General features: G+C 35.1%; 52 protein-coding genes, 4 tRNA genes and 2 pseudogenes. 49 read left to right on the top strand and 9 right to left on the bottom strand.

Annotated elements, in window-relative coordinates:
• Nucleotides 1–199: 199 nt before the first annotated feature.
• The 10 genes from rpmH (at nt 200) to spo0J (ending at nt 9,256) form a co-directional block, all read left to right on the top strand.
• A complete protein-coding gene (gene rpmH, locus AC0OM3_RS20315) occupies nt 200–334 on the top strand; it encodes a 50S ribosomal protein L34 (RefSeq protein WP_000831901.1) in 135 nt (44 codons plus the stop codon).
• Nucleotides 335–410: 76 nt separating this feature from the next.
• Nucleotides 411–758 carry a ribonuclease P protein component gene (rnpA, locus tag AC0OM3_RS20310; protein WP_000726618.1) on the top strand — a complete coding sequence of 116 codons (348 nt, stop codon included), beginning with the start codon at nt 411–413 and terminating at the stop codon, nt 756–758.
• A 52-nt stretch (nt 759–810) separates the two neighbouring features.
• Nucleotides 811–1,587, top strand: a complete 777-nt coding sequence (spoIIIJ, locus tag AC0OM3_RS20305) for a YidC family membrane integrase SpoIIIJ (RefSeq protein ID WP_000727734.1) — start codon at nt 811–813, stop codon at nt 1,585–1,587.
• A complete protein-coding gene (gene jag, locus AC0OM3_RS20300; RefSeq protein ID WP_000111513.1) occupies nt 1,584–2,201 on the top strand; it encodes an RNA-binding cell elongation regulator Jag/EloR in 618 nt (205 codons plus the stop codon). The genes spoIIIJ and jag overlap by 4 nt, the downstream gene beginning before the upstream one ends.
• A gap of 227 nt (nt 2,202–2,428) precedes the next feature.
• Entirely contained in the window at nt 2,429–3,805 is a 1,377-nt protein-coding gene (gene mnmE / locus AC0OM3_RS20295) for a tRNA uridine-5-carboxymethylaminomethyl(34) synthesis GTPase MnmE (protein WP_000393761.1), read from the top strand.
• Between the two features lie 46 nt (nt 3,806–3,851).
• Complete coding sequence (gene mnmG, locus AC0OM3_RS20290; protein ID WP_000541055.1) at nt 3,852–5,741, top strand: tRNA uridine-5-carboxymethylaminomethyl(34) synthesis enzyme MnmG; 1,890 nt, start codon at nt 3,852–3,854, stop codon at nt 5,739–5,741.
• Nucleotides 5,742–5,762: 21 nt separating this feature from the next.
• Nucleotides 5,763–6,482: a 16S rRNA (guanine(527)-N(7))-methyltransferase RsmG gene (gene rsmG, locus AC0OM3_RS20285; RefSeq protein ID WP_001019628.1), complete on the top strand. Its 720-nt coding sequence runs from the start codon at nt 5,763–5,765 to the stop codon at nt 6,480–6,482.
• 105 nt (nt 6,483–6,587) lie between these two features.
• A complete protein-coding gene (gene noc / locus AC0OM3_RS20280) occupies nt 6,588–7,460 on the top strand; it encodes a nucleoid occlusion protein (protein WP_000799016.1) in 873 nt (290 codons plus the stop codon).
• 190 nt (nt 7,461–7,650) lie between these two features.
• A complete protein-coding gene (gene soj / locus AC0OM3_RS20275) occupies nt 7,651–8,412 on the top strand; it encodes a sporulation initiation inhibitor protein Soj (protein ID WP_474212827.1) in 762 nt (253 codons plus the stop codon).
• Nucleotides 8,405–9,256 (top strand): stage 0 sporulation protein Spo0J, encoded by an 852-nt coding sequence (gene spo0J / locus AC0OM3_RS20270; protein ID WP_001051832.1) that lies wholly within the window; start codon nt 8,405–8,407, stop codon nt 9,254–9,256. The genes soj and spo0J overlap by 8 nt, the downstream gene beginning before the upstream one ends.
• Before the next feature lie 20 nt (nt 9,257–9,276).
• Here the strand turns inward: spo0J and yyaC are convergent, their stop codons facing one another.
• Nucleotides 9,277–9,873, bottom strand: coding sequence for a spore protease YyaC (gene yyaC / locus AC0OM3_RS20265; protein WP_061884826.1), 597 nt, complete (start codon nt 9,871–9,873; stop codon nt 9,277–9,279).
• A gap of 259 nt (nt 9,874–10,132) precedes the next feature.
• Here yyaC and AC0OM3_RS20260 point away from each other — a divergent pair, with 259 nt between their 5' ends.
• From AC0OM3_RS20260 to AC0OM3_RS20140, 25 genes and pseudogenes are all read left to right on the top strand, one after another.
• Complete coding sequence (locus AC0OM3_RS20260) at nt 10,133–11,014, top strand: mechanosensitive ion channel family protein (RefSeq protein ID WP_089149567.1); 882 nt, start codon at nt 10,133–10,135, stop codon at nt 11,012–11,014.
• Nucleotides 11,015–11,034: 20 nt separating this feature from the next.
• On the top strand, nt 11,035–11,232 hold the full coding sequence (locus tag AC0OM3_RS20255; RefSeq protein WP_000435485.1) for a DUF951 domain-containing protein: 198 nt from the start codon (nt 11,035–11,037) through the stop codon (nt 11,230–11,232).
• A 115-nt stretch (nt 11,233–11,347) separates the two neighbouring features.
• Nucleotides 11,348–12,448 carry a redox-regulated ATPase YchF gene (gene ychF, locus AC0OM3_RS20250; protein ID WP_000524671.1) on the top strand — a complete coding sequence of 367 codons (1,101 nt, stop codon included), beginning with the start codon at nt 11,348–11,350 and terminating at the stop codon, nt 12,446–12,448.
• A 191-nt stretch (nt 12,449–12,639) separates the two neighbouring features.
• Nucleotides 12,640–12,930 (top strand): 30S ribosomal protein S6, encoded by a 291-nt coding sequence (gene rpsF / locus AC0OM3_RS20245; protein WP_001233778.1) that lies wholly within the window; start codon nt 12,640–12,642, stop codon nt 12,928–12,930.
• Between the two features lie 26 nt (nt 12,931–12,956).
• Nucleotides 12,957–13,469: a single-stranded DNA-binding protein gene (gene ssb / locus AC0OM3_RS20240; protein WP_000981966.1), complete on the top strand. Its 513-nt coding sequence runs from the start codon at nt 12,957–12,959 to the stop codon at nt 13,467–13,469.
• Between the two features lie 45 nt (nt 13,470–13,514).
• Nucleotides 13,515–13,748, top strand: a complete 234-nt coding sequence (rpsR, locus tag AC0OM3_RS20235) for a 30S ribosomal protein S18 (protein ID WP_000918873.1) — start codon at nt 13,515–13,517, stop codon at nt 13,746–13,748.
• An 80-nt stretch (nt 13,749–13,828) separates the two neighbouring features.
• A pseudogene (locus AC0OM3_RS20230) lies at nt 13,829–14,763 on the top strand (YybS family protein).
• A gap of 78 nt (nt 14,764–14,841) precedes the next feature.
• Nucleotides 14,842–16,815, top strand: coding sequence for a DHH family phosphoesterase (locus AC0OM3_RS20225; protein WP_061884823.1), 1,974 nt, complete (start codon nt 14,842–14,844; stop codon nt 16,813–16,815).
• A complete protein-coding gene (gene rplI, locus AC0OM3_RS20220; protein ID WP_000864228.1) occupies nt 16,812–17,258 on the top strand; it encodes a 50S ribosomal protein L9 in 447 nt (148 codons plus the stop codon). The genes AC0OM3_RS20225 and rplI overlap by 4 nt, the downstream gene beginning before the upstream one ends.
• A gap of 27 nt (nt 17,259–17,285) precedes the next feature.
• A complete protein-coding gene (gene dnaB, locus AC0OM3_RS20215) occupies nt 17,286–18,647 on the top strand; it encodes a replicative DNA helicase (RefSeq protein WP_001286148.1) in 1,362 nt (453 codons plus the stop codon).
• 215 nt (nt 18,648–18,862) lie between these two features.
• On the top strand, nt 18,863–20,152 hold the full coding sequence (locus AC0OM3_RS20210) for an adenylosuccinate synthase (protein ID WP_000100238.1): 1,290 nt from the start codon (nt 18,863–18,865) through the stop codon (nt 20,150–20,152).
• Between the two features lie 141 nt (nt 20,153–20,293).
• Nucleotides 20,294–20,369 (top strand) — tRNA-Lys (locus AC0OM3_RS20205).
• 13 nt (nt 20,370–20,382) lie between these two features.
• Nucleotides 20,383–20,454 (top strand) — tRNA-Glu (locus tag AC0OM3_RS20200).
• A 21-nt stretch (nt 20,455–20,475) separates the two neighbouring features.
• Nucleotides 20,476–20,551, top strand: a tRNA-Asp gene (locus AC0OM3_RS20195).
• Between the two features lie 41 nt (nt 20,552–20,592).
• Nucleotides 20,593–20,665: transfer RNA gene (locus tag AC0OM3_RS20190), tRNA-Phe, on the top strand.
• Nucleotides 20,666–20,946: 281 nt separating this feature from the next.
• Nucleotides 20,947–21,654: a cell wall metabolism DNA-binding response regulator WalR gene (walR, locus tag AC0OM3_RS20185; RefSeq protein WP_000971865.1), complete on the top strand. Its 708-nt coding sequence runs from the start codon at nt 20,947–20,949 to the stop codon at nt 21,652–21,654.
• Between the two features lie 3 nt (nt 21,655–21,657).
• Entirely contained in the window at nt 21,658–23,499 is a 1,842-nt protein-coding gene (walK, locus tag AC0OM3_RS20180; protein WP_000755369.1) for a cell wall metabolism sensor histidine kinase WalK, read from the top strand.
• Nucleotides 23,496–24,812, top strand: coding sequence for a YycH family regulatory protein (locus AC0OM3_RS20175; RefSeq protein ID WP_000061565.1), 1,317 nt, complete (start codon nt 23,496–23,498; stop codon nt 24,810–24,812). The genes walK and AC0OM3_RS20175 overlap by 4 nt, the downstream gene beginning before the upstream one ends.
• On the top strand, nt 24,793–25,635 hold the full coding sequence (locus tag AC0OM3_RS20170) for a two-component system regulatory protein YycI (RefSeq protein WP_000383738.1): 843 nt from the start codon (nt 24,793–24,795) through the stop codon (nt 25,633–25,635). Before AC0OM3_RS20175 ends, AC0OM3_RS20170 begins: the two co-directional genes overlap by 20 nt.
• On the top strand, nt 25,619–26,413 hold the full coding sequence (locus tag AC0OM3_RS20165; RefSeq protein WP_474212820.1) for an MBL fold metallo-hydrolase: 795 nt from the start codon (nt 25,619–25,621) through the stop codon (nt 26,411–26,413). The genes AC0OM3_RS20170 and AC0OM3_RS20165 overlap by 17 nt, the downstream gene beginning before the upstream one ends.
• Nucleotides 26,414–26,476: 63 nt before the next feature.
• Nucleotides 26,477–27,652 (top strand): S1C family serine protease, encoded by a 1,176-nt coding sequence (locus tag AC0OM3_RS20160; protein WP_199718250.1) that lies wholly within the window; start codon nt 26,477–26,479, stop codon nt 27,650–27,652.
• A 53-nt stretch (nt 27,653–27,705) separates the two neighbouring features.
• Nucleotides 27,706–27,891, top strand: a complete 186-nt coding sequence (locus tag AC0OM3_RS20155; RefSeq protein ID WP_001052827.1) for a CxxH/CxxC protein — start codon at nt 27,706–27,708, stop codon at nt 27,889–27,891.
• A 59-nt stretch (nt 27,892–27,950) separates the two neighbouring features.
• Nucleotides 27,951–28,430, top strand: a complete 480-nt coding sequence (gene rlmH / locus AC0OM3_RS20150) for a 23S rRNA (pseudouridine(1915)-N(3))-methyltransferase RlmH (protein ID WP_001027003.1) — start codon at nt 27,951–27,953, stop codon at nt 28,428–28,430.
• Nucleotides 28,431–28,497: 67 nt separating this feature from the next.
• A complete protein-coding gene (locus AC0OM3_RS20145) occupies nt 28,498–30,516 on the top strand; it encodes a GAF domain-containing sensor histidine kinase (RefSeq protein WP_474212818.1) in 2,019 nt (672 codons plus the stop codon).
• A gap of 219 nt (nt 30,517–30,735) precedes the next feature.
• Complete coding sequence (locus tag AC0OM3_RS20140; RefSeq protein ID WP_000713633.1) at nt 30,736–31,614, top strand: radical SAM/SPASM domain-containing protein; 879 nt, start codon at nt 30,736–30,738, stop codon at nt 31,612–31,614.
• Between the two features lie 37 nt (nt 31,615–31,651).
• Here AC0OM3_RS20140 and AC0OM3_RS20135 read toward each other — a convergent pair whose 3' ends face one another.
• The 3 genes and pseudogenes from AC0OM3_RS20135 to guaC form a co-directional block, all read right to left on the bottom strand.
• Nucleotides 31,652–31,756, bottom strand: coding sequence for an oligoendopeptidase F (locus AC0OM3_RS20135; protein ID WP_230876865.1), 105 nt, complete (start codon nt 31,754–31,756; stop codon nt 31,652–31,654).
• A gap of 66 nt (nt 31,757–31,822) precedes the next feature.
• A pseudogene (locus AC0OM3_RS20130) lies at nt 31,823–32,287 on the bottom strand (oligoendopeptidase F); the annotation flags it as partial.
• Between the two features lie 136 nt (nt 32,288–32,423).
• Entirely contained in the window at nt 32,424–33,407 is a 984-nt protein-coding gene (gene guaC, locus AC0OM3_RS20125; RefSeq protein ID WP_000432447.1) for a GMP reductase, read from the bottom strand.
• Nucleotides 33,408–33,882: 475 nt separating this feature from the next.
• Here guaC and AC0OM3_RS20120 point away from each other — a divergent pair, with 475 nt between their 5' ends.
• Nucleotides 33,883–35,328, top strand: a complete 1,446-nt coding sequence (locus AC0OM3_RS20120) for a DEAD/DEAH box helicase (RefSeq protein WP_000039366.1) — start codon at nt 33,883–33,885, stop codon at nt 35,326–35,328.
• A gap of 40 nt (nt 35,329–35,368) precedes the next feature.
• Here the strand turns inward: AC0OM3_RS20120 and AC0OM3_RS20115 are convergent, their stop codons facing one another.
• A complete protein-coding gene (locus AC0OM3_RS20115; protein ID WP_000427881.1) occupies nt 35,369–35,929 on the bottom strand; it encodes a DUF1836 domain-containing protein in 561 nt (186 codons plus the stop codon).
• Between the two features lie 168 nt (nt 35,930–36,097).
• Here AC0OM3_RS20115 and trhA point away from each other — a divergent pair, with 168 nt between their 5' ends.
• From trhA to AC0OM3_RS20095, 4 genes are all read left to right on the top strand, one after another.
• Nucleotides 36,098–36,745, top strand: a complete 648-nt coding sequence (trhA, locus tag AC0OM3_RS20110; RefSeq protein ID WP_000995363.1) for a PAQR family membrane homeostasis protein TrhA — start codon at nt 36,098–36,100, stop codon at nt 36,743–36,745.
• Between the two features lie 184 nt (nt 36,746–36,929).
• Nucleotides 36,930–37,946 carry a UDP-glucose 4-epimerase GalE gene (gene galE / locus AC0OM3_RS20105; protein WP_000996543.1) on the top strand — a complete coding sequence of 339 codons (1,017 nt, stop codon included), beginning with the start codon at nt 36,930–36,932 and terminating at the stop codon, nt 37,944–37,946.
• Between the two features lie 445 nt (nt 37,947–38,391).
• Nucleotides 38,392–38,982: an AmiS/UreI family transporter gene (locus AC0OM3_RS20100; RefSeq protein ID WP_000542569.1), complete on the top strand. Its 591-nt coding sequence runs from the start codon at nt 38,392–38,394 to the stop codon at nt 38,980–38,982.
• A gap of 96 nt (nt 38,983–39,078) precedes the next feature.
• Nucleotides 39,079–39,972: an NAD-dependent epimerase/dehydratase family protein gene (locus AC0OM3_RS20095; protein WP_199718102.1), complete on the top strand. Its 894-nt coding sequence runs from the start codon at nt 39,079–39,081 to the stop codon at nt 39,970–39,972.
• Between the two features lie 88 nt (nt 39,973–40,060).
• Here AC0OM3_RS20095 and sodA read toward each other — a convergent pair whose 3' ends face one another.
• Nucleotides 40,061–40,687 carry a superoxide dismutase [Mn] gene (gene sodA, locus AC0OM3_RS20090; protein ID WP_000094035.1) on the bottom strand — a complete coding sequence of 209 codons (627 nt, stop codon included), beginning with the start codon at nt 40,685–40,687 and terminating at the stop codon, nt 40,061–40,063.
• Between the two features lie 218 nt (nt 40,688–40,905).
• Between sodA and AC0OM3_RS20085 the strand changes: the two genes are divergently transcribed.
• Together AC0OM3_RS20085 and AC0OM3_RS20080 are read left to right on the top strand one after the other, a co-directional pair.
• Nucleotides 40,906–41,976, top strand: a complete 1,071-nt coding sequence (locus tag AC0OM3_RS20085; RefSeq protein WP_474212811.1) for a nitric oxide synthase oxygenase — start codon at nt 40,906–40,908, stop codon at nt 41,974–41,976.
• Nucleotides 41,977–42,337: 361 nt separating this feature from the next.
• Nucleotides 42,338–43,906 carry a BCCT family transporter gene (locus AC0OM3_RS20080; protein WP_474212810.1) on the top strand — a complete coding sequence of 523 codons (1,569 nt, stop codon included), beginning with the start codon at nt 42,338–42,340 and terminating at the stop codon, nt 43,904–43,906.
• 52 nt (nt 43,907–43,958) lie between these two features.
• Here the strand turns inward: AC0OM3_RS20080 and AC0OM3_RS20075 are convergent, their stop codons facing one another.
• Nucleotides 43,959–45,257: an MFS transporter gene (locus AC0OM3_RS20075; protein WP_474212808.1), complete on the bottom strand. Its 1,299-nt coding sequence runs from the start codon at nt 45,255–45,257 to the stop codon at nt 43,959–43,961.
• 325 nt (nt 45,258–45,582) lie between these two features.
• Here AC0OM3_RS20075 and lytS point away from each other — a divergent pair, with 325 nt between their 5' ends.
• The 6 genes from lytS to msrB all read left to right on the top strand — a co-directional run bounded on the left by lytS (nt 45,583) and on the right by msrB (nt 51,789).
• Nucleotides 45,583–47,352 (top strand): two-component system sensor histidine kinase LytS, encoded by a 1,770-nt coding sequence (gene lytS / locus AC0OM3_RS20070; protein ID WP_000933584.1) that lies wholly within the window; start codon nt 45,583–45,585, stop codon nt 47,350–47,352.
• Entirely contained in the window at nt 47,330–48,070 is a 741-nt protein-coding gene (locus AC0OM3_RS20065; protein ID WP_000921850.1) for a LytR/AlgR family response regulator transcription factor, read from the top strand. The genes lytS and AC0OM3_RS20065 overlap by 23 nt, the downstream gene beginning before the upstream one ends.
• 132 nt (nt 48,071–48,202) lie before the next feature.
• Nucleotides 48,203–48,634: an antiholin-like murein hydrolase modulator LrgA gene (lrgA, locus tag AC0OM3_RS20060; protein ID WP_000104901.1), complete on the top strand. Its 432-nt coding sequence runs from the start codon at nt 48,203–48,205 to the stop codon at nt 48,632–48,634.
• 35 nt (nt 48,635–48,669) lie between these two features.
• Nucleotides 48,670–49,362: an antiholin-like protein LrgB gene (gene lrgB / locus AC0OM3_RS20055; protein WP_000168869.1), complete on the top strand. Its 693-nt coding sequence runs from the start codon at nt 48,670–48,672 to the stop codon at nt 49,360–49,362.
• 325 nt (nt 49,363–49,687) lie between these two features.
• Nucleotides 49,688–50,722 (top strand): AI-2E family transporter, encoded by a 1,035-nt coding sequence (locus AC0OM3_RS20050; protein WP_001166007.1) that lies wholly within the window; start codon nt 49,688–49,690, stop codon nt 50,720–50,722.
• Nucleotides 50,723–50,823: 101 nt separating this feature from the next.
• A complete protein-coding gene (gene msrB, locus AC0OM3_RS20045; protein WP_001196952.1) occupies nt 50,824–51,789 on the top strand; it encodes a peptide-methionine (R)-S-oxide reductase MsrB in 966 nt (321 codons plus the stop codon).
• 28 nt (nt 51,790–51,817) lie between these two features.
• On the opposite strand, the gene AC0OM3_RS20040 is transcribed toward msrB, so the two are convergent.
• On the bottom strand, nt 51,818–54,934 hold the full coding sequence (locus AC0OM3_RS20040; protein WP_001033483.1) for an efflux RND transporter permease subunit: 3,117 nt from the start codon (nt 54,932–54,934) through the stop codon (nt 51,818–51,820).
• A gap of 140 nt (nt 54,935–55,074) precedes the next feature.
• Here AC0OM3_RS20040 and AC0OM3_RS20035 point away from each other — a divergent pair, with 140 nt between their 5' ends.
• The gene (locus AC0OM3_RS20035) at nt 55,075–55,950 is read left to right on the top strand and encodes a TetR/AcrR family transcriptional regulator (protein WP_000659647.1); all 876 of its coding nucleotides are present in this window, start codon (nt 55,075–55,077) and stop codon (nt 55,948–55,950) included.
• 51 nt (nt 55,951–56,001) lie between these two features.
• Here AC0OM3_RS20035 and AC0OM3_RS20030 read toward each other — a convergent pair whose 3' ends face one another.
• On the bottom strand, nt 56,002–57,555 hold the full coding sequence (locus AC0OM3_RS20030; RefSeq protein WP_000055410.1) for an ABC-F family ATP-binding cassette domain-containing protein: 1,554 nt from the start codon (nt 57,553–57,555) through the stop codon (nt 56,002–56,004).
• Between the last annotated feature and the right edge of the window lie 116 nt (nt 57,556–57,671).

The following is a 57,671-nucleotide window of genomic DNA, read 5'->3' as shown; positions in this document are numbered from 1 at the left end:
TGTGAAAAAAGTTTGTGGATATAAAAAACATGAAAAAACATTTATCCACAAGGAAATATAGGTGCTGTGAAAAAGTATGTGAATAGGTTCAAAATGAATATTTGATGAAAATTTCTAGAACCATTGACATTTTCCTAGTTGATTAACTATAATTTATAGGACTGTCTTTAACAGATATTCCTCAGGGAGGTGTCATATAATGAAAAGAACTTACCAACCAAATAAACGTAAGCGCAGCAAAGTACATGGTTTCCGCAGCCGTATGAGCACAGCGAACGGACGTAAAGTGCTAGCAGCTCGTCGTCGTAAAGGAAGAAAAGTATTATCTGCGTAGACCACTGATCGTTCAGTGGTCTTTTTTTCTAATAATAGTGAATTTCCGCTGATGAAATACAGGAGTGTCAATTGATATGAAGAAAAAACATCGTATAAAGAAGAATGATGAATTCCAGGCGGTTTTTCAAAAAGGAAAATCAAATGCGAATCGTCAGTTTGTTGTATACCAATTAGATAAAGAAGAACAGCCAAACTTTCGCATCGGCCTTTCTGTTAGCAAGAAAATAGGAAATGCAGTAGTTCGTAATCGAATTAAGCGCATGATTCGTCAGGCTATTACAGAGTTAAAAGATGAGATAGATTCTGGAAAAGATTTTGTTATAATAGCAAGGAAGCCTTGTGCAGAGATGACATATGAAGAAGTAAAGAAAAGCTTAATTCATGTCTTTAAACGCTCTGGTATGAAAAGAATAAAAAAGTAGCGTAAGGAAATGAATTACACTATATACATACCGATACAAGGAGGAGTAGGCTTTGAAAAAGAAATTAGGTTTACTAGCCATGCTTATTGCATTAATGGCGATTACTGCTGGCTGTAGTGAAGTAAATCAGCCAATTACACCAAAAAGCACTGGAATTTGGAATGAATACTTCGTATATCCGCTTTCTCAGTTAATCACGTATTTTGCAAACTTATTTAACAGTAATTATGGTTTAGCAATTGTTGTTACGACTCTTATCATTCGTTTTGCGTTATTACCATTAATGATTAAACAAACGAAGAGTACGAAAGCGATGCAAGCGTTACAACCGGAAATGGTGAAGTTAAAAGAGAAATATAGCTCTAAAGATCAAGCGACACAGCAAAAACTGCAGCAAGAAATGATGCAGTTATACCAAAAGAATGGTGTAAATCCATTAGCTGGTTGTTTACCAATCTTTATTCAAATGCCAATTCTGTTCGCTTTTTATCATGCAATTATGAGAACAGCTGAAATTAAACAACATAGTTTCTTATGGTTCGATTTGGGACATGCAGACCCGTTTTATATCTTACCGGTCGTTGCAGCAATTACGACATTTATTCAGCAAAAGCTTGCAATGGCAGGAACAGCTGGTCAAAATCCACAAATGGCAATGATGCTTTGGCTTATGCCGATTATGATTTTAATCTTTGCAATTAACTTCCCAGCTGCATTATCACTTTACTGGGTTGTTGGTAATATCTTTGGTATTGCTCAAATGTACTTTATTAAAGGGCCAGAGATTAAGGCTAGTAAGGCTGGTAAAGCTGGAGGCTCAAGCAAGTGAGTGTAATTACTGCTAAAGGACAAACAGTCGAGCTGGCAGTAGAGGATGCTTTAAGGCAATTAAATACATCAAAAGATCGAGTAGATATAAATATTGTCGATGAGGGTAAAAGGGGATTCTTAGGTTTATTTGGGAATCGCCCTGCAGTAGTAGAAGTTGTATTGAAGAAAGATCCAATTCAAGAATGTGAAGAATATTTAAGAAATGTTATTCACGATATGGGTGTGGAAGTTGAGATTAGTAAAATTGTAAAAGGACGCGAAATCGAATTTACAATTTCTGGTGATGATGTAGGTGTTTTAATAGGGAAAAGAGGTAATACATTGAACTCTTTACAGTATTTAACAAAACTTGTCGCGAATCGTAACACGAAGCAGTATATCGGTATTACACTAGATGCTGAAAATTATCGTAGTAAAAGAAAAAGTACGTTAGAATCACTTTCTTATCGATTAGCCAAACAAGTATTTAATACGAAAAAAAGAGTTATTTTAGAACCGATGCCATCTTTTGAACGAAAAATTATTCATCAGGCATTATCAAATCATCAAGGTATCAATACAACTTCTGAAGGAAATGAACCACATCGGCATGTTGTAATATCTCCTAAATGACCGGTTGCTCAAATGAGTGCCGGTTTTTTTGAGCGAAAAATAGATGTGGATAACTAAAAAAACACTAAACTTATCCACTGTGAATAAGTTTAGTGTTTTTTACATGGGGATATAATAAAATGAGTTATTCTTCTTTTGTAGATAGGTTCGTTATGGTATCCTAATAATTTAGTGAAAGAAATAATCATGTTGAAATAGAGATAAATAAGCAAGTGAGGTGAAAGGACATGGAATTTGATACAATTGCTGCGATTTCCACAGCGCTTGGAGAGGGTGCAATTGCCATTGTTCGAGTAAGTGGGGATGATGCGGTTGAGAAAGTTGACCGTATTTTTAAGGGGAAGGATTTAACAGAGGTTCCTTCTCACACTATTCATTATGGTCATATTGTTGATTTAGATACAAATCAAGTTATTGAAGAAGTTATGGTGTCTATTATGCGCGCACCAAGGACTTTTACACGTGAAAATATAGTGGAAATTAACTGTCACGGTGGACTTGTTTCAGTAAATAAAGTATTGCAACTTATTCTAGCACAAGGAGTACGATTGGCAGAACCGGGCGAATTTACAAAACGTGCTTTTTTAAATGGACGTATCGATTTATCACAAGCAGAAGCGGTTATGGATTTGATTCGAGCAAAAACAGATCGTGCAATGAGTGTAGCAATTAATCAAATGGAAGGGCGATTATCTAAATTAATTGGTCTTTTGCGTCAAGAAATATTAGAAACATTAGCTCATGTTGAGGTAAATATAGATTATCCAGAATACGATGATGTAGAAGAGATGACACATAATATTTTAATTGAGAAAGCGACGCATGTTCGTTCGGAAATCGAAAAAATATTAGAAACATCAAAACAAGGGAAAATTTTACGTGAAGGTATTGCTACAGCAATTATCGGTAGACCTAATGTTGGGAAATCATCGTTATTAAATAGTCTTGTTCAGGAGAAAAAGGCAATTGTAACTGATATTGCAGGAACAACTCGTGATGTTATTGAAGAGTACGTTAACGTGCGTGGTGTACCTCTTAAACTTATAGATACAGCCGGTATTCGGGAGACGGAAGATGTTGTTGAACGAATTGGTGTGGAACGTTCAAAAGAAATGATGAGCCAAGCGGATTTAGTATTAGTTGTTGTCAACTATAGCGAGGCTTTAACAAATGAGGATGAAGATCTATTCCGTGCGGTACAAGGAAAAGACTTTATTGTTATTGTGAATAAGACGGATTTACCGCAAGCGATTGATATGGAACGTGTTACAGAGTTAGCCGCGGGAAATCGTGTTATTACAACATCCTTAATTGAGGAACAAGGAATAGATGAACTCGAAAAGGCAATAGCTGATTTATTCTTTGAAGGAACAATCGATTCTGCAGATATGACATATGTTTCTAATGCAAGACATATTGGATTATTAACACAAGCAGGAAAAACAATCGGTGATGCAGTTGAGGCGATTGAAAATGGTGTACCAATTGATATGGTACAAATTGATTTAACAAGAACGTGGGAAATACTTGGTGAAATTACTGGGGACACAGTGCATGAAAGCTTAATTGACCAGTTGTTCTCTCAATTTTGTTTAGGAAAATAATATAGTGAAGTTGTAGAAAGATAGAGATTATTAGGAGGAATAAACAATGGGATACAATGCCGGTTCATACGATGTCATAGTAATCGGTGCAGGTCATGCAGGATGTGAAGCTGGTCTTGCGGCAGCACGAATGGGCTCAAAAACATTAATGTTAACAATTAACTTGGATATGGTAGCATTCATGCCATGTAACCCTTCTGTTGGTGGACCAGCAAAAGGGATTGTTGTTCGTGAAATTGATGCATTAGGCGGAGAAATGGGACGTAATATTGATAAAACTCATATTCAAATGCGTATGCTAAATACAGGTAAGGGACCAGCCGTACGTGCACTTCGAGCACAAGCTGATAAATTCTCTTACCAACATGAATTAAAGAAAACAATTGAAGAAACACCAAACTTAACGTTGTTCCAAGGAATGGTAGAGCGTTTAATCGTTGAAGAAGGTGTATGTAAAGGGGTAGTTACACAAGCGGGTGCAGAATATACAGCAAAAACCGTTGTAATTACAACTGGAACATTTTTACGCGGCGAGATTATCATGGGCGACTTAAAATATTCAAGCGGTCCAAATAATCAGCAACCGTCTATTACATTATCTGAGCATTTAGAGGAGCTTGGTTTTGATCTTGTTAGATTTAAAACAGGGACACCTCCGCGTGTAAACAGTAATACAATTGACTACAGTAAAACAGAAATTCAACCAGGTGATGATAAGCCACGTGCGTTCTCTTTTGAAACAACGAAATTTATTATGGATCAAATTCCATGTTGGTTGACATATACAAGTACAGAAACACACCGTTTAATAGATGAAAATTTACATCGTTCAGCTATGTATTCTGGTATGATTAAAGGAACAGGTCCTAGATACTGTCCTTCTATTGAAGACAAAGTAGTAAGATTTAATGATAAACCACGTCATCAAATTTTCTTAGAGCCAGAAGGGCGTAATACACAAGAAGTATATGTACAAGGTTTATCCACAAGCTTACCAGAAGATGTACAACGTGACATGCTTAGAACAATTCCAGGCCTAGAAAATGTTGAAATGATGCGTACAGGTTATGCAATTGAATATGATGCAATTGTGCCAACACAACTATGGCCAACACTTGAAACGAAAAAGATTAAAAATTTATATACAGCAGGACAAATTAATGGAACTTCTGGTTACGAAGAGGCGGCCGGACAAGGGCTTATGGCTGGAATTAATGCAGCATGCCGTTCTTTAGGTAAAGAAGAAGTTGTTTTAGGTCGCGAGGATGCTTATATTGGTGTCTTAATTGATGATCTTGTAACGAAAGGTACAAATGAACCATATCGTTTATTAACGTCTCGTGCAGAATACCGTCTATTATTACGCCACGATAATGCTGATCTTCGTTTAACTGAAGTTGGTCGTAAAATTGGATTAATTAAAGAAGAGCGCTATGAGCGATTTACAAATAAAAAATTACAAATTGAACAGGAAAAGGAACGTTTAAGCAGCATTATTATTAAACCACGTCCTGAAGTTCAAGAATTAATTCGCAATATTGGCGGAAGTGAATTGAAAGATGGAATACGTGCAAGTGACTTATTACGTCGTCCAGAGATGACATATGAGCATATTCATCTTTTAGTACCAAGTGAAGTAGAATTAAGTGATGAAGTTAAAGAACAAGTTGAAATTCAGATTAAGTATGAAGGATATATTGAAAAATCTTTACAGCAAGTAGAGCGTATGAAGAAAATGGAGAATAAAAAAATCCCTGTAGATATTGATTATGATGCGATTTCTAGCATTGCTTCAGAAGCTAGACAGAAATTAAAAGATGTTCGTCCACTTTCAATGGGGCAGGCTTCACGTATTTCTGGCGTAAATCCAGCGGATATTTCCATTTTACTTGTGTATATAGAACAAGGAAAAATTGCACGCGTATCGAACCAATAAATAGTAAGGAGATATTGCTAGATGAACATAGAACAATTTCAATCTATGCTAGAAGAGAAGGGAATTACCCTCTCTTCTAGACAGTTAGAGCAGTTCAAAATCTACTTTGAAACATTAGTAGAGTGGAATGAAAAAATGAACTTAACGGCTATTACAGAAAAAGAAGAAGTATATTTAAAACACTTTTTTGATTCCATTACAGCTGCTTTTTATTATGATTTTTCAAAACCATTCTCAATTTGTGATGTTGGTGCAGGGGCTGGATTCCCAAGTATTCCTTTAAAAATCTGTTTCCCGCACTTAAAAGTAACAATTGTAGATTCATTGCAAAAACGTATTAATTTCTTAAATCACTTAGCACAAAAGTTAGAATTAAGTGATGTTGCATTCTGTCACGATCGTGCTGAAACATTTGGGAAAAAAGAAGGTGTACGTGAATCATACGATATTGTAATGGCACGTGCAGTTGCGCGTCTTTCTGTATTAAGTGAGCTATGTTTACCACTTGTAAAAGTTGGAGGAACATTCATTGCAATGAAAGGTGCAGCAGCAAACGAAGAAATTGAAAATGGTAAGTATGCTTTAGAGGTGCTAGGCGGAGAGTTAAAAGAGATGTCTACGTTCCAATTACCGTTTGAAGAGAGTGAACGTAATATTTTATTAATCGAGAAAAAGCGCAAGACACCAAAGAAATATCCACGCAAACCGGGAACACCCAATAAATTACCTATTGAAAAATAAATCTTATTAGACGTAAGATTAAATTATATAAATGAAAACGTAAATGTTTCATAGGAAACATTTTATGGAGAATAGTCAATAGGCCTAAAAGGTGGTGGAATATGTATGAAAAATACGTTTTCTCGTTTATTTGGCTTTGGAGATAAAGAGAGCGAATTCGAATTACAAGACGAAAGCCATGAAGAGATAGATAAAAAGGTATATGAAGAAATACAAGAAATTCCGATAGTAAATATTACCCCTAACCGTTATCAACCAAGAACAGTTTTTGATGATGCGCGTATTGATGAGCTAGCATTAACAATTCGTACACATGGACTTATTCAGCCGATTGTTGTAAGGCAATATGAGGATGATAAGTACGAGATTATTGCTGGAGAAAGACGTTTTCGCGCGGCAACAAAGTTAGGTTGGGAAAAGGTTCCTGCAATTATAAAGAACTTAAATGATACAGAGACAGCTTCTGTAGCTTTAATTGAAAACTTGCAACGTGAGGAACTAACGGCAATTGAGGAAGCTGTGGCATATCAAAAGCTGATTGAGTTACATAATTTAACACAAGAAGCATTGGCACAACGACTTGGAAAAGGACAATCTACAATCGCAAATAAGTTGCGATTGTTAAAGTTGCCTGAAGAAATAAAAAGTGCATTATTAGAAAAAAGCATTACAGAACGTCACGCCCGCGCTCTCATTCCTTTAAAAAATGAGGAATTACAACTGAAGGTTTTACAGGAAATTGTGGAGAAACAACTAAATGTAAAGCAAACAGAAGAACGAATTGCGAAGTTACTAGAGGAAGCGAAACCGAAGCGTAAGGCAAAGCAAAAAGCAGTAAGTCGAGATACGAGGATTGCTATGAATACAATTAGACAATCTTTACAAATGGTTACTGAAAGTGGTTTGAATGTTAATTCTGAGGAAGAAGAATTTGATGAGTACTATCAAATTACAATTAAAATTCCAAAGAAAAAATAATAATGACGTGCTAGAGACCTTATCCTATTGGAGAGGTCTCTTTTACTATATTTTCTTGTTAAATGAAGAAGGAGTTTAGAAATAAATTTTGAAGTTTAATAAAGGACGTAAAAGAAAAAGTTTTATTTCATGTTACAATAAACGTAATTGTTACTAGAATAAGATAGAAAGGTTGAAAGTAGGTGACATCATGGGAAAAATCATTGCTATTGCTAATCAAAAAGGCGGTGTTGGAAAAACAACAACATCTGTTAATTTAGGGGCTGGATTGGCGCAAGTAGGTAAAAAAGTCCTTCTTGTAGATATTGATGCTCAAGGAAATGCAACGACTGGTGTGGGAATTGAAAAATCTGAATTAGATCAATGTATTTACAACGTTCTTGTGGAAGATGCAGATGTTCAAGGGGTTATACAGAAAACCGCAACTGAAAACTTAGATGTTCTACCCGCTACAATTCAATTGGCTGGTGCTGAAATTGAATTGGTACCGACTATTTCCCGGGAAGTACGTTTGCAAAGAGCATTACAGCCAGTTCGTGCTGAATATGATTATATTATTATCGACTGTCCCCCATCTTTAGGATTATTAACGATTAATGCATTAACAGCAGCAGATTCTGTTATTATTCCTGTACAGTGTGAATATTACGCACTAGAAGGGTTAAGTCAGCTATTAAATACAGTTCGACTTGTACAAAAACATTTAAATAAAAATTTAGCAATTCAAGGCGTATTGTTAACGATGTTGGATGCCCGTACAAATTTAGGGATCCAAGTTATAGATGAAGTGAAAAAGTATTTTAGGGATAAAGTATATCGCTCAATTATTCCGCGTAATGTACGCTTGAGCGAGGCTCCAAGTCATGGGAAACCTATTATGCAGTATGACGCTAAATCAAGAGGAGCAGAAGTATATATAGATTTAGCAGAGGAAGTGATTGCAGGTGGCTAAAGGATTAGGAAGAGGAATTAATGTGTTTTTTCCTGATTTAGATGTGAAAGAAGAGGAAACAATTCAGGAGATTCTTGTAACTGAATTAAGGCCAAATCCATATCAACCGCGTAAACACTTTAATAAAGAGGCGATTCAGGAATTAGCAATTTCGATTAAGGAACACGGTATTCTACAACCATTAATTGCTAGGAAGAGTATTAAAGGATATGAAATTGTTGCAGGTGAAAGACGATTTCGTGCTGCAAAAGAAGCCGGTTTAGAAAAAGTACCTGCGGTTGTAAGACAATTAACTGAACAGCAAATGATGGAATTTGCTTTGTTAGAAAACTTACAACGAGAAGATTTAAATCCTATGGAAGAGGCAATGGCATATCAGATGTTAATGAATGAGCTAAATGTAACGCAAGAACAATTAGCGAAACGTCTTGGTAAAAGCAGACCTTACATTGCAAATTATACTCGGTTATTAAGCCTACCTTCTTTCGTACAAGATATGATTGCAAATGGTCAACTTTCAATGGCTCATGGGAGAACTTTACTTACGATAAAAGATGAAGAACAATTGAAGTCCTTATTGAAACGCATTGAAAAAGAAGGATTAAATGTTCGTCAATTAGAGAAAATCGTTCAAGAGATTAATCAACACGTTTCACGTGAAACAAAAAAAGTGAAAAAAGAGCGGAATATATTTTTCGTAGAACGTGAAACGTTCTTAAGAGAAAAGTTTGGCACAGATGTGAAAATTAAAGAAACGAAAAAAGAAAAAGGTAAAATCGAAATTGAATTTTTCAATAAAGAGGATTTAAATCGTATTTTAGAATTATTAGCGCAGAAAAACTAAAAAGCAAACCATCTTATTATTTATAGATGGTTTGCCTTTTTTAATACAGATAATTTTTGATCTGTTTCTTTTATACTTTGTGCAATTACATCAGCCATTTTCATGACTAAACTTAATCTTGTATTTTGCAGGACGAAAAACTCCATAAAACCGTTTAGATTTACGATGCCATGAATATGTAAATCACCAACTGCAGGTAATTTCTTGTTCATTGCAGCTCCAGGTTTACTAGGCCCCATTCCGGTAGTGATAGAACCGATACTTTGAGATTTTCCTAAACAGGCATCAACAGCAATTATAAATGCAGTAGGATTTTCTTTCTGTATATTCTGAATTTTCTCCTCTAAATTTAGCGCATGTACTGGCTCATCTAGTGTACCGAATACTTGGAAGTTTTGGATGTCTATTTGTTCAAGTTTTGTACCAACTAACGGGCCGAGTGCATCACCTGTAGAGCGATCTGTTCCGATACAAACGAGAATGATTGGTATATTAGTTTTAATAGGAATATGGGTAAGTAAGAAATTACTGATTATCTCAGAGGCTTCTAGATCTTGGTGCATAACGTTTTGAGTTTCTTTCTCAAAAAATGGTAAGCGAAAACTGCCAATGTTCATGAAGCACCCATCCTTTTAATAAATTTTCAATATATGTTATATGGTGAGGAAAATGGAAAGTTATAATTGCGTAATTTTTGCAAAATGTGAATGAAAATGGAAATAATAGTACTAGTATATATATATTCGTTCCATTTTATACCTGGATATCGGGGATAAAATAGGATTAAAATCATAAAATTTTTTCAGCAATTAGGGGACTTCTGATACAATAATAAGGGTAACTAAAAAGAAAATTTAGCTAGAGAGGTAGAGGTACATGGATTTATTAGCGAAGTGGTTTAATTCTATGAAACAGTATTTATTAGATGCTGATCGTTGGGCTCATATTGGAGTTGCGACATTAAAAATATGCATTATTTTAATAATTGGTGCGGTTGTTGTGCGAATTGCAAGAGCGGTTGTACGAAATGCGTTTCGTATGGGAAGTCGTTCTCCAATTCAAATTTCAGAACGTCGTACAGTTACAGTAGCAAAGTTACTTGAAAATATCGTGGCATACGTTGTTATGTTCATTATGTTAATTGCGATTTTAGGTGTGTTTAATATTAATGCATCAGGTTTATTAGCCGGTGCTGGGGTAATTGGTTTAGCTGTCGGATTTGGCGCTCAAAGTTTAGTGAAAGACGTTATTACAGGTTTATTTATTTTGTTAGAAGATCAGTTTTCAGTTGGTGATTATGTTAAAATCGGTCAATTTGAAGGAGTCGTTTTAGAAATTGGACTTCGTACAACGAAAGTAAAGAGTTGGACAGGTGAAATTCATACCTTACCAAACGGAAGTATTATTCAAGTTACTAACTACTCAGTTAGTAATAGTGTAGCGTTTGTTGATATATCTATTTCATATGAGGCTGATATTGCGAAAGCAGAGCAAGTTATTGAAGATTTATTAGTAGAATTACCTTCAAAGTACGAGAAAATGGTAACAACACCTCAATTATTAGGTGTGCAAACATTAGCTGCCTCAGAAGTTATATTACGTGTTATTGCTGAAGTAGAGCCGATGCAACATGCAGTTATTGCAAGGGCACTTCGTAAAGAGATTAAAAATCGTCTTGATTTACATGGAATTGAAATTCCATATCCACGTATGGTTTTATATAATCGTGAAGAATTAGTTAGTGGAAAAGCAATTTAGTATGGAGAGGAGTTTGGAGAGTGGAGCAAAAGGAATATAACTTGTATGATGTTGTGGAAATGAAGAAAGCCCATCCATGTGGCGAGAATCGTTGGAAAATTATTCGTATGGGAATGGATATCCGCATTAAGTGCGAGGGGTGTGACCATTCAGTAATGATTCCTCGAAGAGAGTTTGATCGTAAGGTGAAAAAAATACTTGTGAAGCACGAAGAATAGAGCGAGAGTAACAGTTACAGTAGGTAACTGTTACTTTTTTTCGTTTGGCGGAAACTTGTCATTTTTTTCGTTACTATCTATAATGATGAAAGATTGAGACATAGGAGTGAAAAATATGGGATTAACGGCTGGGATTGTTGGATTACCTAACGTAGGGAAGTCAACTTTATTTAATGCAATTACACAAGCAGGAGCAGAATCTGCAAACTATCCATTCTGTACAATTGATCCAAACGTAGGGATTGTAGAAGTACCAGATGAGCGTTTAAATAAATTAACGGAATTAGTAGAACCGAAAAAAACTGTTCCGACTGTATTTGAGTTTACTGATATTGCGGGTATCGTAAAAGGTGCTAGTAAAGGTGAAGGATTAGGAAATAAATTCTTATCGCACATTCGCCAAGTAGATGCAATTTGCCAAGTTGTTCGTTGTTTTGAAGACGAAAATATTACGCACGTTTCAGGGAAAGTAGATCCGATTGATGATATTGAAACAATCAACTTAGAGCTAATTTTAGCGGATCTAGAATCTGTTGATAAACGTATCGAGCGTGTTGCAAAATTAGCAAGACAAAAAGATAAAGAAGCAGTATACGAGCATGAAATTTTAGTTCGCTTAAAAGAAGCTTTTGAAGAGGGCAAACCGGCTCGTACTGTTGAATTTACAGAAGAGCAAATGAAAATCGTTAAAGGCCTTCATTTACTTACAACGAAAGAAATGCTATACGTAGCAAACGTAAGTGAAGATGATGTTATGGATCCTTCTGAAAACAAATACGTAAAAATGGTAAAAGAATTTGCTGCAAATGAAAATTCTCAAGTAATCGTTGTATGTGCAAAAATCGAAGAAGAAATCGCTGAACTAGACGAGGAAGAGAAAAAAGTATTCCTTGAAGAACTAGGCATTGAAGAATCTGGTTTAGATCAATTAATTCGTGCTGCATACAATTTATTAGGACTTGCTACTTACTTCACGGCTGGCGTTCAAGAAGTACGTGCTTGGACATTTAAACAAGGAATGAAGGCACCACAATGTGCTGGTGTTATTCATACAGACTTTGAACGTGGATTTATTCGTGCAGAAACAGTTTCTTACGATGACTTAATGACAAACGGTTCTATGACAGCTGCAAAAGAGGCTGGAAAAGTACGTTTAGAAGGAAAAGAATATATCGTAAAAGACGGAGATGTTATGCACTTCCGTTTTAACGTTTAATTTAATATTTCCTAGGAAAAATAAAGATATGAGCTTGGCAAATATATTATATGTTTGCCAAGTTTTTTATGTATTGGTGAGTTGATTCATATAACTTACTATGATATAATCTAAACTCGTGAGTAATTACTATAAATTAATTGCTCCTTGCCCATTACGGGCCGTTTAGACCAAAAGGAGGTGAAAGTGTAATGAGAAAGTACGAAATTATGTACATCATTCGTCCTGGCGTTGAAGAAGAAGCTCAAAAAGCTTTAGTTGAACGTTTTGCAGGTGTTTTAACAAACAATGGTGCAGAAATCATTAACACGAAAGAGTGGGGTAAGCGTCGTTTAGCTTACGAAATCAACGACTTACGTGAAGGTTTCTACATGATCTTAAACGTGAAATCTAACGCAGAAGCGATTAACGAATTCGACCGTTTAGCTAAGATCAACGAAGATATCCTTCGTCATATCGTTGTTAAAGAAGAAGAAAAATAATTGATATATAAGGGAGAGTGGTTCGATTGATGAATCGTGTTATCCTCGTTGGTCGTTTAACTAAGGACCCTGACTTACGTTACACGCCCAATGGTGTTGCAGTAGCTACTTTTACGTTAGCTGTGAATCGCGCATTTGCCAATCAACAAGGTGAGCGTGAAGCTGACTTTATTAATTGTGTAATATGGCGTAAACAAGCAGAAAACGTAGCAAATTATTTGAAAAAAGGTAGCTTAGCAGGCGTAGATGGACGTCTTCAAACTCGTAATTACGAGGGACAAGATGGTAAACGTGTATACGTAACAGAAGTTCTTGCGGAAAGCGTGCAATTTTTAGAGCCGCGTAATGGCGGTGGGGAGCAACGTGGTTCATTTAATCAGCAACCATCAGGAGCTGGTTTCGGTAACCAAGGCTCTAACCCATTTGGTCAATCTAGTAATTCAGGTAACCAAGGTAACTCTGGATTTACGAAGAATGACGATCCATTTTCAAATGTAGGTCAACCGATCGACATTTCCGACGACGATTTACCGTTCTAATACAGTAAATTTGTTAGTTTTAACAAAGAATGGAGGGAAATAGACATGGCAGGACGCAAAGGTGGACGTGCGAAACGTCGTAAGGTGTGTTTCTTCACAGCTAACGGCATCACTCGCATTGACTATAAAGATGTTGATTTATTAAAACGTTTCGTTTCTGAGCGTGGTAAAATTTTACCTCGTCGTGTAACAGGAACAAGCGCAAAATACCAACGCAAACTTACAGTTGCAATTAAACGTGCTCGTCAAATGGCACTTTTACCATATGTTGGTGAATAATAGCGTATGAAATGCACAGTAGAGTCGGACTCTACTGTGCATTTTGCTATGCTTTTCTTTTTTGAAAGAGAGGTTAAAATGTGAAACAAACAAAGTTTATTACAGAAGGTGCAGCATTATTAGCTATATATGCAATTTTATTGCTTATATCTATGTATGTTCCGATTTTGGGTACAGTTGTAACTTTTGCGTTGCCGTTACCATTTATACTATTAATAATAAGACATAAACTATCTAATGTGCTCTTGGTTTTTGTAGCGGCACTTTTTGTTACTATTATTGTGAGTCAACCGCTGAATTTAGTGAAGACAATTATGTTTGGATTGATAGGCATTGTTTTAGGATATATGTATAAAACAAGAAAAAAGCCAGTGGAAATCTTAATAGCGGGGACGCTTGCATACTTAATTGGTTTTGTACTTATTTATGTTGCAAGTATAAAGTTTTTCAACATAGATATAATGAAGCAAATGCAAAGTATGTTTAGTGAAAGTATGGCGAAAAGTGAAAAGATAGTAAGTGCTACTGGTATGCCGATTAGTAAGGAACAAAAGAGTTACTTGCACAAATGAATGATATATTACAATCGTTACTTCCGAGTATACTTGTGCTAGTTTCAGTATGTTTTTCTTGGATTACAGTGATAATATCAGGTAGTGTTTTGAAAAAGTTAAAATATGAAGTTATATCTTGGCCTAAATTTAAAGATATACAATTACCAAAGAGTATCATTTGGTATTACGTTATATTTATTTTATTAGCAACTTTTATAAAAGTAGAACCAACATCATATTTACATATGGTATTTTCTAACCTAAATGTAATATTTGCACTATTGCTTGTACTGCAAGGCCTAACATTTATCTCCTTTTTAGCGTATAGAAAAGGTTTTACTAAAGGGGTTCCTATTATTAGTTTTATTGCATGCATGTTTATTCCGATGCTGTTTCCTCTTGTGACAATCTTAGGTATAATTGACTTAGGGATTTCATTGCGTTCTAAAATAGGTGGATAAAATAATATTCCTTATACTATTTTAATCTGTTTAACTAACTGGAAGGTGAGTTAGTTTTACTTTATAGGAGTTGTATACATGCCTGAATTTGATAAGAAACAGTGGTTTTTATATCCTGTTTATGTATTGGCATTTTTTGTGTTTGTGCTCATTTCAATTCTCTGTTATTTTCATTTAATTATGGGAATAGCTGCTTTTGTCATTTTTTGTATTGTATTCTTTATCGTTATACGATTTGAACTTAATTTTCAAAGGAATTTCGAAAAGCATACGACAGATATGATTACAAGAGTAAAGAAAGTAAGTAATGAAGCATTTAACCAAATGCCGATTGGTATTTTGTTATACAATAAGGATTATGGGATTGATTGGGCAAATCCTTATTTATCTTCATGTCTGGGACAGCATGCATTAGCTGGATGGCACCTTTACGATGTATCAGAAACATTACTTCTTTTCATTAAAGGAGAAACTTCTGATGATATAGTCTCTTTAAATAATCGAAAGTTTCGCGTTTTTGTAAGGAAAGAAGAAAAGTTAATTTATTTCTTTGATGTAACGGAACAAACAGAAATCGAAAAGATGTACGAGGATCAAAGGACTGTTTTAGCTGTCATCTATTTGGATAATTATGATGAAGTTACACAAGGATTAGATGATCAACTACGTACGAATATAACAAGTCTTGTGACATCACGACTAAATGAATGGGCACTTAAGTATGGTGCATATTTAAAACGTGCATCTTCAGAAAGATTCTTCGTTGTGCTAAATGAAAGTATTCTGACGCAGATGGAGAAAGGGAAATTTAGTATTTTAGATCAGGTGCGTGAAGAAACATCTAAAAGGAATATACCACTTACATTAAGTGTCGGTGTCGGATCAGGTGATTTACCTTTATCAGAGCTTGGAGCAATGGCTCAATCTGGTTTAGACCTTGCGCTTGGGCGTGGGGGAGACCAAGTAGCTATTAAACAAGCGACAGGTAAAGTTAAGTTCTATGGAGGTAAGACAAATCCGGTTGAAAAACGTACCCGTGTACGCGCTAGGGTCATTTCGCATGCGTTAAAGGATTTAGTATTAGAAAGTAGTAATGTCATTATTATGGGGCATAGGGCTCCCGATATGGACGCAATTGGTGCTGCGATTGGTATTTTAAAAGTTGCTCAATTAAATGAGCGTAAAGGATATATTGTGTTAGATGAAAATGATTCCGATAAAGGAATTAAGCGCTTGATGGACAAAGTGAAACAAAATGAGGAGTTATGGTCTCATTTTATTACTCCAGAGCAAGCGATGGAATTTGCAAATGATGAGTCGTTACTTGTTGTTGTCGATACGCATAAACCTTCTATGGTGATGGAGCAAAAACTGTTACATAAAATTGAAAATGTAGTAGTTATTGATCATCATCGCCGTGGAGAAGATTTTATTGAAGACCCATTGCTAGTTTATATGGAACCATATGCTTCTTCAACGGCAGAATTGGTTACAGAATTACTTGAGTATCAACCTAAAAATTTAAAGATGACAATGTTAGAAGCGACGGCATTGTTAGCGGGTATTATTGTCGACACGAAAAGTTTCACGTTCCGGACAGGGGCTCGTACATTTGATGCTGCTTCTTATCTGCGCTCACATGGTGCAGATACTGTACTTGTACAAGAACTTTTAAAGGAAGATATGGATCAGTATTTACGGGTTGCAAAAGCTATAAAAAATGCGTACATTTATAAAAATGGAATTGCGATTGCTAAAGTTGGTAGTGATGATTACTACGATCAAGTGCTTATTGCGCAATCAGCAGACACGTTATTAACGATGACAGGGATTATTGCATCATTTGTTGTTGCAAAACGTGGCGAGAATCTCATTGGAATTAGCAGCAGATCTTTAGGTGAAGTGAATGTGCAGCTAATTATGGAAAACTTAGGCGGTGGCGGGCATTTGACGAATGCAGCCACACAAATGAAAAATGTTACAGTAGATGAAGCTGAGGAGAAGCTTCGATTTGTTATTGATGACTATTTACAGGGAGGCACACAATCATGAAAGTAATTTTTCTAAAAGACGTAAAAGGTAAAGGTAAAAAAGGAGAAGTAAAAAACGTACCGGATGGCTATGCAAATAACTTCTTACTAAAACAAGGATTAGCTGCTGAAGCAACAAATAGCAGTATGAAAACTTTAGAAGCTCAAAAGCGTAAAGAAGAAAAAGATGCAGCAGCAGAGCTTGAAAATGCAAAAGAGTTAAAAGAGACTTTAGAGAAATTAACTGTAGAATTAAAGGCGAAATCTGGAGAAGGTGGCCGTTTATTTGGTTCTATCACAAGTAAACAAATCGTGGATGCAATGCAAAAATCACACAAAATTAAGCTTGATAAACGTAAATTTGAAATGGACGATGCAATCCGCGCGTTAGGTTATACAAACGTTACTGTGAAATTGCATCCACAAGTAACAGCAACAGTAAAAGTTCATGTTAGTGAACAATAAAAATAAATTAAGCAAGGAGGATTGCGTATGAGTGATGTACTTGCTGATCGTACCCCTCCGCATAATATAGAGGCTGAGCAGGCGGTTTTAGGGGCCATATTGATTGATCAAGATGCGTTAACTTCAGCATCAGAGTTATTGGTACCTGATTCGTTCTATCGAACGAAACATCAAAAGATTTTTGAAGTCATGCTTGGGTTATCTGATAAGGGAGAGCCGATCGACTTAGTAATGATGACATCAGCAATGGCTGATCAAGGATTACTAGAAGAAGTTGGTGGGGTTTCTTACTTAGCAGAGTTAGCAGAAGTTGTGCCAACTGCAGCTAACGTAGAATATTACGCACGCATCATCGCTGAAAAGGCGCTTTTACGTCGTTTAATTCGTACGGCAACTCATATTGTATCGGATGGATACGAGAGAGAAGATGATGTAGATGGTCTTTTAAATGAGGCTGAGAAAAAAATATTAGAAGTATCCCATCAAACGAATGCAAAAGCATTCCAAAACATTAAAGATGTTCTTGTAGATGCTTATGACAAAATTGAACTTTTGCATAATCAAAAGGGTGAAGTTACTGGGATACCAACTGGGTTTACTGAATTAGATAAGATGACAGCAGGTTTCCAACGAAATGATTTAATTATCGTGGCAGCACGTCCATCAGTAGGGAAAACGGCATTTTCATTAAATATCGCACAAAACGTAGCGACGAAAACGGATGAAAATGTAGCGATTTTTAGTTTGGAGATGGGTGCCGACCAGCTTGTTATGCGTATGCTTTGTGCAGAAGGGAATATTGATGCACAAAGACTTCGTACTGGTTCATTAACTTCTGATGATTGGGCAAAGTTAACAATGGCAATGGGGAGTCTCTCGAATGCTGGTATATATATTGATGATACGCCAGGTATTAAAGTAAATGAGATTCGAGCAAAATGTCGTAGATTAAAGCAAGAACAAGGTCTTGGTATGATTTTGATTGACTATTTGCAGCTTATTCAAGGAAGTGGGAAATCAGGAGAAAACCGTCAGCAGGAAGTATCAGAGATTTCTCGTACCTTAAAAGGGATCGCACGTGAATTGCAAGTGCCTGTTATTGCTTTATCACAGTTATCTCGTGGTGTAGAATCTCGTCAAGATAAACGCCCGATGATGTCTGATATTCGTGAATCTGGAAGTATTGAGCAGGATGCCGATATTGTAGCTTTCCTATATCGTGAAGACTACTATGATCGAGAAACGGAAAACAAAAATACAATTGAAATTATTATTGCAAAACAGCGTAACGGTCCAGTAGGTTCAGTGGAACTTGCATTCGTCAAAGAGTTCAATAAGTTCGTTAACTTAGAACGTCGTTTTGAGGATGGACATGCTCCACCGGCATAAAGGCAGTATAAAAAAGAAACACATTTCTTATAATAAGATGTGTTTCTTTTTTTTTATAAGAAAGATAAGGCTTTCATAAGTTAAATATATAATTCTTACGAACGAAAAAGTTTTTTTGTGAAAAAATGTTCGCTTTTCGGTTGACTTCTTTTTCGGTTTTGGTACAATTATATTGTTTGAATAGATCGTTTGAAAATTGCGGAGGTGCTTTAATAATGTCTTCAGTAGTAGTTGTAGGAACACAATGGGGCGACGAAGGAAAAGGTAAAATCACTGATTTTCTTTCTGAGCATGCGGAAGTAGTTGCAAGATATCAAGGTGGAAATAACGCGGGACATACAATTGTTTTCGGCGGAGTTAAATATAAATTACACTTAATTCCATCTGGTATTTTCTATAAAGAGAAAATTTGTGTAATCGGAAACGGATTAGTAGTAGATCCAAAAGCATTACTTGAAGAGTTAAAATACTTACACGATCGTGGTGTAAGTACTGATAATTTACGTGTAAGTAACCGTGCACACGTTATTTTACCTTACCACTTAAAACAAGATGAGTTAGAAGAAGCAAGTAAAGGTGATAACAAAATCGGTACAACGAAAAAAGGTATCGGTCCTGCATATATGGATAAAGCTGCTCGCATTGGTATTCGTATGGCTGATCTTTTAGACCGTGAAGCATTTAAAGAGAAGCTTGAGCGCAATTTAGTAGAAAAAAATCGTTTATTTGAAAAAATGTATGATACAGAAGGTTTCACTGTAGAAGAAATTTTCGAAGAGTACTTCGAGTACGGGCAACAAATCGCGCAATATGTATGTGATACGTCTGTTGTATTAAATGATGCATTAGATAATAATCACCGTGTATTATTTGAAGGTGCACAAGGTGTTATGCTTGATATTGACCATGGTACGTACCCATTCGTTACATCTTCTAACCCAATTGCTGGTGGTGTAACAGTTGGAACTGGAGTTGGTCCTGCGAAAGTTACTCGCGTTGTAGGTGTATGTAAAGCATATACAAGCCGCGTTGGTGATGGTCCATTCCCTACTGAGCTTCATGATGAAATTGGTCATCAAATTCGTGAAGTTGGTCGCGAGTATGGAACGACAACTGGTCGTCCACGCCGCGTAGGTTGGTTCGATAGCGTTGTTGTAAGACATGCACGTCGTGTTAGTGGTTTAACGGATCTATCATTAAATTCTATCGACGTTTTAACAGGTATTCCAACTCTTAAAATTTGTGTTGCTTACAAATACAATGGCGAAGTTATTGATGAAGTTCCAGCTAACTTAAACATTTTAGCAAAATGTGAGCCTGTATATGAAGAGCTTCCAGGTTGGGAAGAAGATATTACTGGTGTAAAATCATTAGATGAACTTCCTGAAAATGCACGAAAATACGTAGAACGTGTTTCTGAGTTAACAGGAATTCAAATATCTATGTTCTCAGTTGGACCAGATCGTAACCAAACAAATATTGTTCGTAACGTATACGAAGCTTAATTAATATTTTTTAGAAAAAACTCATGTCCGCATGAGTTTTTTCTTATTCTTTTATAAAAAACGAAAAAAAGTATTGCAATAAATACAGAATACATGTTATGATACATCTTGTCGTCACGAAAATATGACGTTGGTGAGTATGAGCCATTAGCTCAGTTGGTAGAGCATCTGACTTTTAATCAGAGGGTCGAAGGTTCGAGTCCTTCATGGCTCACCATTTTATTTTTCGTGGCCCGTTGGTCAAGTGGTTAAGACACCGCCCTTTCACGGCGGTAACACGGGTTCGAATCCCGTACGGGTCATGTTTTTTTTTGCTTATTTTTGGTCCCGTGGTGTAGTGGTTAACATGCCTGCCTGTCACGCAGGAGATCGCCGGTTCGACCCCGGTCGGGACCGCCACTTTTGTTTATACCACCATTAGTGGTTTTATATATAGTTTTGGCTCGGTAGCTCAGTCGGTAGAGCAGAGGACTGAAAATCCTCGTGTCGGCGGTTCGATTCCGTCCCGAGCCACTCTCAGGATATTAAGTGGGCCCACTTAATATCCTTTTTATTTATGTAATTTTACAAAACTGAGTAGTTATTTTAAAATAGAACGAGGAGCCTCTAGCAGTTGAAGCTAGAGGTTTTTCTATAGATCGTATAGGATGCCGTGTAAAAGTGGATCATACATGAGTCTATGAGAATAGAGGAGAAAATACTTAAACAAAGGATGCGGTCATATAGGACATACTATGTAAACATCAATATGTTTAGGGATTATTGACCATATTTTTATAAGGAGGAAATAGACGATGATGGGAAAGAAAATTTTAGTAGTTGATGATGAAAAGCCGATTGCAGATATTTTGAAGTTTAACCTAGAAAAAGAAGGTTTTGAAATAGTAATGGCGCATGATGGTGATGAAGCAATTGAAAAGGCTAATGAAGAACAACCAGATATGGTTTTATTAGATATTATGCTACCAGGTAAAGATGGCTTAGAGGTTTGCCGTGAAATACGTAAAAGTTCAGAAATGCCGATTATTATGCTTACAGCAAAGGACTCTGAGATTGATAAAGTATTAGGGCTTGAGCTTGGGGCAGATGATTATGTAACGAAGCCATTTAGTACGAGGGAATTACTTGCTCGTGTGAAGGCGAATTTACGCCGTCATCAACAAGGTGGTGCTGCAGAAAAAGAGGAAAATACAGAAATGGTTATTGGACCAATTGTAATTAATCCAAATGCATATAGTGTAACGAAGCGAGAGGAAAACATCGAGCTTACGCACCGTGAATTTGAGTTGCTACATTATTTAGCGAAACATTTGGGACAAGTTATGACACGCGAACATTTATTACAAACAGTTTGGGGTTATGACTATTTTGGAGATGTGCGCACAGTAGACGTAACAGTACGTCGTTTGCGTGAAAAAATTGAAGATAATCCAAGCCATCCTACTTTAATTGTAACTAGACGTGGAGTAGGGTATTACTTGCGTGACCCAGAGCAGGAATAGTATATGAAGAAAGTTGGTTTTTTTCAATCTATTCATTTAAAATTTGTGCTTATATATATGCTATTAATATTAATAGCGATGCAAGTTATTGGAGTGTATTTCGTAAGGGAATTAGAGAAGAGCCTAGTACAAGGTTTTAGGGATTCTTTAACGCAGCAAACAAACTTATTATCATATAATTTGAAGCAAGAGTTTAAAAAAAGTTATACAAAAGCAGAAACAGAGTCAACAGATGAAACGATTAAAACTTCAATTCGAAAATTTGCCTCTGATCAGAAGAAAGTTATACAAGAGGTAAGCGTATTTGATTCGCATAGAAAGTTACTGGCTATTTCAGATGAATCAAAGCAGAATAAGGTGAATCGAACATCAACTGATATAGCTGTTCAGCGAGTGTTAGTACAAAAAAAGCCGGAAGTGAAAATTGAGAAGGATGGTAGTACAGGTCATCGTGTTCAAGTTATGCTTACTCCGATTCTAGATGATAACGGTAAGGATGCGCTTGGTGTTATTTACATTGTGGCATCTATGGAAGATGTATATAAACAAATGAAGGATATAAACCAAATTTTTGCTACTGGAACAGTAATTGCTTTATTAGTAACGGCCGTACTTGGAATTTTATTGGCTCAAACAATTACAAGACCAATTTCAGATATGCGGAGACAAGCAATCGAAATGGCAAAAGGAAATTATTCGAGAAAAGTAAAAGTGCATAGCCATGATGAAATTGGACAACTGGCATTATCCTTCAATAATTTATCAAAAAAATTACAACAAGCTCGTTCTTCTACGGAAAGTGAAAGGCGTAAATTATCATCTGTTTTATCACATATGACAGATGGAGTAATTGCTACTGACCGAAAAGGGGATATTATTTTACTAAATGACCCTGCGGAAAAGATGTTAAATGTTTCTCGTGAAACAGCGCTCGATCAATCTGTTTTAGAGGTATTAGGGATACAGGAAGAATTTACGCTCGATCATTTATATGAAGAGCCAGATTCTGTTTTATTAGATTTTAGTACGAGAAACGAACCATATATTTTACGTGCTAGCTTCTCTGTTATTCAAAAAGAAACAGGGAAGGCAAATGGCTTAATTGCTGTACTATATGATGTAACAGAGCAGGAGCGTATAGAACGGGAACGCCGTGAGTTTGTGGCGAATGTCTCTCATGAATTAAGGACGCCATTAACGACGATGCGCAGTTATTTAGAGGCACTTACAGATGGAGCGTGGCAGGATCCGAATATTGCACCACAATTTTTAACGGTTACACAAGAAGAAACAGAAAGAATGATTAGACTTGTAAATGCGTTGTTACAGCTATCTAAACTTGATAGTACAGAGCACCGTTTAATGAAAGAATGGGTCGACTTTACTGATTTCTTTAATAATGTTATTGATCGCTTTGAAATGTCTAAAGAGCAAAATGTAAGTTTCAAACGATCTTTCTCTAAAAAATCTAGGTTTATTGATATGGATACTGACAAAATTACTCAAGTGCTGTATAACATTATTTCTAACGCATTAAAGTATTCACCAGAAGGTGGAACAGTAACATATCGTTTACGTGATCGCGGTGATTTATTAGAAATTAGCGTAAGTGACCAAGGAATGGGTATTCCAAAAGAAAACGTTGATAAAATCTTTGAACGTTTTTATCGCGTAGATAAAGCTCGTTCAAGACAAATGGGTGGTACGGGACTTGGATTAGCAATTGCAAAAGAAATGATTGAGGCACATGGTGGCTCTATTTGGGCGAAGAGTGAAGAAGGAAAAGGGACAACTATTTATTTCACGTTACCAATGGCAGCAGATGAAGAGGACGATTGGGAATGAGTATGGAAAACTTTAAAACAATAGTTTTAATTAACCTAGTTGTAATTAGCCTATTTCTTACTTTTAACCTATGGACGTATGTGCCAGATTCTACATCCATGCAAAACGCGAAATTTGTACAGGGGAATGAAGGAATGAACCAAACTAAAATTTCCGATGTTGTCCGTCCTACTTCTATCATCGTGCATAAAGATAAAAATCATTATGGGAGCAGAAGAGAGGCAGATATAGAATCAATCTATAAGCCTCTGGAAGTAGGGGAACTACATGGTTTTAGAGAGATATCAATCACTAAGGGTGATTTCCTTTCATATGTGCATGGTGAAGGGAAAGTTGAACTGGTTTTCCCTACCGACATCCCATTTGATGCAGTTAAATCCATGTTTAACATGAAAGAGAAGAGTACAGATAAGCCTAAACACTTTAATCGTATTCTCCTCGATCCTTCTCGAAGTAAGGATCAAGAAATTAAAATTAACTTTGTTTCTGATGGTGATAACTTTAAAATATATGAGGCAAAACTAAGTGGTGTGTATTTAAAAGATATTGTAAATGCCCAAAATCAATTTATAGTATCAGCAAAGCCTTATTTTGATTATCAACTCAATGATATGAAAAAGTTATTTTTACCAGATGGAACGACAGAGTTAAACAATATAACATATATTTCATCTAATTTAGCAGTTGATACGTTTAAGAATGCTCTGTTTAGTGATCCTCGTTATTTAAGTCCGATTACCGAGATGTCGAAAGAAACATTTACAGATGGTATTAGATCCATGGAAATTGAAAACGATCGTCACATGCTAAAGTATAAAAACTCTTCTGTCTTAACTGAGAAAACGATAGATAATTTAATGCTTTTACAAAAAAGCTTTGAATTCGTAAGTGGTCACAGTGGGAGTTTGGATTCATATCGTTTGGACTATATGAATAAAGGAGAGACAGTATTTCGTTTAAATGAAGATGGATATTCAGTATTCAATGAAGATGGATTAGCTGAATTGAGACAAATATGGGGATCAGAAGAAGTAATGGAATATGAAAGACCGCTGCTGTCTTTAAATACTAAAGGTATAGAACAGAAGGTTACTCTTCCGTCAGGGCATGTTGTAATAGCATCCCTAGAAAATAATCCAGAGATAAAGAAACAAGTAATTAAGGATATTGGCATTGGATACAAGTTATCACTAGATGGGCAAGTAGTTCGACTACAACCAATTTGGTATGTAAAGCTTGTTGAAGGTGAAACAGGTAAACAGAAAATCTATGAGTGGAGTGAGGGAGGACTAAATGGATTGGGATCGGATTAAAACCATATTTATTGTGACCTTTTTTGTTTTGGACCTCTTTCTCATTTTTCAATTCATTCAAAAGCAAGATAGTAATCAATTGGAGCTTATTGCAGAAACAAAGATAGATCAAGAATTAAAAGCAAACAAAATTACTATGGGGAATATCCCTAAAGAACCGAAAAAAGAGTCGTTTATTAGAGCGGAAAATAAAGCCTTTAAAGAAGAAGATATACAGTCTTTGAAAAATCAAACGGTGCATATACAAAATATGTATAAGATAGAAAGTAAGCTAAAAGAGCCTTTTTTAAATACGAAATCATTATCAAAAGATAAGTATAATGAATTTTTGAAGAACTATGTATTAGATGGACAAAAGTATGAATTTGGAGCGGTGAAAGACTCTAAAATTTATTTCTTTCAAAAATATAAAGATAAGCCTATTTTCTATAATAATCAGGCGATGATTGTTGTGGAATTAAATGAAAAAAATGAACTTGTTTCATATACGCAGACAATGCTAACTGATTTAAAAGAAATGGGCGAAGGTGAAAAAACGAAAGACCAAGAAATTATTACGGCTCAAACAGCTTTAGAAAATTTGTATTTAAAAAATAAAATTCATGGAAATACGCATGTTAAAGAAGCACAAATTGGTTATGCCACTCTTACCGCATCTACTTCTAATAACCAAGTACTTGCTCCAACGTGGAATTTAAAAACGGAGCAGAAGCAGGACTTCTTTGTGAATGCAATTGAAGGACAAGTTATGGAATTAGGGGAAAAGGAAAATCAAGTGGTGGATGAACATACTGGAGTGAGAAAGAATGGGGTTGCATTTTAGCGTACTTGCAAGTGGAAGTACAGGAAATATGCTATACGTAGGAACCGATGAAAAAAAATTACTAGTCGACGCAGGTTTAAGTGGTAAGGCAACAGAGGCTTTATTTAAACAGGCAGAACTGAATATAAATGATGTATCAGGTATTCTTGTAACGCATGAGCATAGTGATCATATTAAAGGATTAGGTGTATTGGCACGTAAATATCATCTACCTGTTTATGCGAATGAGAAAACATGGAATGCAATGGAACATTTAATAGGAAATATCCCAACTGAGCAAAAGTTCATTTTCTCAGTTGGGGATGTGAAAACATTTGGTGATATTGAAGTCGAGTCATTTGGAGTTTCTCATGATGCAGCAGAACCGATGTTTTATGCTTTCCATAATAATAATAGAAAATTAGCACTTATTACAGATACGGGATACGTAAGCGACCGTATGAAGGGCGTTATTAAGGGAGCTAATGCTTTCGTATTTGAAAGTAATCATGACGTAGAAATGCTTCGTATGGGACGTTATCCATGGAGCATTAAACGACGTATTTTAAGTGACGTTGGGCATGTTTGTAATGAGGATGCTGCATTAGCGATGGCAGATGTAATTACAGATGAGACAAAGCATATTTATTTAGCCCATTTAAGCTTAGATAATAACATGAAAGAACTAGCGCGTATGTCAGTATCACAAGTATTAGAGGAAAAAGGATTTGGGGTGGGTGAATCCTTTGAAATTCACGATACAGATCCAAAAATGCCTACAAAAATTCAATACGTATAATTCTTCATTTTAGTAAACAATAAAGGTGAATATAGTTGTTTTCAGGAAGATAGGTGAACAAATATGTCCTTTATTGATGAAGAAAATTATCGTATGAAACGTGCAGGAAAAAAGAAGCACAAAGGTATAGTTCTTTCTAGTATAGCGGGAACAATTGTAGGAGCTTCTTTATTTGCGTTTGGAGCGCCTTTATTTTCAAATTCTGCTGATACGCTTCCGCAAGCTGAAGCAAGCGGAAGTAATATGGCGGAAGCTCAAGGGATTAAACAGATTAGCTTTGTAGATGCTGTTGATCGTGCATCTGAAGCAGTTGTGGGTGTTATTAACATTCAACGAGATAACTTTTCAGAGGCAGATTCAGAGGCCGGTACAGGATCAGGAGTAATTTATAAAAAGACAGATGGTCAAGCTTATATTGTAACGAATAATCATGTTGTAGCTGGAGCGAATCGTATTGAAGTAAGTCTAAGTGACGGTAAGAAGGTTCCTGGAAAAGTATTAGGAACCGATGTAGTCACAGACTTAGCAGTATTAGAAATAGATGCAAAGCATGTGAAAAAAATAATTGAAATTGGTGATTCTAATACTGTTCGTAGAGGAGAGCCAGTCATTGCGATTGGAAACCCACTTGGGCTGCAATTTTCTGGAACAGTTACACAAGGTATTATTTCAGCTAATGAACGTATTGTCCCTGTAGATTTAGATCAAGATGGACATTATGATTGGCAAGTAGAAGTGTTACAAACAGACGCAGCGATTAATCCGGGGAATAGTGGCGGTGCACTTGTAAATGCAGCAGGACAATTAATTGGTATTAATTCAATGAAAATTGCTGCAAAAGAAGTAGAAGGAATTGGCCTTGCTATTCCGGTGAATAGAGCTGTTCCGATTATGAATGAACTTGAGAAGTATGGAAAAGTAAGAAGACCGTATGTTGGGATTGAACTTAGGTCATTAAATGAAATTCCAAACTATTATTGGTCAAAAACATTACATTTACCAGGTACTGTAACAGAGGGAGTTTGTATTTTGGATGTGAAAAGTCCTTCGCCAGGTGCGGATGCTGGTTTAAGAGAACATGATGTTATTGTGGCGGTAGATGGAAAACCGATTCGCGATATTATTGGATTCCGTATGGCCTTATATGATAAGGAAATTAATGATAAAATGACTCTTACGTTTTATCGTGGTACAAAAAGAGTAACAACAACAGTAAAATTAGGCATTCAAAAGTATTAAAAACAGGAGGGCCTACCTCCTGTTTTCTATTGTAGAAAAGTGAGGCGAAGAAAATGAATTTACCTTGTTGTTTAGAACATGTTGAATTAGCGTTAGATATTATTGTGGATGAGTGTGAAGTTGCGCCAGTTATCAACAATGTGGATAACTCAGAAAAAGAGAAAAAAACATGTGAATTTTGTCAAAATGAGGCGACATATGTTGTATCGAACACAGATTCCCATACAATATGTGGGTAGTATTTGTGGATATGTGGATAAGTTTTGTGGATAACATGTTTGTAAGGTGGAGGATGCGTGTGAATATCTCGATTATTTCAATTGGGAAATTAAAAGAAAAATATTTGAAACAAGGTATAGCAGAATACTTAAAACGATTATCTGCATACGCAAAAGTAGAAGTAATTGAATTGCCTGATGAAAAGGCGCCAGAAAATTTAAGTGAAGCAGAAATGTTAATTGTAAAAGAAAAAGAAGGTATACGTATACTGGATAAAATTTCTGATGACACGCATGTGATTGCATTAGCTATAGAAGGAAAGCAAAAATCATCAGAAGAATTTGCGGTAAGTCTAGATCGCCTTGCTACATACGGAAAGAGTAAAGTCGCATTTGTAATTGGTGGCTCACTTGGACTAAGCTCAGAAGTGATGAAGCGTTCAAATGAATCACTTTCTTTTTCAAAGATGACATTACCACACCAATTAATGCGATTAGTGTTGCTTGAGCAAGTGTATAGAGCGTTTCGGATTAATCGTGGGGAACCGTATCATAAGTAATGTATTTATGTAAAACACTGATATTATCATATTTATTTTATTATGCCTATAACTGGAGGCTATGTGAATGGTAAGTGATCAGACGAGATATTCTAGGCTCGCAAATATAACAAAAATAATAAATACAAAATTAGAACTACGTGAAGTATTGCAGCGTGTGACAATGGCAATATCAGAGGAAATTGTTAGGTGCGATGCTGTTGGAATTTATTTACCCCAGGAAGATGGAACATTTAGAGGGTTTGCAGGAAAACCAGAGACTATAAACGGCGTAACGCTTGATACTCAAGTAATTGATCCTGAAATAGACTTACTGGCAAAAGAAGTTATTAAAACGAAAAAAACCATCTATATTCCTGATACCTCAAAGGATCATCGACCGGATCCGAGACCGGTTGATGCATTCAAAATTAAGTCCTTATTAGCTCTGCCTATCTCATTTGGGCAAGAGTTATTTGGTCTGGTTTTTTTATTTGATTATGGAATTCCGATGAACTTAACAGATTCAGAAATTCAAAGTGTTGAAGCTTATGTAAATATGGCTGCGGTTGCAATCCAAAACGCAAATAATTTAAAACAAAAGGAAAGCCTTATTGCTGAGAAGCAGCTATTATTAAATGTTACACGTGATTTATCAATGTGTTCCTCGATACAGGAGAGCTTTGATAAATGCTTTTTTTACTTAGAACAGATTTTAGAAAGTAAAAATATGACTGCCCATCTTCTAGATCCCCTAGAAAAAACAACAATCAAAACAACGAAATTAAGTAAGGGCTGTGATTGGACAGAAGCGGATTGGACAGAGCAAAGCTATGAAGCCAAGATCCAAGAGGTTATTCAAACAAAAAATATAGATAGTAAGGGTCTATTGATGATTCCATTGGTTTCAATGGGAGAAGTATTAGGGGTAATCGTCGTTGGCAAAGAAGGAAAAGTTCACAATTATGATCATTCTCAACTTCAACTAGCAAAATCTATCGTTGATGCCACAGCCCCTACGTTTTCGAATTTGTTATATATGGATCAACTAGAAAGCATAGTGGAAGAGCGAACGAGAGAGCTAGCTGCTGCTAATGAAAAAGTTACAAGTGTGATTGAATGTATTACGGATGGATTTTTTATTTTAAATAATAAATGGGAATTTACGTACGTAAATAAGCACCAATATTTTCCGCAAAGAAAAACAGCAAAAGATGTATTAGGAAAGAATATATGGGATGTTTTCCCGAGTGAAATCGACACAATTATGTATGAGGAATTTCATCGTGCGATGTCAGAGCGAACTACAGTTCATTTCGAATTTCTTTCTACTGCAGATGAATATTGGCACGAAGTTATTGCATACCCATATGATGATGGTATTTGTTGTATTTTTAAAAACATAACGGAAAAAAAGAAATATGAACAGGAATTGAAAAGATTATCCAACATAGATTTAATAGGGCAAATGGCAGCAGGTATCAGCCATGAAATTAGAAATCCAATGACAACAGTACTAGGATTCTTACAGTTATTAAAAGAAGAGAATATCTATGAGAAACATAATAAGTACTTTCATTTAATGATTGAAGAACTTAACCGTGCCAATTCTATTATTACTGAATTTCTCTCAATGGGTAATACAAGGAAATTAGATTTGCAGATGTTAGATTTAAATTCAATTATCCGCGATATTATTCCTTTAATAAAGGTTGATACGCATAATCAAAATAAATATATTCAAGTCGATACAAATGACATTCCGGAATTACTTTTAAATCGTAATGAGATAAGGCAATTATTAATGAATCTATATCGTAATGGTTTAGAAGCGATGAGTACAGGGAAAGTTCTAACCATTAGCACTTACAAAGAAGGTCAAAATTGTGTGGTGCTTGCAGTGCGGGATCAAGGAAAAGGTATCAGGCCTGAAGTATTAGAGAAATTGGGTACGCCATTTTACACGACCAAAGAGAATGGAACTGGATTGGGGTTAGGTATATGTTATGCCATTGCTGCTCGCCATAATGCAAAAGTAGAAATTCAAACAGGATCGGAAGGCACTACTTTTTTTGTTAAATTTGATTATAAAAATAATAAAAAATAAGCTTATTTAGAATAGTTATGATGAACCGTATCATAAATAAATTTATTCTTTGCATATAAAAGGATAAAAAGACCATTGGACAAAAATTACCGATGGTCTTTTAAATATTATTAGATGGTATGTAGATTTCCTAAAATAAGTATGTTTCTATTTCCATAAAAATATGCTGTAATATGAAGAGGAAAAAGTATAAGTAGTTAGAGAAGTGAGGAATTAAAGGTGAAGAAGTTTAAGAAGTTTTACTTGGAGATTACGAGTGTATGTAATCTTGCGTGTAGCTTTTGTCCGCCGACGGAAAGGCAGAAGCAATTCATTTCTGTGGAGGATTTTGCTAAAAGATTAGACCAAATTAAACCTCACACAGACTACATTTATTTGCACGTGAAGGGTGAGCCGTTGCTCCACCCGAAAATAGATCAACTATTAGACTTAAGTCATGAAAAAGGGTTTAAAGTTAATATTACAACGAACGGAACGTTAATTAATAAGAGAAGACATAGGCTGTTAAATAAACCTGCGTTAAGACAAATGAATTTTTCACTGCATAGTTTTGATGGACATCCAGGTTCGCAAGATAAAGAGGGCTATGTAAGGAGTATACTTTCCTTCATTAGGGAAGCGACAAGTCAATCAGATTTAATTGTATCGTTAAGGTTATGGAATTTAACTCAGGATAATAAAACAAATGCTGAAATCCAGAAAAATAGAGAGTTATTATCTATAATTGAAAATGAATTTGATCTATCTTATCAAATTGAAGAGAAGCTTACACCAGGAAAAGGTATAAAAATTGCAGAACGTGTCTTTATTAATCAAGACTATGAATTCCAGTGGCCAGCATTACATGAAGAAGAGGATGATGGGAAAGGATTCTGTCATGGACTTCGTAATCAAGCGGGTATTTTAGCGAATGGAACAGTTATTCCTTGTTGTTTAGATGGTGAAGGGATTATTAACCTTGGGAATATTAATAATGATTCATTTTCTAACATTATCGAAGGTGAAAGAGCAACAAACATTGTCGATGGATTTTCGAAAAGAGTTGCGGTTGAAGAACTTTGCAGGAAATGTGGATATCGCAAACGGTTTGGGAAGTAAATATGAAATAAGCCCTCATAAAGCGAGGGCTTATTTTTTATACTTGATAAGAATGCTCTAATTTATCAAGTAATGAACCAACGTAAGAAACAGCTTTACGGATTGCATCTGGTTTTGACATATCTACTCCGGCATGTTTCATTGTACCACCAGCGATCAATAGCAGGTTGTCCTTCCTCTTTAATCATTTGAGCTACTGCAGTAGATGCAGTGTGTGCTGCCTTTTTTGTAGTATTTCTAGTAACGATTTAAGGAAAGGTTCAAGTTTTGTTTCTTCAGTTAAATATTTTTCAATTGTTCCTTCGCCGAATATGAGGATTTCATTATGAATAAAGGATAGTGCAGTATGTACTTTCGTCCATAAAGCAGAAATTTTGGAAGAGTTCGCTTGAATACTTGGATTTGTACGATCAGTAGATTCTTTTAAATTTGCATATGAGTACAGTTTTGTTAACGTCATTAAAAGCTCTTCTTCTAAAAGTAGGCAATTTAATAAAGTGTGGGAGCTAGTATGTAAATGCCCTTTAAATGAATCAAGTTTCTGTATATCATTTTCCAATGCGTTTAATGCAGTATGCCATTCGGCATCAGAATTATACAAATCGGATAAATTCCATGTTAGTTCAGCAGGTACCTCTGCGCGATTAAGACGATTTTCTATTACATTTTTCAAGTCGTATATCCTCCTTATTAAGACTATCTAAAAATATAATGATAGAAAATTCGGTTAAATTAAAATATTTTTCGTTTTTATATACAAAAAAGAAGGACAAGCATGAAAATGCTTGTCCTTCGAGTTAATTTAAGAATTAATATACTTTGTCACCATTGAAAATCGAGTTTTTCACGACAACATAATCTACAGTACGAATAGCATCTAATTTTGTTCCACCAGCGTAAGAGATAGAAGATTGAAGATCTTGTTCCATTTCGATTAACGTATCTTCTAAAGAACCTTTATGCTCAACGAACATTTTCTTACCTTCAACGTTTTTCTTCTCACCCTTTTGGAATTCAGAAGCAGAACCGAAGTATTCTTTATAAAGTTTTCCATCTCTTTCAATTGTTTCTCCCGGAGACTCTTCGTGACCAGCGAATAGAGAACCGATCATGACCATAGTTGCCCCAAAGCGAATAGATTTAGCTACATCGCCGTGTGTACGAATACCACCATCAGCGATAATTGGCTTACTTGCAGCTTTTGCACACCAGCGAAGTGCAGCTAGCTGCCAACCACCAGTTCCGAAGCCTGTTTTAATTTTAGTAATACAAACTTTACCAGGTCCAATACCAACTTTTGTTGCATCGGCACCAGCATTTTCTAATTCTCTTACCGCTTCTGGAGTTCCAACGTTTCCAGCGATAACGAAGCTCTCTGGTAAATGTTTTTTAATATGTTGAATCATGTTGATCACAGCATTAGAATGACCGTGTGCGATATCAATCGTGATATATTCAGGTGTAAGTTGCTCAGCAGCTAATTGTTGTACGAATTCATATTCGTCCTCTTTTACACCAACGCTGATAGAAGCGATTAACCCACGTGATTGCATATCTCTAATGAATGAGATTCGTTTCTCTGGTTGGAAACGATGCATGATATAAAAGTAGTTGTTCTCAGCTAAATAAGTTGCAATTCTTTCATCAATAATCGTTTGCATATTTGCAGGCACGACAGGTAATTTAAATTTATGTTTTCCTAAAGTGACAGTTGTATCACATTCAGAGCGGCTATTTACAATACATTTTGCAGGAATTAATTGAATATCTTCATAGTCGAATACGTTTTCCATCATTTACACCCCTAAAATACGAATATTTTATTTTTATTAATTAAAAATGTTCGTCCATAGGATAATTTACATTATTTTTATTAAGAAGTCAAAGGATTTCTTAACATTTTTTGAAAAAGTAGATTTTATATCTGGAAAACAACGTTAAAAACGAATTTAAAACGTTTTTTCGTTTGTATTGTTCGTTTATGAAAAAAGTTGAAAAATTAAGATAATTATACAAGGTTGTATGTATTCTTTTTATTTTTTTGAGTGGATATAGGATACTATGAAAAGGTTAATGCTAACAATACGAGCAAAAGATGTTATCAAGTAGTTGAACAATATATGAAATGAAAAGGTTTATTTCTATATAAAAAGATGAATCTGGCATGATTCACCTTTTATGTGAGGTTTCAAGTATAATAAGTAGGGTGATAGTAACGTATACAAAAGATAAAAAAGAAAATAATACAGAATAAAATGAGGTTAATATATGAGTAAAAAAAGTTTTTCTAATTATAAATTAAGTAAGGAAATTGTAAGGGCACTTACTGGGTTAGGATATGATCATCCAACAGAAGTACAAGGAGAGGTTATTCCAGTTGCATTACAAAAGAAGGATCTTGTTGTGAAGTCCCAGACTGGAAGTGGAAAAACCGCTTCATTTGGTATTCCACTTTGTGAAATGGTGGAGTGGGAAGAGAATAAACCACAAGCATTAGTTTTAGCACCAACGAGAGAGCTTGCAGTACAGGTAAAAGAAGATATTACAAATATAGGTCGATTCAAAAGGATTAAGGCTGCGGCAGTTTATGGGAAATCTCCATTTGCACGTCAAAAATTAGAATTAAAGCAAAAGACACATATTGTAGTTGGGACTCCTGGTCGTGTGTTGGATCATATTGAGAAGGGTACCCTTTCTTTAGAGTGCTTGAAGTATTTAGTTATTGATGAAGCAGATGAGATGCTAAATATGGGCTTTATCGATCAAGTAGAGGCAATTATTGATGAATTACCTACAAAAAGAATGACAATGTTATTTTCAGCAACACTTCCAGAAGATGTTGAGAAATTGTCTCGTACATATATGAATTCACCAACTCATATTGAAATTAAAGCAGCTGGGATTACGACGGATAAAATTGAACATACTCTTTTTGAGGTGATAGAAGATGAGAAGCTTTCACTACTTAAAGATGTAACAACGATTGAGAATCCTGATAGCTGTATTATTTTCTGTCGTACACAAGAAAATGTAGATCATGTATATAGACAATTAAAACGAGCTAACTATCCTTGTGACAAAATACATGGTGGTATGGTACAAGAAGATCGTTTTGAAGTCATGGATGATTTTAGAAAAGGAAAATTCCGTTATTTAGTAGCAACAGATGTAGCTGCGAGAGGAATAGATATTGATAATATTACACATGTTATTAATTATGATATTCCACTTGAAAAAGAAAGCTATGTACATCGTACCGGAAGAACGGGACGAGCTGGAAATAGTGGAAAAGCTATTACATTTATAACACCATATGAAAATAGATTTTTAGAAGAGATTGAGGAGTATATTGGATTTGAAATTCCAAAGGCGATTGGACCCTCAAAAGAAGAAGTTATGAAAGAGAAAGCTGCATTTGAAGAAAAGATACATGCTAAACCAATTATAAAGAAAGATAAAAATGCAGACATCAACAAAGGCATTATGAAGCTGTACTTTAATGGCGGGAAGAAAAAGAAAATTAGGGCGATAGATTTCGTCGGTACAATTGCTAAAATTAAAGGTGTTACAGCAGAAGATATAGGTATTATTACGATACAAGATAACGTTTCTTACGTTGAAATATTAAATGGAAAAGGACCACTTGTCTTGAAAGTCATGAAGACTACAACGATTAAAGGGAAACAATTAAAAGTTCATGAAGCAATTAAGTAAATAAAAAACTATCCACTTTAATAGGTGGATAGTTTTTTATTTATGATTCTTTTAAATTATCCACTAGTTGCTCCGCTAAACGTCTATACATATTACTCATAGTCACGAAGGATGTTAGTAGTAGAAATTTTTCTAGCTTTGTATCTTCTAAGGAAGAAATCTCATTTACTTCTGTAACACGGTTATTTACGTCTTGTTTAAAGCTTTCGACATTGCTTTCAGTAAGAGCAAGATAATTTTTGTATAACGTATTTAATTCGAATGAATCATCATTTAATAAGGAGTCATTTATAGTTTCTAATGAACTTTTTATGTCGTTAATGGAGAGAGCTCCCTTTAATTGATAAATTAGGCTAATTAAAATCATATGTTCTTTTGAATACTTTTTATTTTTGATAGGGATGAATAGTTTCCCTTTTGCGTAATTATTAATCATCGTTTTTGTTAATACTTTTTCATCATCAGTTCTCGTTGTATCTGCATAAGTATTCTCAAATAGTTGGACAACTTGATCTACATATAAGTCAACATTTGGAATATCCTCAAGTTTAATATTTTTTTCTAAATGCAATGTCTCAAGTAATTCATTTATATTTTCCACGTAGAATCCCTCACTTTTATAACTTAGCGGAACTTAATGTCTAATTAATATATCTTTAAATATGGTATTACGAAACAAATGAATTGTAAATGTTGACCTTAAAAAGAAATGTGTATATAATTACATGTAGTTATCAAAACTACATGTAATTATATGAGGGGTGTTATTATGAATGCTTATGTAAGGGAACCAGTTAATGCATTTACTCACTTAGGTGGAGCGATATTATCATTTATTGCCTTATTAGCTATGCTTGTGAAAGTTTCTATCAAGATGCCATCATTTGCTGCAATTACAGCTGTTATTTTATTTGGTATTGGAATGATGGTCCTTTATACGGCGTCAGCTGTATATCATAGTGTTGTGGCCAATGAGCGTGTTATTTACTTCTTTAGGAAGTTAGATCATTCTATGATTTTTATATTAATTGCAGGTACATATGCACCCTTTTGCTTAATTACATTAAATTCAGCAAGTGGTTTACTATTATTTTGTTTAGTCTATGCAACTGCGATTTGTGGCATTGTATTTAAAATGTTTTGGTTTAATTGTCCAAGATGGTTATCGACAGCAATTTATATTACGATGGGTTGGTTAATTGTTTTATTTTTTGCACCGTTAGCTGAGAATTTAAGTACAGGAGGCATTATTTTCTTAGTACTTGGGGGCATTTTTTATACAATTGGTGGATTTATTTATGGAACAAAGCCAAAATGGTTAGAGTTTAAATATATGGGGCATCATGAAATTTTTCATGTTTTTGTATTATTAGGTAGTCTTGCGCATTTTCTAAGTGTATATTGTTACGTAATTTAATAAAAAAACGCCACATAATTTTTATTATGTGGCGTTTTTTTATTACCTGATTAGAATCGTATATGTTATAAAATTATTATGGGATAAAATGTAAGTTTCTGTGTTCGCATGTTAAACATAGGATAAGAAATATGTGATATACTTTGAGAAGTTTATAATGAATGAAATATGGAGGACTATAATTATGGCAATACTTGTAACAGGTGGAGCAGGATATATTGGTAGTCATACATGTGTAGAATTACTAAATAGCGGTTACGAAGTTATAGTAGTGGATAATCTTTCGAATAGCTCGGTAGAATCTATAAATCGAGTGAAAGAAATAACAGGAAAACAATTTAAGTTTTATAAAGAAGATGTTTTAAATCGCGAAGCGCTTGACGCAATTTTTGAAGAAAATGCAATTGAAGCAGTTATTCACTTTGCAGGATTTAAAGCTGTAGGGGAGTCAGTAGCGATTCCATTAACATATTATCATAACAACATTACAAGCACGTTAGTGCTATGTGAAGTAATGCAGAAACATAATGTAAAGAAGATGATCTTTAGTTCATCTGCAACTGTATATGGTATCCCAGAAACGTCACCGATTACGGAGGAGTTTCCATTAAGTGCAACAAATCCATATGGTCAAACGAAATTAATGATTGAGCAAATTATGCGTGATGTAGCATTTGCAGATGCAGAATGGAGTATCGCATTACTTCGCTATTTCAATCCATTTGGTGCACACGAAAGTGGGCGTATCGGAGAAGATCCAAATGGAATCCCAAATAACTTAATGCCATATGTAACGCAAGTAGCAGTAGGTAAGTTAAAAGAATTAAGCGTATTCGGAAATGACTATCCAACGAAAGATGGAACAGGAGTCCGTGATTACATCCATGTTGTGGACTTAGCAAATGGTCATGTAAAGGCGCTTGAGAAAGTACTGAGTACAACAGGAGTAGATGCTTATAACCTGGGCACAGGCATGGGCTATAGTGTACTAGAGATGGTTGAAACGTTTGAAAAAGTTTCGGGCAAGAAAGTTCCTTATAAAATTACAGAGCGTCGCCCAGGTGATGTGGCAGTATGTTTTGCTGATGCATCGAAAGCAAAGCGTGAATTAGGCTGGGAGGCAACACGCGGATTAGAAGAAATGTGTGCAGATTCTTGGAAATGGCAATCAAATAATAAAAATGGCTATTTAGAAGTTTAATGATGAATATAAAAAAATGACCTTTGCATAAAAGCAAGAGGTCATTTTTTATTAAGTTTATTAGCGAACCTAGAAAAGAACGTTCGCTGTTTTAAATGATATGATTTTACAATATCGTATGCTAGAAGGTAGTAGAATGAGATAGAGGAATGTATTATTTTATTAATTTTTTATAGAAATTGAAAGCGTATTATTGAAAAGTATTCCAACACTTGTATCATTGCTAGAGTCCGTTTATAATCAAGGAATCCTAGTTCATGTTTTAATAGGATTAGTTATCATTGAAAGCGTTTTAAGTTCGCTCCTTTTCGAGGTAGGAGGTCTGACTTATTTGAATGAAAAATTATGTATGTAGTTTTAAATGGGAATAAAAATAATATAAGTATCACTTTATAGTGTGGGGAGGTTAAAAGTGTGAAAGGTAAAGATTTTCACACGAATATATATGGGTTATGTAGGATTATTACTTTCAGGGGCAGCTTTATTTTTAAATAGTCTTGTTATATTAGGGAAAGCAGAGATGAAAAGTGCGGGTGTTTTTAATTTATTTGTGGGTGCACTACAAATTATTATTCCGTTTTATTTGATCATGATTTCTGACCAAAGCAATTGGACAGTGTATTCATATGCGGCTACTTTCTTATTTGGATTAACTTATTTATATGTAGGTGTTACTTTTATAAAAGGAATGGATAGTAGTGGTCTAGGATGGTTTTGTATTTGGGTAGCAATTATAGCCTTATTCTATATGGTTGTTTCATTTGTTCAATTCCATGATGTTGTTAATGCGTTAACGTGGTTTATGTGGGCATTACTTTGGTATTTATTCTTTGTATTAAATACACAAAAGAAGAACATTAATCAATATCTTGGAAGGATTGCCTTCGTACAATCATGGGTAACATTGACTTTACCTTCACTCTTTTATTTTATGGGAGTGTGGGGAGAGGGATTTGTATATGAACTATGGGTTTATGTATCAGTAATTTCTATTTTGTACTTCTGTTATTGTATTTATAAATATCGAGTACGTTAATATATTATCTGCATAAAGGCATGGAATCGTTAAACTGATTTCATGCTTTTTTATATATTAGCGTTTTATAATAAAAGAGGTGGTATCTTATAAATCATGAAAATGGGGATGATGAAATTGAAGAAAGTGTTGGTGCTAGGGGGAACAAGATTTTTTGGTAAACATTTAGTAGAGTACCTTTTGCAAGCTGGACACGATGTAACAATTGCTACGAGGGGAATTACCGAAGATTCTTTTGGTAATGCAGTAAAAAGAATAATTGTCGATAGAGAAGATGGAAAGCTACTAGAAGAGCGTCTAGAAGGAAAAAGTTATGATATTGTATACGATAATTTATGCTATAGCTCGAATGCAGCAAAGATAGTATGTGAAGTGTTACGAGGGAAAACGAAGAAATACGTTATGACATCTTCAATGGCTGTCTATGAACCTGCATTAAGCTTGTTAGAAGAGGACTTTAATCCAAATGAATATGCAATTACATATGGAGATAGGAATGATTTTAATTATAGTGAAGGAAAGAGATTAGCCGAAGCGGTTTTATTTCAATATGCAACATTCCCAGTCGTTGCAGTACGTTTTCCAGTTGTTATTGGAGAAAATGATTATACGAAAAGGTTACAATTTTACGTTGAATGTATCGTGAACCAAAAACCTATCGCTATGGATCATGTAGATGGAACTTTGTCATTTATACATGAAAAAGAAGCAGGAGAGTTTCTAGCTTGGTGCGGAATGGAAAATGTGAGAGGACCAATTAACGCATGTAGTAATGGTGTAGTTTCTACGGAAGAAATTATTCATTTTATAGAAGAGAGGACGGGAATAAAAGCACTCATTCAGGAAGGTGGGGAAAATATAGCTCCTTATAATGAGGTAACTAACTGTACGTTACATAATGGAAAGGCTCGTGAATTTGGATTTTTGTTCCGAGAGCTGAAACTAGAAATAAAAAATATTTTAAAACATTATATAAATACAATGAAGTAATCATAAATCCCCCGGTGGCAATCCGGGGGATTCTGGAGGATTTCGACAATACTGATTTTACATTACCAAATTTACCTTATACGTACGACTAATGTTTTTGTGATTGAATTGCTTGTAAATACTTCTCGTTTACTTGGTCCCAGTTTACTGTATGCCACCAGTTGGTAACAAACTCTGGGCGCCTATTTTGATACTTTAAATAATAAGCATGTTCCCATACATCAATTACGAGTAAGGGGATTTTCCCTTCTTGCAAAGGCGTATCTTGATTTGGTGTACTCATAACAGAGAGTTCCTCACCGTCAAGAACAAGCCATCCATAGCCACTTCCAAAACGACTAATAGCTGCTTTGGAAAGTTGATCTTTTAAGTTGTCAAAGGTATTGAAATAATAATCAATTACTTTTGCAACGTCTCCATTAGGCTCACCGCCACCTCGTGGGCTCATCACTTCCCAAAAAAGACTATGACAATAGTGACCACCACCGTTATTTCGTACAGCTGTAACAATTTCCTTCGGTAAAGCATCTAAATTACATAGCAATTCTTCTAAAGATTTATTATGTAATTCAGTATAATTTTCTAAAGTAGCATTTAAATTGTTTACGTATGTCGCATGGTGCTTTCCATGATGAATGGCAAGTGTATTGCTATCAATATGTGGCTCTAGTTCATCATAGTCATATGAAAGCTTTGGCAATTGAAATGAAGACATAACATTCCCTCCTTTCGACTTAAAAAAGTTGGTCTAGGTAAAAATACTTTACCTGAGTCAAAAATACACCCATTTTCCATATAAGTCAATAGTAATTCCATTAATTTTCTGAAAAATATTACAATAAAAGTAACACTCTCACTTTCATTTGTGACTCCTATCCTTTTTGCTTATACTGTAAAGTAGCAGGGTTTTGTTGAAATAGAAGGAGATTGTTTATGAGTAAAACGAAACAATTAATAGAGGAAGCAAGTAATTTTATTACGATTTGTTATAAGGAGCTTCATAAAGAACAATTGATAGAAGAACGTATAAAAGAAATTCAAATTGAGATAGAGAAGACAGGGACATATGAGCATACATTTGAAGAACTTGTTCATGGTTCACGAATGGCATGGCGTAACAGTAATAGATGTATTGGAAGACTATTTTGGAGTAAGATGCACATATTAGATGCGCGCGAAGTAAATGATGAAGAGGGTGTATATAATGCATTAATTCATCATATTAAATATGCAACGAACGACGGGAAAGTTAAACCAACCATTACGATTTTTAAGCAATATCAAGGTGAGGAAAATAATATAAGAATTTATAATCACCAATTGATTCGATATGCAGGATATAAAACAGAAACGGGAGTGATTGGTGATTCTCATTCCGCTACATTTACGGACTTTTGTCAGGAGCTTGGTTGGCAAGGAGAAGGTACGAATTACGATGTATTGCCACTTGTGTTTTCTATAGATGGAAAAGCGCCTATATATAAAGAAATTCCGAGAGAAGAAGTAAAAGAAGTACCAATTGAACACCCAGAATACCCTATTTCATCACTTGGAGTAAAATGGTATGGTGTTCCAATGATTTCAGATATGCGTTTAGAAATTGGCGGTATTTCTTATACAGCCGCTCCGTTCAATGGATGGTATATGGGAACAGAAATTGGGGCGCGCAACTTAGCAGATCATGATCGTTATAATTTACTTCCGGCTGTTGCGGAGATGATGGATTTAGATACATCGAGAAACGGTACGTTATGGAAAGATAAGGCGTTAATTGAGTTGAATATTGCTGTACTACACTCCTTTAAAAAACATGGAGTTAGTATTGTTGATCACCATACTGCTGCACAACAATTTCAGCAATTTGAGAAGCAAGAAGCTGCTTGTGGTCGTGTTGTAACAGGTAATTGGGTATGGCTTATTCCACCATTATCTCCAGCTACCACTCACATTTATCATAAACCGTATCCGAATGAAATTTTGAAGCCAAATTTCTTTCATAAATAATATTTAGTGTAGGTTTTTTCTGTGAAATATAATTTTTTTTAATTACTGTTATGTAGCAAATGGAAGCCTTTACTCTCGGTTATTTTTGGAAGAGGCTTTTTGAACCAAGGAGTTCCTTATGTTATAATCAAATTTCTGTTTCGAAGACCTTATAGAAATATAAGGTCTTTTGTTTTGCTTTTTTATGTAAGAGGAAGAGATTCTTTCTTTTTAATAAGGGATTTGGCATATTTTTAGGGACAACATAAGTATGTGGGAAGTCGATAAAATGTTATGCATATATAATTATTGTGTTTTGGTTTTAAACAATAAAACATAATAAAGTTGTTTTTTTAGATTGCTGAGGAAGGAGGAAGTGTAAATGAGGATGAAGAGTCGAAAAACTGATTGGCCTGTATTTATTATTAGTGGTGGTTCACTTTTATTATTTGTAATTGCAGTTTTTTTGAACAAGGATTATGTAGAGAGTGCGATTAATAAAAGTTTCGCTTTTTCAATTAAATATTTCGGTGCCTTCTGGCAAGTTTTATTATTAGGTACATTTATTGTTGCGATGTGTATGGCGTTCTCCAAATATGGGAGAGTTAAGCTTGGAGGATTAGAAAAACCTGAGATTAGTACGGCAAAATGGCTTGCTATTATTATGTCTACATTACTTGCCGGAGGTGGCGTTTTTTGGGCGGCCGCAGAGCCAATGTATCATTTGATGACGGTGCCACCAATACATGATGGTATATCTGCTAGAACGAAAGAAGCAGTCATGCCTGCTTTAGCACAAAGTTATATGCATTGGGGATTTTTAGCATGGACGATTTTAGGTACAATTAGTGCGGTAGTTATGATGTATGGACATTATCATAGAGATATGCCGCTAAAACCTCGAACGCTTTTATATCCTATTTTTGGGGAAAAATTAAGAAAGAGCCTGCTTGGAACGATAATTGATGCAGCTGCAATTATTGCAGTAGCTGCAGGTACAATTGGCCCAATTGGATTTTTAGGTTTACAAGCAAGTTATGGATTACAAGAATTATTTGGAATTTCTGATGTGTTTACTACTCAATTAGCAATTATTGTTTGTGTAGTGGCCGTGTCTACCATATCGGCAGTAACAGGTATTGATAAAGGGATTCAAATTATAAGTAATTTAAATGTTAGATTAGCAATTGTATTAATGGCATTCATATTACTATTTGGGCCAGGTGGATTTATTATTGATTCGTTTGTTTCTTCGTTTGGATTTTATGTAAATGAGTTTATACCGATGAGCACATACCGTGGTGATACAAGTTGGTTAGGATCTTGGACAATCTTTTTCTGGGGATGGTTTATTGGATACGGACCAATGATGGCAATTTTAGTGAGTCGAATTTCAAGAGGGAGAACGATTCGAGAAATCATCGTTGCAATTGGAATTATCGCACCTATTATTACAACGTTTTGGTTTACTATATTAGGTGGATCAGGCGTGTTTTATGAGTTGATGAATCCTGGGTCTATCTCGGACGCATTAAGTGAATCTGGTATGCCGGCAGCTATGATTGCAATTACAGGGCAATTGCCACTTTCTAATATTATTGGACCAGCATTTCTTTTATTAACAATTTTATTTGTAGTGACAACAGGAGATTCAATGGCTTATTCCATTTCAATGGCAGTGACTGGAGACGGAGATCCTAGAATTAGTTTGCGAATTTTTTGGTCGCTTATTATGGGGGCAGTTGCAGCAATTCTTTTATATATGGGTGAAGGAAGTATTAATGCTCTACAATCGTTTATCGTAGTAACGGCAGTTCCGGTATCAATTTTATTATTCCCAATGCTATGGTTAGCACCTAAAGTTGCGGGAGAATTAGCATTAAAACAAGGTATTGTAAAAGAAGAAGATAAAACTGCATTCTTATTTCAGAAGGCTAGTAAATCAAAATAAATAAACACGTAAAAGAGGAAGCATCTTAAATGAGATGCTTCCTCTTTTACGTTTAATCTAATACTTTCCCCTTTGTTTCTGGTACACATAGTAGCATTGTAATTAACCCGATTGGGTAGATGATAAAAATCAAGGACAATGCTCCAAGTAGGTTGCCACCTGTAGCAAGTAAGCCAATAATAACAGGTCCAAATCCAGCTAATCCACGTCCTGTACCGAAAATAAAGTTTTCTGCGGTAGAGCGAGCCTCAGCAGGATAGTTCTCAGCTAAAATTGCTCCAAATCCTCCCATCATTCCATTTGCAAAGAATCCAAGCAATGCACTTCCCCATAATAATAATGTTGAATCTGTGAATAAGAAGAAGTAAATGAGACAGTATACTGTACCACCAATATAATAGATTGCAAAAGTTTTACGACGACCAATTTTATCAGCCAGAATACCAAAGATTGCAATTCCAATTAGCATACCGATGGTAGAAATGAACATCCAGCCACTTGCTTTTGCTAATGTATAGTTATATTTATTTGCTAAAATAGTGGGCATCCATGTGAAGATTCCGTAATATCCGAAGTTCTGGATAAACGACATAATAATAAGACCGATTGTTGTAATTGTTACTTTTTTATTGGCAAATAACTTTCGAAGTGGGAATTTTTTTATATGTTTTAGTTGTTCTGCTTCAGTAGTTGTTAATTTACCTGCAGCTTCTTTTTGCAATAGTTCCTTTTTGTAGCGTTGTTTTTGCTCCCATATTTTCGGTTCACTTAAACTTTTGCGGACATAGACAGCTAGTAAAGCTGGAATTAATCCAAATAAGAAAACGGCTCTCCATCCAAAGTGCGGGACAATAAATGCTGGAAGGATTGAAGCAACCAATACACCAAATTGCCATCCAAGTGCAACAATAGATGTCGCTTTAGCACGCATTTCTTTAGACCATGTTTCTGTTACGATGGCCATTCCGATTCCGAATTCACCACCAACTCCCATTCCAACTAAAAAGCGCAGAATTAATAATTGCCAGTAGTCTGTTGCGAAATAAATGAGTGCGGTTGCTAGTGAAAACAGTAAGATTGTGAAGGTCATTGTACGAATACGGCCAAATAAATCAGCAATAAATCCAAATAAATAAGAACCAATTAACATCCCTATTGTGGTAGCTAATGTTAAGTTTCCACCTTCAACAGGACTTAAGTGAAACTCTTTTAAAATATAGACAAGTACGAAAGATAATAGCAACATATCTAAACCTTCTGCTGCATATCCTAGCGCAGAACCAAATAATGTTTTATATCTTTTCGCTTTCGTCTCCTCTGTTGTTTGTTGTACATCAGTAGTGACGTTCATTATTACTCCTCCTTATTTTCTACAGTCGCTATGGAAGAATAACAAAAGACCTTCTCACCTGATATGATGAGAAGGCCAAAAAAAGCATACGTATCCCCAAAAAAGAACATACGTATATTGTATTCCGACTTCCTTCTCAACCTCACGGGGTTGGGTTAAAGGACTGTATTATATTACTTTATTTTTAGCACTCTTCTATTGTATTGTCAAATAAAGAGAAAGTTATTATGTGTAAAATATTTCAAAAAACATTTCGTTCTTCTTGACGCCGACTTCATTATTTTCCCATAATAAAACTAACTAAATAAAAAGGAATGAATCAAAGATGCTAAATTTAGTACTCATGATGATTGAACGAGTCGGACTTATAGTTATTTTAGGATTTTTACTCTCTCATATTAAAACTTTCAGACGCCTCCTTCATAAACAGGATGGCTATGTAGATAAGCTTAAGCTTATTTGTATTTTTTCGGTATTTACAATTGTAAGCAATTACACTGGGATTGAAATAGCAGGAAATACGATTATGAATGAAAACTGGTTACAAGGTGTTTCTTCGTCAAGCACAATTGCGAATACGCGTATTATGGGTGTTGGTATTAGCGGCTTACTTGGTGGCCCTATTGTAGGGGTTGGAGTAGGATTTTTTGCTGGTATTCATCGTTATATGCTTGGTGGTACGACAGCGTTAAGCTGCGCAATCTCTTCTATTTTAGCTGGGATTATAACTGGTTATATCGGATATATTTTCAAAAAATATAATCGTACAATTACTCCTAAGTTTTCAGCAGTTTTAAGTATTTTTATCGTATCTTTAGAAATGCTTATGATTTTATTAATTATAGAGGATGGAATTAGCGTTGTGAAAACAATAGCGATACCGATGATTCTTGTAAATAGTTTTGGCAGTTTTATTTTACTTTCTATGATACAAGCTATTTTGCGTCAGGAGGAGAATGCAAAAGCGCTTCAGACTCATAAAGTATTGCGTATTGCTGATAAAACGTTACCGTATTTTCGTCAAGGCTTAACAGAAGAATCGTGTAAGCATGTGGCACAAATTATTCACCGCTTTACAGGAACGGATGCGGTATCTTTAACAGATACAGAGAAAATATTAGCGCACGTTGGATTAGCATCAGATCATCATATTCCTTCACATAGTTTAATAACTGGTTTGTCGAAAGAAGTTCTAAATACAGGGAAAATAATGAAAGCAAAATCACGTGAGGTCATTAATTGTCAACATGAAGGATGCCCTTTGCAAGCGGCGATTGTTATTCCACTAACTTCGCATGGAAATACGATAGGGACATTAAAACTGTATTTCAAAAATCCTAACCAGTTAAGTCGTGTGGAAGAGGAATTAGCAGAAGGGTTAGCAAAAATATTCTCTACACAACTTGAATTAGGGGAAGCTGAGTTGCAAAGTAAATTACTTCAAGATGCGGAGATAAAAGCATTACAAGCGCAAATTAACCCGCACTTTTTATTCAATGCGATTAATACAGTATCAGCTTTATGCCGAACAGATGTAGAAAAAGCAAGGAAGTTATTATTACAGCTCAGCGTGTATTTCCGTTGTAATTTGCAAGGAGCACGTCAGTTATTGATTCCGCTAGAACAAGAATTAAACCATGTACAGGCATACTTATCACTAGAACAAGCACGGTTCCCAAATAAGTATGAGGTAAAGATGTATATTGAGGATGAGCTAAAGACAATTTTAGTACCACCATTTGTTCTTCAACTATTGGTTGAAAATGCATTGCGACACGCTTTTCCGAAGAAGCAACCAGTATGCGAAGTGGAAGTGCATGTTTTTGAAAAAGAGGGTATGGTTCACTTTGAAGTAAAAGATAATGGACAGGGAATTGAGGAAGAACGTTTAGAACAATTAGGAAAGATGGTAGTTTCGTCAAAGAAAGGGACTGGAACAGCTTTATATAATATTAACGAACGTCTTATTGGTTTATTTGGGAAAGAAACCATGCTTCATATCGAAAGTGAATTAAATAAAGGGACGGAGATTACCTTTATTATTCCAAAAAAAGTAGGGGAGGAAGAACCGGGTGTTAAAAGTATTAGTAGTTGACGATGAAATGTTAGCACGTGATGAACTAAAGTATCTATTAGAGAGGACGAAAGAAGTTGAGATAGTTGGTGAGGCTGATTGTGTGGAAGACGCATTAGAAGAACTAATGCAAAGTAGACCAGATATTGTGTTTTTAGATATTCAATTATCCGATGATAACGGATTTGAAATCGCGAATATATTAAAGAAGATGAAAAATCCACCTGCAATTGTATTTGCTACGGCCTATGATCAATATGCGTTGCAAGCATTTGAAGTAGATGCGTTAGACTACATTTTAAAACCATTTGATGAAGAGCGTATTGTGCAGACATTAAAGAAGTATAAAAAACAAAAACAAGCGCAAACAGAAACGAAGCACGAAATAAAGGGGACAGATGTAACAGCAGAGATGCATAAATTAGCATTACCAATTGAAGAATCAATCGTACTTGTGAATATTGAAGATATTATATATGTAGGGCTTGTAGATGGGAAAGTAACAGTAAAAACAATGAGGGAAACGTATGTAACACATGATACACTTGTAATTTTAGAGAAGAAGTTACCACAAGCAAGCTTCATGCGTGTACACCGTAGCTTTATTGCGAATATTAATCATATTACTGAAATTCAGCCATGGTTCAATTCTACTTATAATTTAATTATGAAAGAAGGATCGAAAGTACCTGTTAGCCGTACATATGCAAAAGAACTCAAGAAGCTGCTTCGTATTTAAGAAGCAGCTTTTGTATTTCATCCTTTTATATTTGTAACTGATTCTGTATATTTGACGTTCTGTTATGTAAACGCTTACTTATTCGTTTACATCCTATACAATAAAGGTACCAAATCGAAAGAGGTGGCCAAAATGAGTACGAAAAAAGTATATAGTTTCTTATCACAAGCATTCATATTCTCAGCTATTATGTTAATTTCTAATATTATTGCAACACATTTACCAATTCCAATGCCTTCATCGGTAATCGGGTTAGTTATTTTATTTAGTCTATTATGTTTAAAAGTTATTAAATTGGAGCAAGTTGAATCACTTGGAACAGCTTTAACAGGTATTATTGGATTCTTATTCGTCCCATCAGGTATTTCAGTTATTAATTCTCTTGGTGTAATGGGGCAGTACTTTGTACAAATTTTAACTGTAATTGTTGTCGCAACAGTTATTTTACTCGCTGTAACAGGATTATTTGCACAATTCATTTTAGGAAAAGATGAGAAAGAAACAGAAGATACAAAAGAATTGAAAGTAGTAAATAAAGGACGCAAGCACGGAAAGGTTGCGTAACCACTACATTTATATATTGTTAGGAGGTAATGAACATGGCAAGCACAATGACTCCATATTTCGGAATCGTCGTTTCATTAATCGCATACGGGATCGGAACATTATTATTCAAGCATTCAAAAGGATTCTTTTTATTTACACCATTATTCGTAGCGATGGTATTAGGGATTGTCTTTCTAAAGGTAGGTAACTTTACTTTTGAAGAATATAATACTGGCGGAAAAATGATTAGTTTCTTCTTAGAACCAGCAACAATTGCATTCGCTATCCCACTATATAAACAAGTAGATAAGTTAAAAAAATATTGGTGGCAAATCTTATCGGCTATCGTGGTTGGATCTATTTGCTCAGTAATTGTCGTGTTCATTGTTGCAAAAGCAATCGGTTTAGATACAGCAGTAATGAATTCAATGTTACCACAAGCAGCAACAACAGCAATTGCGTTACCAATTTCAGAAAGTATTGGTGGTATTCCAGCAATTACATCTTTTGCAGTTATTTTTAACGCAGTTATCGTATACGCATTAGGGGCATTATTCTTAAAAACATTTAGAGTGAAACATCCGATTGCAAAAGGTTTAGCACTTGGAACAGCGGGCCATGCATTAGGAGTTGCAGTAGGAATTGAAATGGGTGAGGTAGAGGCAGCGATGGCAAGTATTGCTGTAACGGTAGTTGGGGTTGTAACAGTAGTTGTCATCCCAATGTTTATGCCATTCATTGGATAGTAAAACTGACTTAAAAAATAAGAAAAGCAAGCTATTTGTAGGACAGATTTCTACTGATAGCTTGCTTTTTATGTTACAGTAGTGGTAAGACCTATTTAAAAAAATGGAAGTTTCCTTAAATCTTCATTAATACTATGTAGAATACGTTTTGAATTAGGGCATTGTATTGTAAAATAAGAAGTAAGCTACTTATATACCTGTTAAGGTAGGCATATAATGAGTTTATAAAAATCTTAATATGAATGAATAATTAAAAGTAGAAAAGAGAGAGAAATCTACTTATTAACGTTTTAGTTTATAGGACAGGAGAGAGTATTCGTCGATTATGCAAATAAAAAACCTGTTTCAAAGCAAAGGATTTCAGAGGTTACTCGTATTAGTAATACTTGCTCTCGTGTTATACGGGCTGCAAAGTATGTTGAATTTAATATTAATTACGTTTATTCTCACGTATTTAATGGATCGATTCCAAAAGTTTATTTCCCGCAAATTAGATCATTTCATGCCTATTAATCGAAAAATTATTATAGCATTTCTATATGTAATGTTAATTGGTGGAATTGCTATTACGTTATTTAAATATTTACCAGTATTGACGATACAAATTTCACAACTGATTTACCAATTCAATGTATTTTTAAGAAACCCACCAGATAGTGAACTAATTAAGTATGCAGTTAATGCTGTCAATCATATGGAGCTTTCTAAATATGTAGGACAAGGCGTAGACATTTTGTATAAATCGATTACAAATGTTGGTAAATTCGGCCTTCAAGTTTTACTTTCTTTAATTTTGAGTTTGTTTTTCTTACTAGAAAAATCTCGTATTTTTGGTTTTACTGCAAAGTTTAAAGAAAGCAGGCTTGCAATTTTCTATACTGAAATTGAGTACTTCGGAAAGAAATTTGCACGTTCATTTGGAAAGGTAATCGAAGCACAATTTTTAATTGCTGTTGTTAACTGTGTTCTTTCAGTTATCGCATTATGGATATTAGGATTCCCGCAATTATTGGGTTTAGCGTTAATGATTTTCTTGCTTGGCTTAATTCCAGTAGCGGGGGTTATCATTTCGTTATTCCCACTTTGTATGATTGCTTACAATATTGGCGGTATTATGTACGTTGTTTATATTTTAGTTATCGTAACAGTGATTCATGCGCTTGAAAGTTACGTATTAAATCCGAAGTTTATGTCGCAAAAAACAAATTTACCGATTTTCTATACTTTTATGGTATTAATTTTCTCAGAGCACTTTTTAGGTGTATGGGGATTAATTATCGGTATTCCAATCTTCATTTTCTTACTAGATGTTTTAGACGTAACAAGTGATGAAATTGAGAAGGATGTTGGAACAAAATAAAGTGAAGTGAAGAAAAAGCATCGATGTTCGATGCTTTTTCTTTTATAACATTATGTTTCTTATGCCATACTGTAAGGAGAATATAGAATAGGGGTGAAGTAATGGCTTTAAATGAAAAGGTAGAATTAGCTACATTTGCTGGAGGGTGTTTCTGGTGTATGGTTTCTCCGTTTGAAGAGATGGAGGGAATTATACAGGTTGTTTCAGGGTATACAGGCGGTCATAAAGAGGACCCAACGTATAAAGAAGTGTGCTCGGAAACAACAGGACATTATGAAGCGGTACAAATTACATTTGATGCAAATAAAATGCCGTATGAGGAGTTATTAAATATATATTGGAGACAAATTGATCCGACTGATGTAGGTGGGCAATTCCACGACCGCGGACAGTCTTACGAAACAGTGATTTTTTATCATAATGAAGAACAACATAAAAAAGCAGAGGCCTCAAAAGAAGAGCTTGAGCAGAGTGGGCGCTTTTCAAAACCAATTGCGACAAAAATACTACCAGCAGCTACATTTTATCCAGCTGAAGAATATCACCAAGGATATCATAAGAAAAATACATTCCGCTATGAGTTATATCGTAAAGGCTCAGGACGAGATGCTTTTATTAAGCAACATTGGCCAAAGGATAATGCTCATTTAAAAGAAAAACTCAATGAGATGCAGTTTTATGTAACACAGGAAAATGGTACAGAACCACCATTTCGAAATGAGTATTGGAACCATAAAGAGGAAGGTCTTTATGTAGACATCGTTTCCGGTGAGCCGTTGTTTACTTCTCTAGATAAATTTGATAGTGGATGTGGATGGCCTAGTTTTACAAAACCAGTTATGTCAGCAAGTGTGAAAGAAAAGATGGATGTGAGTCATAATATGACACGTACAGAAGTGAGAAGTAAAGAGGGAGATTCACATCTTGGGCACGTATTTCCAGACGGTCCAGGACCAAATGGCCTTCGTTACTGTATTAATTCCGCAGCTCTTCGATTTATTCCAAAAGAGGAATTAGAGAAAGAAGGCTATGGCGATTTCCTAATCTTGTTTGGAAATAAAAAATAACCTCGCAGTTAGCGAGGTTATTTTTTTGTTATTTTGTTTTTTTCTTTTTAAATTTGCTTAATACTTCATAGACGATTGGAACAATAAGAAGTGTTAATAAAGTTGAACTTGTTAATCCACCAATTACCGTTACACCAAGTCCTTTAGAAATTAAGCCACTACCTTCAAATCCTAATGCAAGCGGGATAAGAGCACCGATTGTTGCAATTGCAGTCATTAAAATTGGTCGAAGGCGTGTTGCACCAGCTTCTAATAAAGCTTCACGTGTTGATAGACCTTCATTTTCTTTATGAATAACGCGGTCGATAAGCACGATTGCATTTGTTACAACGATACCGATTAACATAAGCGCACCAATCATTGCAGAGACACTTAATGTTTCACCAGAGATTAATAAGGCAACAAGAGCCCCGATGATTGTGAATGGTAGTGAGAATAAAATTGCGAATGGTGCAAGGGCACCGCCAAATGTAACGACAAGAACGAAGTATACAATGGCAATCGCAGCTAACATCGCTAGGCCAAGTTGCTTGAATGATTCTTCAATATCTTTAGTAACACCGCCCATGGAAACATCTACACCAGAAGGAAGATCCATTTTATCTACTTCTTTTTGTACTGCAGTAGATGCTTTTGAAACGTCATCAGATGTTAATTTGGCACTAACCTCTGCATAAACACGTCCATCTCGGTGTGTTACTGTATTCGATGTTTCACCTTCTTTTACAGTCATAACATCTTTCACAGCTACTTCATTACCAAGTGGTGTTGTAATTTTGCGATTTGTTAAGTCATCGATTGTTTCATAATTTTGTTTTTCAGCTTCTACATATACATTGATATCTTTACCGTCTTTTTTAATTGTTGTCAGAACAGGGCGATCATGTTGATTAGAAAGTCCCATTCCAATTTGAGCAGCCGTTAAGCCCATTTTACTTACCTTTTCTTGATCTGCGACTAAAGTGTACTCTGCATATGTTTTTGCAATACTAGAATCTATATCTTTTAAGTCTTTATTTTTCTTCATGATATTTTGAATATCTTTTACGACAGGCTTAATGTCTTCTGAGCTATCTCCGTAAACGTATAGTTTAATTTCATTACTACCGCCACTTGCTCCGAAGTCTTGGTTTTTCCATTCGCCTTTGCCAGACATCTTCTGTAAATCTTTAACGACTTGTTCTTTCTCTTTTTCAAAGTTTTTCGTGTCGTTATCATATTGCACGAAGAACATTGCTTGGTTTGATTGACCAGGACTCATTGGATTCTCTCCACCTAATGAGAACTGAATTGTTTTGACGTCTTTATTATCTTGGAAGTGCTTCTCAGCTTTTGTTGCAATTTTTTCAACGTCTTCTAACGTTTGACCTGGTTCAGGGTTGTATGTTGCAATGATCATTTTTTCTTCTTCAGAAGGTAAGAAACTTACACCGATAACTGGTACAAGTGCAAGACTACCAACTAATAGAAGGACAGCGATACTTGATGTAATAATTTTGTGATTTAAAGCCCATGCAAGTATGCGTTTATAACCATTTGCTAATTTACTTGGTTTTTCTTCATGATGTACTTCTTTTTCCCTCATGCTCTCTTTCTTAAATAAGGAATGGGCTAGCATCGGTACGATTGTAACTGCTACTAGTAACGACGCTAATAAAGCGAAGACGATAGTTAAGGCGAATGGTAAGAACATTTCACCAATCATACCTTTTACAAGCCCTAGCGGTAAGAATACAGCGATTGTTACAATGGTAGAAGACATAATCGGGATAAACATTTCTTTCGTAGCTTCACGAATTAAATCTTTTCCGCGCAATTTCTCTTCTGATAACGACATACGTCGATAAATATTTTCAATAACAACAATTGAGTCATCGACAACGCGGCCTATAGCAACTGTCATTGCTCCAAGTGTCATAATGTTAAGCGTAATATCCATTTGCTTTATGACTAAAACAGCAATTAATAAAGAAAGTGGTATTGAAACGACAGAGATTAACGTTGTTCGAATATTTCGTAGGAACAGCATAATAATAACAATCGCAAAGATAGCACCGAAAATTGCTTTGCTCAGCATTGTTTCTACTGATTTTTCAATAGGTGCACCTTGGTCGAATGTTGAAATAATCTCTAAGTCTTTATACTTTTTCTCAAGTTCTTTTACTTTATCTTTTACTGCATTTACAACATCAACTGTATTTGCATCAGAGGCCTTCACAATTTGAATTCCAATTGCTTCTTTTCCATTTGTTCGAGAAATGGATTCTGCTTTCCCAACTTCTTTAATGTCAGCAATTTCGTCTAATGTAACTGTTGGAATCCCGTTCATAGCAGCTGGATTCATTTGCGGCGTTTGTGCACCAGCGCCAGCATTTTGACTACCTTGACCGTTAGGTGAGGAAGGTATAGCTGGGATTTTGAGTTCTTTTAATGTTTTAATCGTTGTAATATTGCCATCTACAACAACTGATTTTTCCGTGTCTTTAAATGTGTATAAGCCAAGTGGTAAAGATACATCCGATCCCTTAATTACATTTTTTACAGTATCTTCACTTAGTCCTAGTTCTTTCATTTTATCTTTCTTGAAGACGAGCTGTACTTCGTCTACTTGTTGACCAGCAATTTGAACAGATGCAACACCATCAAGTCCTTTTAATCCTGGTACAACATTTTTTTCTACATTTTCAGTTAAGGTAGCTAAAGATTCATTCTTGCTTGCTACGCTTAACGAAATAACAGGAAAAGCATTGAAGTTTACTCGTGAAACTTTAGGGTCTTTAACACCGTCTGGGAGCTTCACATTCGTAAGAGCTTCTTTAATTTCTGTTTCTGCTTTTTCCATATTTTTATCAAAATCGTATTCTACTTGAATAGAAGATGCGTTTTGAAAAGATGATGAGCTTACAACGTTAACACCGCTTAAATTTTGTAGTTGTTCTTCCATCGGCTTTGAAACTTTATCAGCTACTTCTTCTGGTGTAGCACCAGGATAGACCGTAGTTACTGTTACAATCGGTGTTGTAATATCAGGAATTGTTTCCAGCTTCATATTGAGTCCAGAGTAGATCCCGGCAATAGTAACAATAATGGTTAGTAGCCAAACTGCGAACTTATTTTTTAACGAGAAATTGATGATTTTGTTCATGTTTGCGCTCCCTTTTTATTATATTGACCAACTGGTCAGTCTAATACATAATATAACTGACCGCTCGGTCAATCGTCAATAAAAAGAGATGGTATAATACATTTATAATAAGATGCGAGATTAAATTTAGGAGAGAAGATATGAAAGAAAAAGAGCGTTTAATTATAGAATCGGCTATGAAGTTATTTGCTACTAAGGGTGTAAATGCGACATCAGTGCAGGAAATTGTGACAGCTAGTGGTATATCTAAGGGAGCTTTTTACTTATATTTTAAATCGAAAGATGAGCTTTTATTAGCGACACTTCGATATTATTATGACAAAATCCAAAAGAAAATGCTGGATATTGAACAAGAGTCTTTATTACCACGTGAAAAATTTGCAAAACAATTACATTGTCAGTTTAATGATATACAAAAGCATAAAGAATTTATTATTATGCATGCGAGAGAAAATGCAATTCCGTTTAATAAAGAAGTGGAAGAATTTATGATGCGGATGAAGTTAGAGTCTCATGCATTTTATCGGAATAGTTTATTGTCCATTTATGGTGAAAAGGTTATGCCATATTTATTGGATTTAGTAATTATGGTAGAAGGCATATGCCGTGGGTATTTAGAATTAATTATTTTACAAGCACCAGAAATCGATTTATCGTATGTCGCTGCTTTTATTTTAAAAAGAGTAGATCATTTAGTAGATGGCTTAGTAGAATCTTCGGAAGAACCTATTTTACATGAAGAAAAGCTTGGAGAATTTCTTTGTAAATCCGAGCTCATTAAGGAACAAGTTAAAGAGCATTTTTTAAAAGAAATTATTGTATTTAAGCGTAATTTAGCTGATCAATTAGAGGATGATGAGTTGTTAGTAACGTTAGATGTTTTAGAGGCTGAAATACGATTGCTTAATCCAAGAATTCCGGTAATTAGAGGTATGTTAGCAAACTTAGAGGCGTATCCGGAATTAAAAGAATTTCAATTACGCCTTATAGGATACTACAATATAAAAAATTCTTAATAAAAATAAGTAAAAAACTCCTTGTCTACACAAGGAGTTTTTTCTTAAAGACTACTTACTGTTTTGAGACCATTCTTCAACATCCCAAACTTTTGTGATCCAATCTTCATAGAAGTCCGGTTCGTGACATACAAGGAGAATTGTTCCTTTATATGCTTTCATAGCCTTCTTAAGTTCCGCTTTTGCTGTAACATCAAGATGGTTTGTCGGCTCATCAAATAATAGCCAGTTACTTTCCTCACCCATTAGCTTACATAAACGAACTTTTGCTTGTTCTCCACCACTTAATTGACTTAATGGGCGAGAAATATGTTCATTTTTTAATCCGCATTTTGCTAACATTGCACGAATTTGATGCTGGTCTAAACCAGGGAATGTATTCCATACATCATCAATTGGTGTTATATTATCAGCTTTAACTTCCTGTTCAAAGTATGCAGGCTCTAAGAAGTCACCAAGGCTTGTTTTACCGCTTAAAGGTTTAATTTTACCTAAGATTGTTTTTAGTAACGTTGATTTACCAACACCGTTACATCCAACAATAGCAATTTTTTCACCACGTTCAATCGTCATTGATAGCTTTGGTAGTAGAGGATGCGTATATCCGATTTCTACATTTTCACCTTCAAAGACGAAGCGGCTACTTGCGCGACTTTCTTTAAATGAGAATTCAGGTTTAATCGCTGTTTCTGGGCGATCAATAAGTTCCATGCGATCAAGTTGTTTTTGACGACTCTTTGCACGACCTGTCGTTGAATAACGAGCCTTGTTCTTTGCAATGAAGTCTTCTTGTTTTTTGATAAACTCACGCTGCTTTTCATAAGCGTTTATATGTTGATTTTTATTGATTTCTGCTAGTTCTAGGAATTTTTCATATGTCGCTGTATAGCGTGTCATTTTTGTGAATTCTAGATGGAAAATAACATCAACACATTTGTTCATAAATTCCGTATCATGAGAAATCAATAAGAATGCATGTGGGTATTCTTTTAAATAATTTGTTAACCAATGAATATGTTCAACGTCTAAATAGTTAGTAGGTTCATCAAGCAATAACACTTCTGGCTGTTCAAGTAATAGCTTTGCAAGCAATACCTTTGTACGTTGTCCACCACTTAGTGCTGAAACATCACGATCTAAACCAATTGCATCAATTCCAAGACCACGTGCAGCCTCTTCAATTTTCATATCTAGTAAGTAGAAACCACCTGCTTCAAGTGCATCTTGTATTTCTGCCATTTGCTCAAGAAGTTCTTCTAGTTCTTCTGGTGTAGCAGTTCCCATTTTTTCTGTAACTTCATTTAAAGCTTTTTCCTTTTCGAATAACGGTAAAAATGCATCCGCTAGTACGTCACGGATTGTACGCCCAGGTGTTAAAACAGTATGCTGATCTAAGTAGCCGTAATGTGTGCCCGGTGTCCATTCTACACGACCTTGGTCATGAATAAGCTGACCAGTAATGATATTCATGAATGTTGATTTACCAACACCGTTTGCACCAACTAATCCAACGTGCTCACCTGCTAATAATCGCATAGATACATCTTTAAATAATGTACGATCGCCAAATGTATGTCCTAATTTTTCAACTGTTAATAAGCTCATAGTATCCTCCGTCCAACTTGAAATAGTACCTTGAATCATGATACTAAATTCTTTCATATAATGCCATCATTTCAAAATGTATATTTTTTCAAAAGAAGTGTTTGTAAATGTTAGTA

This window comes from Bacillus sp. FAU20, assembly GCF_056033865.1.
Note: the sequence above shows the minus strand (reverse complement) of the source record. Positions and strands in the feature narration are given on the sequence as shown.

What these genes read in the sequence shown, in the direction of transcription:
- rpmH (WP_000831901.1), top strand. Translation starts at nt 200, where the DNA reads ATGAAAAGAACTTACCAACCAAATAAACGTAAGCGCAGCAAAGTACAT.
- rnpA (WP_000726618.1), top strand. Translation starts at nt 411, where the DNA reads ATGAAGAAAAAACATCGTATAAAGAAGAATGATGAATTCCAGGCGGTT.
- mnmE (WP_000393761.1), top strand. Translation starts at nt 2,429, where the DNA reads ATGGAATTTGATACAATTGCTGCGATTTCCACAGCGCTTGGAGAGGGT.
- mnmG (WP_000541055.1), top strand. Translation starts at nt 3,852, where the DNA reads ATGGGATACAATGCCGGTTCATACGATGTCATAGTAATCGGTGCAGGT.
- rsmG (WP_001019628.1), top strand. Translation starts at nt 5,763, where the DNA reads ATGAACATAGAACAATTTCAATCTATGCTAGAAGAGAAGGGAATTACC.
- noc (WP_000799016.1), top strand. Translation starts at nt 6,588, where the DNA reads ATGAAAAATACGTTTTCTCGTTTATTTGGCTTTGGAGATAAAGAGAGC.
- soj (WP_474212827.1), top strand. Translation starts at nt 7,651, where the DNA reads ATGGGAAAAATCATTGCTATTGCTAATCAAAAAGGCGGTGTTGGAAAA.
- yyaC (WP_061884826.1), bottom strand. Translation starts at nt 9,873, where the DNA reads ATGAACATTGGCAGTTTTCGCTTACCATTTTTTGAGAAAGAAACTCAA.
- AC0OM3_RS20260 (WP_089149567.1), top strand. Translation starts at nt 10,133, where the DNA reads ATGGATTTATTAGCGAAGTGGTTTAATTCTATGAAACAGTATTTATTA.
- ychF (WP_000524671.1), top strand. Translation starts at nt 11,348, where the DNA reads ATGGGATTAACGGCTGGGATTGTTGGATTACCTAACGTAGGGAAGTCA.
- rpsF (WP_001233778.1), top strand. Translation starts at nt 12,640, where the DNA reads ATGAGAAAGTACGAAATTATGTACATCATTCGTCCTGGCGTTGAAGAA.
- rpsR (WP_000918873.1), top strand. Translation starts at nt 13,515, where the DNA reads ATGGCAGGACGCAAAGGTGGACGTGCGAAACGTCGTAAGGTGTGTTTC.
- AC0OM3_RS20225 (WP_061884823.1), top strand. Translation starts at nt 14,842, where the DNA reads ATGCCTGAATTTGATAAGAAACAGTGGTTTTTATATCCTGTTTATGTA.
- rplI (WP_000864228.1), top strand. Translation starts at nt 16,812, where the DNA reads ATGAAAGTAATTTTTCTAAAAGACGTAAAAGGTAAAGGTAAAAAAGGA.
- dnaB (WP_001286148.1), top strand. Translation starts at nt 17,286, where the DNA reads ATGAGTGATGTACTTGCTGATCGTACCCCTCCGCATAATATAGAGGCT.
- AC0OM3_RS20210 (WP_000100238.1), top strand. Translation starts at nt 18,863, where the DNA reads ATGTCTTCAGTAGTAGTTGTAGGAACACAATGGGGCGACGAAGGAAAA.
- walR (WP_000971865.1), top strand. Translation starts at nt 20,947, where the DNA reads ATGATGGGAAAGAAAATTTTAGTAGTTGATGATGAAAAGCCGATTGCA.
- walK (WP_000755369.1), top strand. Translation starts at nt 21,658, where the DNA reads ATGAAGAAAGTTGGTTTTTTTCAATCTATTCATTTAAAATTTGTGCTT.
- AC0OM3_RS20175 (WP_000061565.1), top strand. Translation starts at nt 23,496, where the DNA reads ATGAGTATGGAAAACTTTAAAACAATAGTTTTAATTAACCTAGTTGTA.
- AC0OM3_RS20170 (WP_000383738.1), top strand. Translation starts at nt 24,793, where the DNA reads ATGGATTGGGATCGGATTAAAACCATATTTATTGTGACCTTTTTTGTT.
- AC0OM3_RS20165 (WP_474212820.1), top strand. Translation starts at nt 25,619, where the DNA reads ATGGGGTTGCATTTTAGCGTACTTGCAAGTGGAAGTACAGGAAATATG.
- AC0OM3_RS20160 (WP_199718250.1), top strand. Translation starts at nt 26,477, where the DNA reads ATGTCCTTTATTGATGAAGAAAATTATCGTATGAAACGTGCAGGAAAA.
- AC0OM3_RS20155 (WP_001052827.1), top strand. Translation starts at nt 27,706, where the DNA reads ATGAATTTACCTTGTTGTTTAGAACATGTTGAATTAGCGTTAGATATT.
- AC0OM3_RS20145 (WP_474212818.1), top strand. Translation starts at nt 28,498, where the DNA reads ATGGTAAGTGATCAGACGAGATATTCTAGGCTCGCAAATATAACAAAA.
- AC0OM3_RS20135 (WP_230876865.1), bottom strand. Translation starts at nt 31,756, where the DNA reads ATGAAACATGCCGGAGTAGATATGTCAAAACCAGATGCAATCCGTAAA.
- guaC (WP_000432447.1), bottom strand. Translation starts at nt 33,407, where the DNA reads ATGGAAAACGTATTCGACTATGAAGATATTCAATTAATTCCTGCAAAA.
- AC0OM3_RS20120 (WP_000039366.1), top strand. Translation starts at nt 33,883, where the DNA reads ATGAGTAAAAAAAGTTTTTCTAATTATAAATTAAGTAAGGAAATTGTA.
- trhA (WP_000995363.1), top strand. Translation starts at nt 36,098, where the DNA reads ATGAATGCTTATGTAAGGGAACCAGTTAATGCATTTACTCACTTAGGT.
- galE (WP_000996543.1), top strand. Translation starts at nt 36,930, where the DNA reads ATGGCAATACTTGTAACAGGTGGAGCAGGATATATTGGTAGTCATACA.
- AC0OM3_RS20100 (WP_000542569.1), top strand. Translation starts at nt 38,392, where the DNA reads ATGGGTTATGTAGGATTATTACTTTCAGGGGCAGCTTTATTTTTAAAT.
- AC0OM3_RS20095 (WP_199718102.1), top strand. Translation starts at nt 39,079, where the DNA reads ATGAAAATGGGGATGATGAAATTGAAGAAAGTGTTGGTGCTAGGGGGA.
- sodA (WP_000094035.1), bottom strand. Translation starts at nt 40,687, where the DNA reads ATGTCTTCATTTCAATTGCCAAAGCTTTCATATGACTATGATGAACTA.
- AC0OM3_RS20085 (WP_474212811.1), top strand. Translation starts at nt 40,906, where the DNA reads ATGAGTAAAACGAAACAATTAATAGAGGAAGCAAGTAATTTTATTACG.
- AC0OM3_RS20080 (WP_474212810.1), top strand. Translation starts at nt 42,338, where the DNA reads ATGAGGATGAAGAGTCGAAAAACTGATTGGCCTGTATTTATTATTAGT.
- AC0OM3_RS20075 (WP_474212808.1), bottom strand. Translation starts at nt 45,257, where the DNA reads ATGAACGTCACTACTGATGTACAACAAACAACAGAGGAGACGAAAGCG.
- lytS (WP_000933584.1), top strand. Translation starts at nt 45,583, where the DNA reads ATGCTAAATTTAGTACTCATGATGATTGAACGAGTCGGACTTATAGTT.
- lrgA (WP_000104901.1), top strand. Translation starts at nt 48,203, where the DNA reads ATGAGTACGAAAAAAGTATATAGTTTCTTATCACAAGCATTCATATTC.
- lrgB (WP_000168869.1), top strand. Translation starts at nt 48,670, where the DNA reads ATGGCAAGCACAATGACTCCATATTTCGGAATCGTCGTTTCATTAATC.
- AC0OM3_RS20050 (WP_001166007.1), top strand. Translation starts at nt 49,688, where the DNA reads ATGCAAATAAAAAACCTGTTTCAAAGCAAAGGATTTCAGAGGTTACTC.
- msrB (WP_001196952.1), top strand. Translation starts at nt 50,824, where the DNA reads ATGGCTTTAAATGAAAAGGTAGAATTAGCTACATTTGCTGGAGGGTGT.
- AC0OM3_RS20040 (WP_001033483.1), bottom strand. Translation starts at nt 54,934, where the DNA reads ATGAACAAAATCATCAATTTCTCGTTAAAAAATAAGTTCGCAGTTTGG.
- AC0OM3_RS20035 (WP_000659647.1), top strand. Translation starts at nt 55,075, where the DNA reads ATGAAAGAAAAAGAGCGTTTAATTATAGAATCGGCTATGAAGTTATTT.
- AC0OM3_RS20030 (WP_000055410.1), bottom strand. Translation starts at nt 57,555, where the DNA reads ATGAGCTTATTAACAGTTGAAAAATTAGGACATACATTTGGCGATCGT.